The organism is Neorhizobium galegae (assembly GCF_017877055.1).
GTDB classification, from domain to species: Bacteria; Pseudomonadota; Alphaproteobacteria; order Rhizobiales; family Rhizobiaceae; genus Neorhizobium; species Neorhizobium galegae_D.
This window is the reverse complement of the sequence record NZ_JAGIPG010000001.1, coordinates 1,928,290-1,984,041: the sequence shown is the minus strand read 5'-3', so window position 1 is coordinate 1,984,041 and position 55,752 is coordinate 1,928,290. Positions and strand designations below refer to the sequence as shown.

Sequence of the window (55,752 nt, the reverse complement as noted above, 5' to 3'; positions counted from 1 at the left end):
GAAGGTGATCATCTGCGGCGCGGGACAGGTGGGCTACGGCATCGCTGAACGGCTCGCCCAGGAGGACAATGACGTCTCCGTCATCGATACCTCGGCGACGTTGATCGCTGCGATCACCGAGACCCTCGACGTCAAGGGTTACGTCGGCCACGGCGCCCATCCGGACGTGCTTGAAAAGGCGGGCGCCGAAGACGCGGACATGATCATCGCGGTGACGCTCTACGACGAGGTCAACATCGTCGCCTGCGAAGTCGCGCAGGCGCTTTTCTCGGTGCCCACCAAGATCGCCCGTATCCGCGCCCAGAACTATCTGAAGCCGGAATATGCCGATCTCTTCAGCCGCCAGAACATGTCGATCGACGTGACGATCTCGCCGGAGATAGAGGTCGGCAAGATGGTGCTGCGGCGCATCTCCTTCCCCGGCGCTACCGATGTCGTCAAGTTCGCCGACGATCACATCGCCATGGTGGCGATCGAGTGCATGGAGGACTGCCCGGTGGTCGCCACGCCCCTGCATCAGCTCTCTGAACTGTTTCCCGACCTGATGGCGACCGTGGTCGGCATCGTCCGCAATGGCGTCCTGAGCGTCGCCCGTTCCGCCAACGAACTCGTCGTGGGCGATCTCGCCTACGTCATCTGCCAGCGCGAACATATCCGCCGCACGCTCGGCCTGTTCGGCCACGAGGAGCAGGAGGCGCGCCGCATCATCATCGCCGGCGGCGGCAATATCGGATATTACGTCGCCCGAACCATCGAGGAACACCAGCCGAGGACGCGGCTGAAGATCATCGAGAGCGACCGCGAGCGGGCGCTGGTCGTTTCCGAGCAGCTGCGCAATACGATCGTGCTGCACGGTTCGGCGCTCGACCAGCATATCCTCACCCAGGCCGATATCCAGGATACCGACCTGATCATAACCCTCACCAACAGCGACCAGATCAACATCCTCGGCGCGGTCATGGCGAAATCGCTCGGCTGCAAGTCGAACCTCGTGCTGATCAACTCCACCTCGTTCCATCAGGTCACCGACGCGCTCGGTATCGATGCGCAGATCAACCCGCGTGCGGTGACGATCTCGCGCGTGCTGCAGCATGTCCGCAAGGGCCGCATCCGTTCCGTCTATGCGGTGCAGAACGGCGCTGCCGAGATTATCGAGGCGGAGGCGCTGGAAACCTCGCCGCTGGTCGGCCGGCCGTTCCGCGAACTTGGCCTTCCGGACGGCATCCGGGTTGGCGCGATCTACCGCGGCGAGGCCGTCATCCGCCCGAATGGCGATACCAGGATCAAGGCGCGCGACCGGGTGGTGCTCTTTGCCACCGCCGAAGCCGTGCGCCATGTGGAGCAGCTGTTCCGCGTTTCCATCCAGTATTTCTGACCAGCATTTCCGAAAAGAGCAGGGGATATCGATGTCGAGAATTGCCTATGTGAACGGACAATATGTTCGCCATTCCGAAGCCGCGGTGCATGTGGAGGATCGCGGTTTCCAGTTCGCGGACGGCGTCTACGAGGTCTGCGAAGTGCGCCACGGCATGATCGTCGATCTGACCCGCCACCTCAACCGCCTCGACCGGTCGCTGAGCGAACTGAGAATGGCCCCGCCGATGGGCCGCGCGGCGCTCACCTTCGTCATCCGCGAAGTTCTCCGCCGCAACCGGGTGAAGAATGGCATCTTCTATCTGCAGGTCACCCGCGGTGCCGCCCGCCGCGACCACTACTTCCCGACCGAGGGCACGCCGCCGACCATCACCATCACCGCAAAGAGCACCGATCCCTCGGTCGCCGCCAAGAAATATGCGAGCGGCATCAAGGTTATAACCCTGCCTGAAAACCGCTGGGACCGCGTCGACATCAAGACGGTCGGCCTGTTGCCGAACGTGCTCGCCAAGCAGCAGGCAAAGGAGGCCGGTGCCCAGGATGCGATCTTCATCGACCGCAACGGCATCGTGATGGAAGGCGCCTCTTCGAACGTCTGGATCGTCACCCGGGACGGCGAACTGGTCACCCGCCCGGCCGAGCACGGCATCCTCAAGGGAATCACCCGCACGACGCTCCTCGATGTCGCCAAAAAGCTCGGCCTCATGGTCGTCGAGCGCGAGTTCAGGACGGAAGAGATGCTGGCGGCCCGCGAAGTGTTTTTCACCTCCGCCACCGGAATCTGCGTGCCCATCGTCGAAATCGACAACAAGCCGGTCGCCAACGGCCATCCGGGCACCGTGTCGTCAAGTATTCGCGACGCCTTTTTCGACGTTGCGGAAAAGACGGCGATTTGATAGTCAAACATCGGGGAAGGGAAAGCACGGGGCGCTTTCCGGTCGTCTTTTATCAAGCTTGATCATGATCCCGGCATCGGCCGGCAAAAAAGAAAGAAGCGGCGCTATGGCGGAACGTTCTCAGAACCTGCAGGATTTATTTCTTAATACCGTTCGCAAGCAGAAGATTTCCCTGACGATTTTCTTGATCAACGGGGTCAAGCTGACGGGTGTCGTGACCTCTTTCGACAACTTCTGCGTCCTGCTTCGCCGTGACGGCCACTCTCAGCTCGTGTATAAGCACGCGATCTCGACCATCATGCCGGGCCAGCCCATGCAGATGTTCGAAACTGAAGAGAATGCGGCCTAACAGGACAGAACAGATTTCAAATCGCGATACTTCCAACGAATCCATGGTCCCGGAGTCTGAAAAGCACCGGGACGATATGCGCGCGCTCGTCATCGTGCCGGTCCTCAAGCAGTCGAGATCGAAGGCGGGGCAGGGCGACTCAAGTCAGGCACCCGCGCCGCAGCGCTCCAACGAAGCCCGACTCGAAGAGGCGATCGGCCTCGCCAAGGCAATTGACCTGGAGATCGTGCAGGGGCTGATCGTACCGATCAGCCAGCCGCGCCCGGGAACGCTGATGGGCAGCGGCAAGATAGAGGAAATCAAGGCGCTGCTCGACGAGCACGATGCCGGCCTCGTCATCGTCGACCATCCGCTGACGCCCGTGCAGCAGCGCAATCTCGAAAAGGAATGGCAGGCCAAGGTCATCGACCGGACCGGTCTCATTCTCGAAATCTTCGGCCGCCGCGCCTCCACCAAGGAGGGTACGCTGCAGGTCGACCTGGCGCATCTGAATTACCAGAAGGGCCGCCTGGTCCGCAGCTGGACCCACCTTGAACGCCAGCGCGGTGGCGCGGGCTTCATGGGCGGCCCCGGCGAAACCCAGATCGAAGCCGACCGGCGGCTGCTGCAGGAACGCATCGTCAAGCTCGAGCGCGAGCTCGAACAGGTGGTGCGCACCCGCCAGCTTCACCGCGCCAAGCGCCGCAAGGTGCCGCATCCGATCGTGGCGCTGGTCGGTTATACCAATGCCGGCAAGTCGACGCTGTTCAACCGCATCACCGGCGCCGGCGTGCTGGCCGAGGACATGCTGTTTGCGACGCTCGACCCGACGCTGCGCCGCATGAAGCTGCCGCATGGCCGCACGGTGATCCTCTCCGATACGGTCGGCTTCATCTCCGATCTGCCTACCCATCTGGTCGCCGCCTTCCGCGCCACGCTGGAAGAGGTGCTGGAAGCCGATCTCGTCCTGCATGTGCGCGACATGTCCGACCCGGACAATGCCGCCCAGGCTGGCGATGTGATGCGCATCCTCGCCGATCTCGGCATCGACGAGAAGGAAGCAGCCAGGCGCATCATCGAGGTCTGGAACAAGATCGACCGGCTTGACCCGGAAGCCCATGAGGCGATCGCCGAACGGGCCGTCGGCCGCGACAACGTCATGGCCGTCTCGGCGATGACGGGCGAGGGCGTCGAACCCCTGATGGACGAGATCTCCAGGCGCCTCTCCGGCGTGCTCACCGAAACCTCGATCGTCATCCCGGCGGATCAGCTCGCCATCGTCTCCTGGGTCTACAGCAACGCTGTTGTCGATGGCCGTGAGGACAATGAGGACGGTTCCGTCACTCTGGATGTCCGCATGTCCGAAGCCGAGGCAGCCGAATTCGAGCGCAAGCTCGGCAATGGCCCGAAAGCTTCCAAGGAAGACTGGGAACGGTAGCGAGCCCGGTTACGCGACCTGGCGCCGGATGCCGCGCCATGATGTTGCCTGTTTTTTGCGGTGCAACATGAGCCGACGAGGACGGCCACGATTCCCGCAATATCATTCACCGGCCGGCAACGAGGGTGGCGTATGATACAGAGTCGGCCGCACGAAGAGACCGGAAAACACCTGGACTATCTCGACGGATGGCGAGGCATTGCGGTCATCTTCGTGATCGTCGGCCATTTCTGGCTCGATGACTTCAAGCCGGGGTTCAGTACATTCGGCGTAGACCTGTTCTTTGTTCTGTCCGGCCGGCTGATGTCGGAAATTCTGTTCGTCAGGCGGGCGGAACTGCCGACCTTCTTTTTCCGGCGTTTCTCGCGAATCTATCCAGCCCTCTTCGCGTTCGTCGTCATCACGACCCTTGCCTTCCAGAGCACCCAGATTTCGCACGGGCCTGTCGCAGCATTGCTGGCCCTGACGTTCACACTCAACTACGCTATGATCTATACCCATCCGGTGGCGTTGCTTGATCACCTCTGGTCGCTATGCGTCGAGGAGCATGCCTATATCCTTCTGGCAGGCGTCGCATTCCTGTCCCGGCGCAGACTGTTTCCGGTCGGGGCTGTCATCATCGCGCTTGGTGCCGCGGCAATGCTGAACGGCATCGTTCGCACCGAACTCGGCGCGAGTGTTCTCTATACCCATTGGCGCAGCGACGTCTCTGTTGCGGGCATATTCATTGCCGGCGGCCTGTGGCTGTTGCTTCGCAAGCGCCAGGCCCCCTGGTGGGTATCTCCGCTGGCCCTGCTGATTGCCGTCGTAGCGAAGGGCGCCCCATCTCAGGTCCTCTCCTTCGGTCTGTCGACCACCATGCTCGCCGTCTCGATCACCACGATCGACAGCGCAGCACCGGTCTTCCGAAAGATCCTGTCCGCCAAGGTGCTCACCTATGCGGGCCTGTGGTCCTTCTCGCTCTATCTGTGGCAGCAACCCTTCTACAAGCTCTACCGCGAAGGTGTTGCGCCGACCCCTGTGTTGCTTCTGGCCGCCGTGGCGACCGCGCTGGCGAGCTTCTACCTCGTGGAGAAGCCCTCAAGAAGAGCCCTGAACAGTTTCCTCCAGAACCGCCTGGCGAAACCGAAATCCGTCACCGTCGGCCGAACGGTATAGAACTCCCATCGCCCTCGATCGTGGCCGCAGTCACTCCATGGCCGGATCAGGAGGCGGCCACGTCCTGACGGCTTGGCCGATCTGAACGGCCCTTCAGCCGATCTCCCGCTCTATCGCCTTTGCCGCCTGCCAGAGCTCTTCCATACGCTCCAGGGTTGCCTCTTCCAGCGTCTGACTCGACTTTTCAAGCGACGTCTCGATGTAATTGAATCGCCGCCTGAATTTCGTATTGGTGCCGCGCAGCGCCTCTTCCGGATCGGCCTTCACATGCCGGCCGATATTGACCAGCGCGAAGATCAGGTCGCCGAGTTCGTCCGAGATCTTGCCGTGGTTTCCGTCGCGCAGCGCCTCGCGCAGTTCGCCGACCTCTTCCTCGATCTTGTCGAGGATGGGCTCGGCCTCCGACCAGTCGAAGCCGACCTTGGCCGCCCGCTGCTGCAGCTTCAGTGCCTCGGTCAGGGCCGGCTGGCTGCGGTGGACGCTGCCCAGGTAGCCGGCCTTGGAATCTTCCGTAATGCTCCGCCGTGCCCGCCGTTCGGCCCGCTCGCGCTTTTCTTCCGTCTTGATGTCGTCCCACTGCACCTTGACCGCTTCCGGCGTCGCGGCATCTGAAACGGCAAACACATGCGGGTGCCGGCGGATCATCTTTTTGGTGATCGCCTGCACCACGTCGCCAAAGGTGAATTCCCCGGCTTCTTCCGCCATGCGAGCGTGAAAGACGACCTGCAGCAGCAGGTCGCCCAGTTCCTCGCAGAGATCGTCCATGTCGTTGCGCTCGATCGCATCGCCCACCTCATAGGCTTCCTCGATCGTATAGGGCTTGATGGTCGCGAAGTTCTGCTCGAGGTCCCAGGGGCAGCCGGTGACCGGCGTTCGCAGCGCCGCCATGATCTCGATCAGCCGCGAAATATCCTTCGATGCTTCCATCTTCTTGGTCCTCTAATGCTGGATGTCAGGCGAGCGGAATGCTGTTCTTGTCCTTGCCGGACTGGTAGACGCCGGAAAGCCCGTCATAACGCGCCTTGATACGGGTCGTCTGGGTCTTGAGACCGGTGCGGAACGGCTCGTCTTCGCTCTCGACCAGATCGCCGATCGCATAGGAATGCCAGAAGGCGTTGTTGCGCCGGTAGCCGCCGGGCTCCAGCCCGAACACTTCTTTGAGGATCTTCAGGTCATGCGGAATGGCGAAGGCGTCGCGCGAATCCTCGTGGCTGAAAAAATAATAGAAATTGTCGAACCCGGCCCAGGTGATCGCCGACATGCACATGGTGCACGGTTCATGAGTCGAGAGGAAAATCAGATCCTTGGTGGGAAGATCTCGCGTGGTTTCGTAAAAGCGCTTCAGCGTGTGCACCTCGCCGTGCCAGAGCGGATTTTCAAGCTCGTTATTGGTCTCGGCAATCACCAGCGACAGATCGGATTTTTTCAGGATCGCCGCGCCGAAAACCTTGTTGCCGGTGGCGACGCCCTGTTCCGTGAGGGGAAGGATGTCGTTTTCGATGACGTCGAGAAGGCGTGCGGCGATTGTCATGAGAGCTCTTTATTGCGAGGTGTCTAGGCAGTTTATGGCGTGGAACGAGAGGATCGGGGCAAAAAACACCTTAGTCTACAGAAATACTGGAGAAATATCGTTTGCGGTGGCTTTTGCTCAAGAACCGGTTGATCGTAAAACAGAAATACCGGCTCGCAATCCACTTCGCATATCCATTCCTTCAATTCCGCCGCCTTATTGTGGATATTGCAGATGTATGATTCAGGATAACCGCATGTCTCCAAGCCAACAACGCCTGTCGGTCTTTCCGGCCTTCTTCCGCGTCAGCGGACGGAGCGTTGTCGTATTTGGCAATGGTGACGAAGCCTATGCCAAGGCCCGGCTGTTGCGCAACACCGACGCGGACATCGTTGCCTATGCTTCGGCGCCGGATAAGGACTATGCCGACTGGCTGATCGCCCGGGGCATCAAGACCGTTCATTCGGAGTTCTCGCCGGATCAGGTCTCGGATCAGATCAGGGGTGCGGTGATGGTGTTCGCTGCAACCGGCGATGCCGCCATGGACCGTGCGATTGTCACTGCCGCCCGCGCCGAAAAAGTGCCCGCCAATGCCGTCGATCAGCCGGATTTCTGCGATTTTTACACGCCGGCCCTCGTCAACCGTGCGCCGGTGGCGATCGCTATCGGCACGGAAGGTGCCGGCCCGGTGCTCGCCCAGATGATCCGAGCCCGCATCGACCAGATGCTGTCGCCGTCGCTCGGGCTTCTGGCGCGCCTCGCCGCCGAATATCGCGATGCCGCCGAACGCCTGGTGCCACGCGGCGTGTCGCGCCGCATCTTCTGGCGCCGCTTCTTCTCCGCCGATGTCGCGAGCGCCGTCGATGCCAACGACATCCCCGCCGCCCGCCGCTCGGCCAATGCGCTCTTGTCGACCACTGGTCGCGCCGCGGGCCATGTCTGGCTGGTCGGCGCCGGCCCGGGTGCCGAGGACCTTTTGACGCTGCGGGCCCAGCGCGTGCTGATGGAGGCCGACGCGATCGTTTATGACGCGCTGGTGCCGCAGGCGATCGTCGACATGGGTCGCCGCGATGCCGAGCGCCTGTCGGTCGGCAAGCGCAAGAACTGCCATTCGAAGTCTCAAGGTGAGATCAACAGGCTGCTGGTCAGGCTCGGTCGCGAAGGCAAGCGCGTCGTGCGCCTGAAGTCCGGCGATCCGCTGGTCTATGGCCGCGCCGGCGAGGAAATGGCGGCACTGCGCGACGCCGGCGTCACTTACGAGATCGTACCGGGCATCAGCTCCGCCTTTGCCGCAGCCGCCGATTTCGAGCTGCCGCTGACGTTGCGCGGCGTTGCGTCATCACTGATCTTCACCACCGGCCATGACCTGACCGGCGACGTTCTGCCCGACTGGGCGAGCCTTGCCATCTCCGGCGCGACGATCGCCGTCTATATGGGCCGCACGGTCGCAGCCTCCGTCGCCGAACGCCTGATGGGCGCCGGCCTTGCCCCGGAAACCACGGTCGCCGTGATCGAGAATGCCAGCCGCGCCGACCGCCGGCTCTTCCACGGCGTTCTGCGCGAGCTGCCGGACCTGGAAGCGCGCGACGATCTTTCCGGCCCGGTCATGGTGATCATCGGCGAAGCCGTCGCCGGTGCGAATTTCGAAAAGTCCGAACCGCTTTCCCATGGTAAGATTCCGGTTCGCGAGGGAATGGAACAGACAAGATGACCGACAAGGTTCTGACCGCCAACCGCCTTTCCGACGGAATTGCCGTCTGGCTCGATGCGAACGGCCAGTGGGTGGAAAACCTGCAGGACGCCATCGTCGCGCGCCATGCCGAGGCCGTCGCCTCGCTGGAAGCGATCGGCAAGCGCGACTTCGCGGAAAACCTGGTCGTTGACGTCACCGTCGTCGAAGTGCAGGAACAAGGCGGAAAGCTCTGGCCGCTGCGTCTTCGCGAACGGATCCGTGCCCAGGGCCCGACCATGGAATATGCTGCCGGCTATCGCCCCGCCGATCCGGCCTTCATCGCAGTTTGAGGAAGTCATGTACCGTTACGACGAATTCGACCACGCTTTTGTTTCGAGCCGCGTGGAGCAGTTCCGCGATCAGGTCGGCCGCCGCCTCGCCGGTGAACTGGCCGAGGATGCCTTCAAGCCGCTGCGCCTGATGAACGGCGTCTACCTTCAGCTGCACGCCTACATGCTGCGCGTCGCGATCCCCTATGGGACGTTGAATTCCAAGCAGATGCGGATGCTCGCCCATATCGCCCGCAAATACGACCGCGGCTACGGCCATTTCACCACCCGCCAGAACATCCAGTACAACTGGCCGAAACTGTCCGACACGCCGGATATCCTGGCCGAGCTTGCGAGCGTCGAGATGCACGCGTTGCAGACCTCGGGCAACTGCATCCGCAACGTCACCGCCGACCATTTCGCCGGTGCTGCCGCCGACGAGGTCGCCGATCCGCGGCCTTACGCCGAAATCCTGCGCCAGTGGTCTTCGGTCCACCCGGAATTCTCCTTCCTGCCCAGAAAATTCAAGATCGCCGTTACCGGCGCCGAGCGCGACCGCGCCGCGATCCAGGTGCATGACATCGGCCTGCATCTGAAGAAGAACGAGGAAGGCCAGATCGGTTTCGCCGTCTATGTCGGCGGCGGGCAGGGGCGCACCCCGATGATCGCCAAGAAGATCAAGGATTTCCTGCCCGAGGAAGACCTGCTTTCCTACACGACCGCGATCATGCGCGTTTACAATCTGCATGGCCGCCGCGACAACAAGTACAAGGCGCGCATCAAGATCCTCGTTCATGAGACCGGCGCCGAGGAGCTGGCCCGCCAGGTGGAGGAGGAATTCTCCCACCTCCAGGGCACAGAACTGAAGCTGCCGGAGACCGACATCCAGGCGATCGCCAGCTATTTCGCGCCGCCGGCTTTGCCGGACCGTGCGGAAGGCTGGCCGCAGCTCGCCGGCTGGAAAAAGACCGACGAGAACTTTGCCCGCTGGGTCGATCAGAACGTCAAGCCGCACAAACACCCCGATTATGGCATGGTGACCATTTCGCTGAAGCCCATCGGCGGCATTCCGGGCGATGCGTCCGACGTGCAGATGGACCTGATCGCCGACCTGGCACAGGAATTTGCCTTCGATGAGATCCGCATCAGCCACGAGCAGAACGTCATCCTGCCGCATGTGGCGCTGGCCGACCTTGAGCCGCTTTATCGCGCGCTGGTGGCGCAGAACCTCGCGACCGCCAATGCCGGGCTGATCACCGATATCATTGCCTGTCCCGGGCTGGACTATTGCGCGCTGGCGAATGCCCGTTCCATCCCGCTGTCGCAGGAAATCTCCACCCGCTTCGGTTCGCCGGAACGCCAGGCCGAGATCGGCGAGCTCAAGATAAAAATCTCCGGCTGCATCAATGCCTGCGGCCATCACCATGTCGGCCATATCGGCCTCTTGGGCGTCGAGAAGAAGGGCGCCGAGCTCTACCAGATCACGCTCGGCGGTTCCGGCGACGAGAACACCTCGATCGGCGAGATCATCGGCCGCGGCTTCGAGCCGAACAAGGTGACCGACGCGGTGGAAACCATCGTCGATACCTATCTCGGCCTTCGCCTCGCAAAGGAAGAGACCTTCCTCGAAGCCTATCGCCGCGTCGGGCCGCAGCCTTTCAAGGACGCGCTCTATGGCGACGCCAAGGCGGAGGCGGCGTGATGACCCAGGAGCCAAGAATCTGGAGAGAAACCGGCTTCGTCGAGAACGACCCCTGGGTGATCGAGACCGAAGAGGTGAAGGCGACCGAAGACCAGAAGGCGCTGCTGCCGCTCGACGAGATGATCGCGCGCGCCGAGGAAAGCAACGATGTCGGCCTAGGCGTGCTGATCCGGCCAGGGGACGACGTGCGCAAGCTCGAACCCTATCTCTACCGCATCGAGATCGTCGCGGTGGATTTCCCGGCCTTCAACGACGGCCGCGCCTTTTCGCACGCCTCGCTGCTGCGCGACCGGCTCGGCTACAGGAACGAGCTGCGGGCGGTCGGCGACGTGCTGATCGACCAGGTGCCGCTGATGCTGCGCTGTGGCATAGACAGCTTTTCGGTGAAGAACGCCACGGCGCTGAAGCGGCTCGAGGAGGGCCGGCTGCCGGGCATCGCCGAGCACTACCAGCCGACGGCCCGCCACGCCGAAAAGGGCGAGGGCTATAGCTGGCGCCGCCGCACGGTGATCGCCTGAGGCCTTGGAAAGACCGGACAAAGGTGACTTTCCCGCACGTATTTTCCCGAAGGCGCCGCGACAAAGGCACGCAGATGCCTTCAAATGCGGGGCCATATGGTATATTTCGCTTCTGCGAAAAACGATGAGACGAAGAGACCGATAGGCATGAACGCTCCAGCAAAGACCGACGACTTCGTAGCGGCTGAGGCTCCGGCCCAGGGACTGGCAAAGATCCCGGACGGCGTCTACGCCGAGACGGTGCTTGCCGTCGAGCATTATACCGACCGCCTGTTCCGTTTCCGCATGACTCGGCCGGCCGGTTTCCGCTTCCGTTCGGGCGAGTTCGCGATGATCGGCCTGATGGTCGGCGACAAGCCGGTCTACCGCGCCTATTCGATCGCCAGCCCGTCCTGGGACGAGGAGCTGGAATTTTTCTCGATCAAGGTGCCGGACGGCCCGCTGACCTCGCATCTCCAGATGATCAAGCCGGGCGACACGGTGCTGATGCGCAAGAAGCCGACCGGCACGCTGGTGCTCGACGCGCTGACGCCCGGCAAGCGGCTCTACATGTTCTCGACCGGCACCGGCATCGCCCCCTTTGCCAGCCTGATCCGCGATCCCGAGACCTACGAAAAGTTCGAGGAGGTCATCCTCACCCATACCTGCCGCGACGTCGCCGAGCTGAAATACGGTTTCGACCTGGTGCACGAGATCAACAACCACGAATTCCTGGCGGAGATCGTCGGGACCAAGCTCAAGCACTACGCGACCGTGACCCGCGAGGATTTCAAATATCGCGGCCGCATCACCGACCTGATCGAGTCGGCCAAGCTGTTTGCCGACCTCGGCGTCCCGGCCCTCGACCCGGCGGTCGATCGCGGCATGATCTGCGGCTCGACCGCGATGCTGAAGGACACCAAGGACCTGCTCGAAAAGGCGGGCCTTGTCGAAGGCTCCAACAACAAGCCCGGCGAATTCGTCATCGAAAGGGCGTTTGTGGGGTGAGAGGCGACGGCCTGCGGCCGGCAAAACGCTCCAGTGGAGCGTTTTGAGCCTCGAACGCCCTGAACCCAAGCGAAGGGCCGGGGGCGGTGCGGCACACTCGACCCATGCACCCGCCTGCGGCCGGCAAAACGCTCCAGTGGAGCGTTTTGAGCCTCGAACGCCCTGAGCCAAAGCGAAGGGCCGGGGGACAGTGCGGCACACACAACCCCCTGCACCGTCTCCACGAGCGCAAATCCTGCGTACCGCCACGGGACCCACCCTCAATCAAGCTCCTCCGGCGTCAGCGCCGCGCGTTTCCTGCGAAACGCATTCCAGCGTTTGCGGTCGCCGTTGTGCACCATGGTGCCGGCGATCTCGAGGCCGGCATCTTCCAGGGCGCGGCGGACGGGATAGCGGGACGCGTACATCAGCCGCGCGTTCCAGCCGCCGTGATCGCGGATGCGGCGGGCCTGATCATAGAGCTCGTCGAAAACCCGGCGCTGACCGGCATCCAGGTTCTGCAGGCAGCAGGGTTCGCCGGTGGCGTTGAAACGCCAGTAGCAGGTCTGCAGGCGGCGACAATCGCGGCGCCGGCAGGCGAGGTAAGGCAGGGCGAGCATTTCGGCGGTGCGGGCGGCGAGATAGGTCTCGATCGGCGGCGGCTTTTTATCGGACATGATGATCCCTTGGTGATCCTCGGTTTCTTTTCGTCATCCTCGGGCGAGCAAAGCGAGACCCGAGGATCGGACGGGGCGCTGAAAGCTGCCTCGTAAGTTAGTTCATAGGTGACACCTCTCAGCGCCCCGTTCGGCGGTTGATATCCGCGACTCCGGTCCCTCTGCCGTGGCTTTCCCGGACGGTGTTCTCCTCGGGTTAAACCCGAGGATGACCCATGGCGCCCGTCCGAATCCTCGGGTTTAACCCGAGGACTTATCGGCAAGGCTTCCATGGGTCTCCGCCGGTTTCTCCGATCCCTTCGGGTTTAACCCGAGGGTCGGGCGGACCTTTGAAAATCCGGCGAAACCATCCGGTTTACCACCCTGTGTGCCGCACAGGCACGCCCGGCGCGCTCTTTCGGGCATCAGAAGCAAGAGGCTCGGTCCGGTTGCCCCTTGCTTCCCCCGTTGTCGCCGGAGGGAGACCATTTTCCGCGAACCCCGGATGGAAGGACTTACGTCGTTTCCTGCCCACCCGGCGCCGGTCCCGCCTCGCCGGCACGCCTGCCGGTGTATCCGTGACGGAACGAGGGGATTGTAGGCATGGGTCGGGAGGGCGGGGACGAGAGAGAGGCTAAGTGTTTGATGCGGCTGACGGGGAGGTGTCGAATATGCCCGGATAGGCCGGCGCTTGGGGCATGGATCCTCGGGTCAAGCCCGAGGATGACGACCTTGGATGTCAGATGACGACCTTGGATGCTGTGCCCACTCCTCCGCCATTCGCCGCCCTCTCCGTCATCCTCGGGTCACCCTCGGGTTTAACCCGAGGGCGAGGATGACGGAGGAGAGAGCGGGGCGCCCCCCGCGTAAAAAACCGCCCCTACTGCCCCAGCAAGTCCCGAAGGCTCCAGGGCTCGTCGCCGGACTGGTCGGCGATGTCGTCCACCTTCCAGCCGCCGCTTTCGCGCACCAGCGTGTAGAAGAGCGTCGCCGATCGCTTGCCGTTGCGGAAGGACACTTCCAGCTCGGCCGTATCGCCGAGGATGATCGGCGGGGTCAGCCGGACATTGCTGGCGACGCCGTCCTGCCCGGCGAGGATCGGATCGAAATCCACCGCATCGCCATTCGCCGCCAGGCTCTCGTTGAGCGCCTCGGAGAAATAGGCGGAATAGGGCGAGGGCGCATCGTCCTCGGCCGGGTCGATCGTGTCGGCATAGAGGGATTTGATCAGCGCCTGCGGCGACCCATAATTCCGCGCCTCGACGCCGGCCATGGCCAGCAGGGAAAACAGTAGTCCGAAGACGATGGCTGGCAGGCGCATGGATGAGTCGTCCCCGTTTGGATGTGAGGCGATGTTTAGGCGAGGGAGGGGTGGAAGGATAGGGGGATGGAGGAACCCGGAGAACGAGGGCGGGGAGATAGCCAGTGAGGGCCGTTTCGTGTCGTCTGGGGGACCATCCCCCGCTACCGCCCGGCGGCGGGAGGACTCACTTTTTTCCTCCCACCAGCGCCGGTCCGGCTACGCCAGCGTGCCGGCTGGTGTATTTGTAACGAACGTGACTGTCGGGCGAAGGCGGGAAAGACGCAGTTGAACGCAGACAACGATATGCGCGAAGCCGCTGGCGCGAATGACGTGTTAATCCAATATTGTGCCTGCCCACACGAAAAAACGCATCCCAAATTTACAGAGGGAACCTAGTTATCAAGATATTCCCAATTCTTTGATTAGCTCATTCCGATCTTGCATGGATAGCCAGATGAGAAAACTTTTATCTACAACATTGAGAACTCTCGTTGTTTGATCGTAGTCTATGATAATTGGGCGGACATTTTTTGTGACCTGAAGTGAAGCAGAACTTTGCAATGCCTGTGTAATATTTCCTTCGTTCAGTTTTTCTCCGGAAGAATGCCTTTCCTTTATCAATTTTGAAAAGACATTCCTACGAATTCCCACTTCCAATTCCTCAATCGTCACGCTCAAGACTACATAAATAATCCAGCGGTACATATCGTATTCAGTCTGTTGGAAGCCTTCCGCAAAATTGGTGATGAAGGCGGAGTACCTTCCAGACTGGTTGTTTACAATGTCACGCATAAGCTGAGGTACATCTACACCCTTTCCAACCGTCTTCTGATTTACTTGTGTCTCAAACACGTTTTCGTTTTCGCAAATGCGAAAACAGGCCTCTTGTAAGAGGGAAACACTCTCTGCACTATGGGAAATTATTCCAGCTACCGTGGCGGGATCAAACTGAATATTTAGTAGATACTCGCCGGCTTTAACGACTTCCGCTAAACTTTCCGGTCTCCATGTATCTGCATCTACTGACGCAACGCGGTTTGTTAAGTCGCCATTATAATATATCAAGCGATTTTTGTCGCGCCAAACGCCAACAACTATAAAACATAATTTTGAGTTTTCGTGATATGCCTTAAGTGCAAATGAGAAGTCTTGTTGTGTTTGTACTGGAAGGTAATGGAAATCTTCCAGCACAATAAATTTATTGAAATTTATCTCTTTAAGAGAAATAACGATGTCGTTGACGTCGTGAAGATCTATCTCAAGCCTTTTTATTTCAATTGAATTTTCTTCGGTTTTCTCGTTTTCTAGAGTGCCACTGGCGGATGCCGAGGCTAAAAGGGGAACTTTACCCTCTCCCTTGAATTCCACGCCATATTTAAGATGTCCCCCGACAGTTTTTGTTTGAGTTTGTTCGATTTGATAACCCGAGGCTTTAAGAATAGCGCCATTCAGATCGTCTATGCTCATTGTATTCAAGCACGAAACTACAATGTAGTCGCCTTCAGATAAACAATGCTTTCGAAGAGTTGTTTTTCCTTGTTTTGAAGATCCAAAAACAACGATGTGCTTATCTCTAGTGAGATTTGAGATGAAATCGTCGTCGACGTCTTTTCGGCTTACATAATTTAACGGCATATCTCTTCCGACACCGTATACATCACGTAGCTTGTTAACAACTTCGGCCATCGAAACCACCTCAAAGTTTGTATTCTCATATTTTGCATAAAAACATAGGCGGACCAAGGTGTAGAATCCTAACGTCCACAGGCGCAGGTTGCCTCTTTAGAGAATAACTATAACTCATTTCTGTTACTTAGACAAAATTCGGCTCTTCCGGCCCTCGAGTAAGGGCTGGCGAGTCGGTTTCCTAATTTTGCGATTTCCCCCCTCGTACAAGGATAACGAAGGGGATGGCTCACCGCCCCGGCCGCCCGGTCTTCCCCTTCGTCCGGCTCTTCCGCTTCTGCTCCCCCGCATCCTCATAACTTCCCGCGCCGATCTTGCCGCGCAGGAGAGGGCGGGGGTCGTCGGTGGATCCTCGGGTCGGACCCGAGGATGACGACGGAGAGGTTGAGGATGACGGCGCCGGTTTCGGCGGAATCTTGCCGATGACCGGCTTTTCGGTGCGGCCGACGGTCATTTCGTCGAGGTCGTTCTTGCGAAACAGCGATGGCTTGGTGGGTTCGGCTATGTCGCGGCCCATGTCGGAAAGGTCCGGCTTACGGAATAGCGGCGTCGCGGTATCGGTGCCCGGGCCCATGTCGTCGAGGCCGGGTTTGGCGAAGAGGGAGGTCGAGGGTGTGGCTTTCCCCTCATCCGCCCTGCGGGCACCTTCTCCCCGCTGGGTAGAAGGAGACTCGCGGCGGGCTTTGGAGCCGCCTTTGCCGTTTCCACCCTTGCCGCCACCGCCTTCGACGGCGAGGGCCTCGTCGCGGGCGATCGGGTCGTCCATGACGGCGAGTTCGGCGGCCTTGAGGCGCTTGATTTCGTCGCGCAGGCGGGCGGCCTTTTCGAAGTCGAGGTCGGCGGCGGCGTCGCGCATCGATTTTTCGAGCGCGTTGAGATGGGCCTGCAGATTGTTGCCGACCAGGTGGCCGCCATCCGCAAAACCCTTGCCGGAGACGCCGGAAATGTCGGCGCGGACGTGGTCGCGCTCGTAGACCGAGTCGAGGATGTCGGAAATCCTGGCCTTCACCGATTCCGGCGTGATGCCGTGGGCGGTGTTGTATTCCATCTGCTTTTCGCGGCGGCGGGCGGTCTCGTCCATGGCGCGCTGCATCGAGCCGGTGATCTTGTCGGCATAAAGGATGACTTTGCCGTCGACGTTACGCGCGGCACGCCCGATGGTCTGGATCAGCGACGTCTCCGAGCGCAAAAAGCCTTCCTTGTCGGCGTCGAGGATGGCGACGAAGGCGCATTCGGGAATGTCGAGGCCCTCGCGCAGAAGGTTGATGCCGACCAGCACGTCGAAGGCGCCGAGGCGGAGGTCGCGGATGATCTCGATGCGCTCCAGCGTGTCGATGTCCGAGTGCATGTAGCGGACGCGAACACCCTGTTCATGCAGGTATTCGGTGAGGTCTTCGGCCATGCGCTTGGTGAGCACGGTGCAGAGCGTGCGATACCCCTTGGCGGCGGTCTCGCGGATCTCGCCGAGCACGTCGTCGACCTGGGAGCGGGCGGAACGGACTTCCACCGGCGGGTCGATCAGGCCGGTCGGGCGGATCACCTGTTCGGCGAACACGCCGCCGGACTGTTCCATCTCCCAGTTGCCGGGGGTGGCCGAGACGGCGACGGTGAGCGGGCGCATCGCGTCCCATTCCTCGAAGCGCAGCGGCCGGTTGTCCATGCAGGACGGCAGGCGGAAACCGTATTCGGCGAGCGTCGCTTTTCGTCGGAAGTCGCCCCGGTACATGCCGCCGATCTGGCTGACCGAGACATGGCTTTCGTCGATGAAGAGGAGCGCGTTGTCGGGGATGTATTCGAACAGGGTCGGCGGCGGCTCGCCGGGATTGCGGCCGGTCAGGTAACGCGAATAGTTCTCGATGCCGGCGCAGGAGCCGGTCGCCTCCAGCATCTCGATATCGTAGCGGGTGCGCTGTTCCAGCCGCTGCGCTTCGAGCAGGCGGCCGCCCTTTTCGAGCTCGGCGAGCCGTTGCTTCAGCTCTTCCTTGATCGCCTTGATGGCGCCGTTCAGCGTCGGGCGCGGGGTGACGTAATGCGAGTTGGCGTAGATTTTTACCGATTTCAGGTCGCCGACCTTGTGGCCGGTCAGCGGATCGAACTCGGTGATCGCGTCGATCTCGTCGCCGAACATCGAGATGCGCCAGGCGGCATCCTCAAGGTGGGCGGGGAAGATCTCGATCGTGTCGCCGCGGACGCGAAACGAGCCGCGCACGAAATTCAGGTCCTGGCGCTTGTATTGCTGGGCCACCAAGTCTGCCAACAATTGACGTTGATCCAATCGGTCGCCGACCGACATCTGGAAGGTCATCGCCGTATAGGTCTCGACCGAGCCGATACCGTAGATGCAGGAGACCGAGGCGACGATGATGCAGTCGTCGCGCTCCAGGAGCGAACGGGTGGCGGAGTGGCGCATCCGGTCGATCTGTTCGTTGATCGAGGATTCCTTCTCGATGAACGTGTCGGAGCGCGGCACATAGGCTTCCGGCTGGTAATAGTCGTAATAGGAGACGAAATATTCGACCGCGTTGTCCGGGAAGAAGTTCTTGAACTCGGAATAGAGCTGCGCCGCCAGTGTCTTGTTGGGCGCCAGGATGACGGCCGGGCGCTGGGTCGCCTCGATCACCTTGGCCATGGTGAAGGTCTTGCCCGAGCCGGTGACGCCGAGCAGGACCTGGGAGCGCTCGCCGGAATTGATGCCCTCGACGAGGTCGCGGATGGCGGTCGGCTGGTCGCCGGCGGGCTCGTAGTCGGACGCCATGCGGATGGTGACGCCGCCCTCGGACTTCTCCGGCCGGGCGGGACGATGCGGCGTCCACAGCTTGCCGTCCTTGAACAGCGGATTGCCGCTCTCGATCAGCGCCGACAGCGCCTCGACTGTGGCGGTGACCGAACCAGCGGCCAGGGTCTCGGCGTCCTCGAGCGAGGTATCCATGCCGGCGACCGGATTGAGGCCGGCGCGGGCGCGCGTCTTCGGATCGGACGAGGCGCCGATCGACACGCCGCGGGACGTCTTCGAGGCGGTGGTGTTCTTGGCCGTGGTTGGGGCTGACTTGGCGGCCTTGATGGCTTCCTCGCGCGCCGCGATCTCTATTCTTTTGCGGTGTTTTCCCGCCTTGGAGGCGATCTCGCGCTGCGTCTCGACGCCGGAGGCTTCCGCCTCGGCTTCCAGCTGCTTCACCCAGTCGGAGACGCTGCCTTGCAGAGGCGCGCCCTCGAACGACGATTGCGGGGCTTCCTCGAAACCGTTGTGATTGTCCGGGTTCGAGGCGGGCGATTTTTTCGGTGATCTGGCCATGCCGCGAATATGGAGAGACTCTTCGCGAAAGTGAAGAGGGGCAGGTCACAAAACGAGTACAAAAGGGAAACGGATTTAGGGGCACGGAGGAAGGTTTACGCCACCTGGCGCTGGCTGGCGGCGCGGCGGCATTCGATCCAGCCGGGGATGCGTTCGGCCGGCATCGGGCGGCCGAAGAAATAGCCCTGGGCGAACTCGCAACCGAGCGCTTCGAGCGCCTTGGCCTCTTCCTCGCTCTCGACGCCTTCGACCACCACTTCCATCGACAGCGCCCGGCCGAGGCCGACGATGGCGCCGACGATTTCCTGGTTCTGGCGGCTGAGATGCACGCCCGTGATGAAGCGCCGGTCGAGCTTCAGCCGGTCGACCTTGAGCGCCACGAGATAGGCGAGCGATGAATGTCCGGCGCCGAAATCGTCGACGGCGAGCTTGTAGCCGGACCGTTCGATACGCTTCAGCTGCTCGCCGGCGACCAGCGTGTCGAGGATCGCCTCCTCGGTGATCTCGATCTCGAACAGGGCCGGGTCGATGCGGTGGGCATTGGTGATGCGGTCGAGCACGTCGGTGACCGAATAGAGGTCGAACTCGCGCGGCGAGACGTTGATCGCGACGGTCGCCCGCGGCAGGCCGAGCGAGGGCAGGCGGTTCAGGAGACCGCAGGCGGCCTCGGCGATGGTCGCGGTCAGCCGGTCGGCAAGATTGGCTGCCTGGGCGGCGGCGACGATTTCCGGCGGCGCGATCGGCCCGAGATAGGGATGGTGCCAGCGCACCAGCGCCTCGAAGCCGGTGATCTCCTGGGAGGCGAGGTCGACCTGCGGCTGGAACCAGGCTTCGATATCGCCGGCATCCAGCGCGTCGGCGAGTTCGTGCTCGATCTGGTTCTGGCGGTCGGCCTGGGAGCGGAAGGCGGGCTCGAATTCGCGCCACTGGCGCCGTCCGCCGTCCTTGGCCCGGTAGAGCGCCATGTCGGCGCTGATGAACAGGTCCTCGGCCGTATCCGCATGCAGCGGAAAGAACGCAAGTCCGATCGAGGTGCCGACCACTGTCGGCTGGCCCTCGAGCATGACCGGCTGCCGGCTGCGATCGAGGATGTGTGCCGCCAGGTCGCGAGCACGTTCCCCCGCATCGGAGCCGCCGAGAATGATCGCGAACTCGTCGCCGCCGAGCCGGGCGATGGTGCCCCTGCCGTCGATGGCCGAGCGCAACCGGTCGCTGATTTCGACGAGGAGGGCGTCGCCGGCGCTGTGGCCGAGCGTATCGTTGACCATCTTGAAGCGGTCGAGATCGAGGATGAGGAGGGCGAGTTGCTCCTCCGCGGTCCGGGCGGTGGAAATCCCGGTATCGAGGGCGGCATTGAAGGCGGCACGGTTGGCAAGCCCGGTCAGCGGATCGCGATTGGCAAGCACTTCCAGTCGGTAGTTGGCGCGCAGGATATCCGAGTTGGCGCAGGAGAGTGAATCGGCAAGCGCCGTCGCCTTCAGTTTGCCGAGCACGTTGCCGACGAAGGTCGCCTCGCTGGTGCGGCTGCTGCGGATCAGCACCATCGTCAGCGCCACGACGTCGATGGTGAGGAGCCAGCCGCCGGCGCCGCCGCTGACGGCAAGCGAGGCCATCACGGAGATGTTGGGCGGTATCGCGAATGCCAGGGAAACCGGGTTGTGCCCGACGCCCATCAGGACTGCGCCGGTCGCCATGCCGCACATGATCAGATAGAGGCCGCTATCTCCGCCAAGCGCATTGAAATCGGGCACGGTCAACGGAAGAGCCGCCCAGGCGAGGCCGCTGACCATCGCTCCGAAGGTCAGGACATGGAGTGCCTGTTGCGGAGCATGTTCTACGGTCTCCCAACGCGTCAGGATCGACGCCAGGACGACGCGCAGGACCAGGCTTGCGATCACCGCAGTGAACCAGAGGCCCGCCGAAAAGGTCAGGCCACGGTCGATCGTGGTGACGAACAGCGCCGAAGCGGATATCGCGGCATTGGTGGCGAGCGTCGAGGTGAGGCGTTCGAGCATGGTCGAAGCCTGTGCTCGCTTCACGTCCAGTGCGAGGGCCGGGTCGATTTGACCTGTTCTGAATTCGGCTTCCATCGATCTGCTCGGGCTGGAGTTCCTGATCAATCCCAGCACTATCGAGCGGCGACTATAAGAAAGTCTTGCTTTCGGAAGATCTTCCTCAAGCCGACCGATTCATCCTAAATGAACAGGAAACCGTCCGCCGTCTGCGCCTCAATATTGAGCGAATGCCTCCGAGTTGTCCCAAAGCCCGGGTTGATCCTGCAATAAATCCGATTTTTCGCGCAGCGCTGGAACTTCCCGGACCGTCATGAATTACAAATTGTCCATGTCACGAAATGGCCGCAATTCCTGTTGGTTTCCACCACATTTGTTCGGGACTCTGAGCGGGTCCAACGAGGAGTGATTCAATGGCTCTTCCCACCCCGACCCTGGCCGCCATCCGATACGGTTATGGTCTTCGTCCCGGCGAAGAGCCGCCCCGTGATGTAGAGGCGCTGCTGGGGCAGATCGAGGAAGGGGCTTCCGAAAAGCCCCGTTTTCCGCGCGAGGGTATAGCCGGCCGGCTAGACACGGCAACCCGCGTCGTTTCGCTTCTCGCCGCCGAGGCGAAAGCCCGCAAGGCCGGAAATCCGAATGAAGACGTCCGCAAGGCAACCCAGGGCGAGGCCCGACGCATCTATCGGCAGGATGCCATGGCGCGGCTTGCCCAGGCGATCCATTCGCCGCTCGGGTTTTATGAGCGCCTCGCGAGTTTCTGGGTCGACCATTTCTCGACCAGCGTGATGAAGTCGCTGCCGATGCGGATGATCGTGCCGCTCTACGAAGCGCAGGCGATCCGTCCCAATCTCGGCGGTTCTTTCACCGGGCTGCTGTCCGCCGCCATCCTCCATCCGGCGATGCTGATCTATCTCGACCAGGACCAGAGCGTCGGGCCTGATTCCGTTGCCGCCCGCAAGAGCGGCCGCGGGCTCAATGAAAACCTCGGCCGCGAGCTGCTCGAACTCCACACCCTGGGCGCCGGCAGCGGCTATACCCAGGAGGACGTGCGGGCCGCGGCGCTGATCCTGACGGGACTTTCCGTCGACAATCGCGCCATGCAGGTCGTCTATCAGCCGCGGTTCGCCGAGGCGGGACCTGTCAACCTGCTCGGCCGAATCTATCGGGACGACGAAGGTGACGGTCAGGACCACGTGCTGATGCTCGAAGACCTGGCCGCCAATCCGAAGACCGCGCAGCATATCTGCGGCAAGCTCGTCCGGCATTTCATCGCCGACGACGCGCCCGAGGAGGTGGTCGTGGCGATGGTCACGGCCTGGACGAAGAGCCGTGGCAATCTGACCGAAGTCTACCGCGCCATGCTCGAGCATCCGCGTGCCTGGTCGGAGCCCGGGCAGAAGATCAAGCAGCCGTTCGAATTCGTGGTGTCCGGTTTCCGCGCGCTCGATCTGCCGGAGAGGAATTTCGCCAACCTCTTGCGCGACATGGACGATGGTGACGATGACGAGAGCCCGGTCCAGAAGGCCATGGACCTGACCGGCATGGCGGCGAGGGAAGATAGCAAGAAGAAGGCGGGGCGTGCCAATGCCCTGACGCTCGGCGCCCTGCAGCGCATGGGACAGCCGATCTGGCAGCCGCCGAGCCCCGCAGGTTTCGCGGACGAAGCGAGCGTATGGCTGGCCCCGAGCCAGCTGAGCGAGCGAATTTCATGGTCGCGAATGGTCGCGCGAATCTTCGGGCAGAAGATGGAGCCATCCGTCTTCCTTCAGGCAGCACTTGCCGATGCCGCCCATCCGGAGACCAGCAGGATTATCGCGCAGGCGCCCAACAAGGTTCACGGCATCACGATGGTGCTGGCGTCCGCAGAGTTCAACAGGAGGTAGACGATGAGCTTTGACAATGGCTTACGATTGTCCCGCCGCGGCTTCCTGGCCGGCGCCTGCTGCGTGGCTGCCGCTCCCATCCTGACGCCGGTGAGTTTCGCCGCCATGCCCGGCGACAACCGCTTCGTGACGATCATCCTGCGCGGCGCGATGGACGGGCTCGATTTCGTCCAGCCCTACGGCGATCCGGCCTATGCGGCGCTGAGGCCGAAGCTCGGCTTGAGGCCGGATACCGGCCTCATCGATCTCGACGGCTTCTTCGGCCTCAATCCGGCGGCATCCGCGCTGATGCCGTTGTGGCAGGCGGGCGAGCTCTCCTTCGTGCATGCGGTCTCGACGCCCTATCGAGACCAGCGCAGCCATTTCGATGGCCAGGACATGCTGGAAACCGGCGGCAACGGCAAGGGCGAACGCACCGGCTGGCTGAACCGCACGCTCGCGGTGATCCCTCGCTCGAACGCCCGCAAGGCGATCGACATCAACACCTCGATGGAACTGATCCTCAGCGGTCCGAACGAGGCGGATTCCTGGTCCTCCCAGAGCAACTTCGCGCTGGCACAGGACGAGATCGCCTTCCTCGACCGGCTCTATGCCGGCGACCCGGCGTTTGCCAAGGCGATGGAGGAGGCGAAGAAGACCGACATGTCGGCGGACTCGCTTTATGGCGATGCCAAGCGGGGTGCCGGCATTGCCGACATGGCGAAACTCGCCGGCGGCATGCTGCGCGAGGACTACCGGATCGCCAGCTTTTCGATCAATGGTTGGGACACCCATGTGGGCCAGCAGGAGCAGTTCAAGAAGGCGGTCGGCGATCTTTCGACCGCGATCGTGGCGCTGAAAGATTCGCTCGGCGAGGACGCCTGGAGGAAGACCGCCGTGCTGACGATGACGGAATTCGGCCGCACGGCTCGCGAGAACGGCACCAATGGCACCGACCACGGAACCGGCGGACTTGCGGTGCTCGCCGGCGGAGCGATCCCCGGCGGCAAGGTTCTGGGCAAATGGCCGGGCCTTTCCGAAGACAAGCTGCTCGACCGCCGCGACCTGATGCCAACCGGCGACGTGCGCGAGGTCGCCGCCGCCATGCTCTACAGGCAGTTCGGCATCGAGCCCGACAATCTCACCGCCAAGGTGTTTCCGGGGCTGAGCTTCGATACGTCCTCGGTCTATTTGAAGGGGTAGCCGGCGGGCTGCGCCTAGGTCAGGAAGTCGTAGACGCGGAAAATCCAGTAGAGTTGATAGACCAGCGCGAAGATGACAAAGCCGGCGTGATAGCGACGGTTTGCAGTCGTCGCGGCGATGATCGCGAGCAGGAAATAGATTGCCGTGCGGACAGGATACTCCCAGCCCAGCGAGGCGAAATAATCCCAGCCCTTCAGCGCCGTATCGACGATGTCGGTGACGAGCATCCCCGCCAGGAAACCGAAGAACCAGGTCCGTCGCGACAGGAAATAATGTTCGTAACCGTCGTAGTCTTGCAACGAGGTTGGGAAGAGCAGGGCGCACAGGAAGAAGAACAGCGCGCAGAAGGCGATCAGGAACAGATAGGCCGCAAAACCGATCACCGGCAGGGTGTGCAACCGGTACTCCCACCACCAGAAATGCACCAGGAACAGGAACATGAACGCCACCCAGCCGAGATGGACGGGGTAGATGCGGGCGGCGCGCGGATGCTGGACGATGCCGGCGAGGCCGTTCAGCAGCCGTGCCAGGCTGAGGCTCACCACCATGCCCATGACCACGCGGATATGCGTGAAGGTTTCGGCGGCGGTTGCGGCGTCCATGGCGGTTCCCCGATTTATTCCTCGGCCGGCACCGGCACCGGGCGGCCGTCCTCGTCGAGAGCCACCATGATGAAGGTGCCTGCGGTGACTTTCTCGATCATCCGGTGGCGCGCCCGCTGCGCCCAGGCTTCCACCATCAGCGTGATCGACGAGCGTCCGACGCGGGTGATTTCCGTGTAGATGTTCAGCGTGTCGCCGATCTTGACCGGCAGTTCGAAGGCCATTTCCTTGACCGCTGCGGTGACCACGCGGCCGCGGGCGCGTTCGGCGGCGCGGATGCCGCTCGCCAGGTCCATCTGTGCCATCACCCAGCCGCCGAAGATATCGCCGGCCGCGTTGGCATCCGCCGGCATGGCGAGCGTCCGGAGCGTCAGTTCGCCGGTCGGCTTGGCTTTTTCGGTCATCGTCATCTCTCTTTCGAAGCGGTTTCCAGGGCGACTCCTCCCGCCGCGAGACTAACCGGACGCGAAGAGGAAGGAAACTCCAAGAAAAAGCGTTTCCATATCAATAATTTAGACTGCACTAATGCGCGTTCGCCGCGATTTGTGACGGCTTCACTACCTGGTAACCAACGCCCATTAGAATTTAAGGCGAATTGCACATAAGGGGGGTCCCATGCAACGTCTCGCCATTTCCTGGCGCCTTTATAGTCTCGTGCTGCTGTCGCTCATAATCCTCGGCGGCGCCATGACCTTCAGCCTGTTCCAGAGCTACGCCTCGTCGGAACGGGAACGGAAGGCGGGCCTTGCCCAGATGAACGATGTGGCGCTGACGGTGCTCAAGAAATACCAGGCCCTGGAAGCCTCCGGTGCCATGACCCGCGAGCAGGCCCAGAGCGAGGCCAAGGCCGTCATCTCGGTGATGCGTTACGGCGAAGGCAGCGGCTATTTCTGGATCAACGACATGCTGCCGCGGATGATCATGCATCCGATCAAGGCCGAGCTGAACGGCAAGGACCTGTCGAACGACAAGGATCCGAACGGCAAGTTCCTGTTCGTCGAGTTCGTCAACGCGGTCAAGGCAAGCCCGACCGGCAAGGGTTTCGTCGACTACTACTGGCCGAAGCCAGGCGCCGAGCAGCCGGTCGAGAAATATTCGCACGTCGCCGGTTTCGCCCCCTGGGGCTGGATCGTCGGCACCGGCGTTTATGTGGACGACCTGCACGCCATGTTCCGCCGCGATGCGATCAACTTCGCGTCGATGTTCGGCATCGGCGTGCTGGTGCTGATCGCCGGCGCCACCTTCGTGGTCAAGACGGTTACCGGCCCGATCGGCAAGATCAAGCAGGCGCTGCAGTCGATCGCATCGGGCGAGGCGCGTGTCACCGTGCCCTGCACCGAGCAGAAGAACGAGATCGGCGACATGGCCCGGGCGCTCTCCGTGCTGCGCGATTCGGTCGACGAACGTGCCCAGTTGCAGGCGCGCGAGGCCGAACAGGCCCGCATGATCGCCAGCGAACGTTCCGACAACGAGCGCACGATGACGGCTGCCGCCGAGCGGCAGGGGCGCGCGATCGGCGAGCTCGGCCGGGCGCTCGAGGCGCTGGCCGGGGGCGATCTTTCCGTGGCGCTCGCCGATATCGGCGAGGACTATGCGAAACTCCGCCACGACTTCAACGCGGCGGTCGGTTCGCTGCACCAGGCGATCGCGGCGATCTCCGAGACGAGCCTTGTCGTACGCGACAGCGCCTCGGACATTTCCGGAGCGACGGGCCATCTCTCCAAGCGCACCGAACAGCAGGCGGCGGCGCTCGAAGAGACCGCAGCCGCGCTCGACGAGATCACCGCAACCGTCCGCACCGCCTCGGAACGGGCGGTCGAGGCCCGCACCATGGTCAGCGAAACCAAGGACAGCGCCGGCCGCTCGGGCGAGATCGTCCGCAATGCGATCGACGCCATGGGCCGCATCGAGGAGAGCTCCAGCCGCATCAACCAGATCATCTCGGTGATCGACGAGATCGCCTTCCAGACCAACCTTCTGGCGCTCAATGCCGGCGTCGAGGCGGCGCGGGCCGGCGAAGCGGGCAGGGGCTTTGCGGTCGTGGCGCAGGAAGTGCGCGAACTGGCGCAGCGTTCCGCCAATGCCGCCAAGGAGATCAAGACGCTGATCAGCAATTCCGCCCGCGAGGTGGAAGGCGGCGTGGCGCTGGTGCGCTCCACCGGCGACGCGCTGGTCGAGATCGCCACGCTGGTCGAACGGGTCAACGCCCATGTCGACACGATTGCGACGGCCGCCCGCGAACAGGCGACGGGGCTTCAGGAGATCAATTCCTCCGTCAACCATATGGACCAGATGACCCAGCAGAACGCGGCGATGGTGGAGGAAACCACCGCGGCGAGCCAAACCCTTGCCGAACAGAGCCTGCACCTGCAGGGCCTTCTTTCGGCCTTCAGGCTCGCTGACGGCGGCCGCGGGGCGACCTCAGGTCATGCGTCGCGCGCCCGCGCCGCCTGATCCGCACTGATCACTGCCAAGAAACAAAGGCCGCCGGCGCGACAAGCCCGGCGGCCTTTTGATGCCGGCCGCATTGACCAGGGTCAAATACGCGGATCTCCGTTGCCCCTAACGCTGGGGCACCTTCAACGGAGAATATGATGACGAGGATCGTGATCATCCAGGGACATCCGGACGCCGCCGAGCCGCATCTCTGTCATGTGCTGGCCGACGCCTATGCCAGGGGAGCCGAGGCCGGCGGGCATTCGGTCGAGCGCATCGAACTCGCCCGCATCGGCGTGCCGTTCCTGACCTCTCAGAAGGAGCAGCAACACGGGACGCTCAGCCCGCCGATCCTCGACGCGCAGGTGAAGATAAGACGGGCGGATCACCTCGTCTTCGTCTATCCGCTCTGGCTCGGTTGCATGCCGGCACTGCTCAAGGCGTTCCTGGAACAGGTGGCGCGGCCGGGCTTTGCCTACGATACCTCGCGGGGACCGTTCGACAGCGGTCTTCTGAGCGGCAGGTCGGCGCGGGTGGTGGTCACCATGGGCATGCCCTCCTGGTATTACAGGGTCGCCTACGGCTGCCATAGCCTGAAGGCGCTGAAGGTAGGCATCCTGCATTTCGCCGGCATCCGCCCGGTACGCTCGACTTTGGTGGGCAAGGTCAATGCCGGGAATTTCGATGGCGCAAAATGGGTCGCCAGGATGGCGGCCACGGGAAGGCGAGCGTCCTGAAACGATCGCAAATTGCATCGAAAGGTCACGAAAGGGCCTTGATTTCTCAAAGGTTCATTTACCGACTTTGCCTAAACTCTCAGCGTGTGTCATTTCGGCACCGGAAGAGTGGCAACTGGTATGGCGTATGCTCCCCTTTCTCGGCGGGTGATCGGCTTGCTGATGATCCCGACAATGCTGGCTGCCTGTTCCGCCGGGGATCTCGTTCCGCCCGCGCCGATCGACAACGGCCGGGTCGGGGCGATCCAGCCGATGCGCGACATCCCCCGCGAACCCGTCTCGCAGCAGGCCTATCCGACGAGCGCCGCGCCGGTTTCGCAGGCAAGCGGCGTCGGTTACGCGAACACGCCGAACCTCGCCGGCACCGGTTACCCCAATTCGGCCTATCCAGGTTCCAACGCCAATGACGGCGGCCATTACCTGCGGGCGCCGGCCCAGGTGCAGTCCGCGCCCTTGAATGCACCCATGTCGCAGCAGCCATCCGGCGGCGCCCGCCAGGGCCGCCTGCCGATGATCGACAGCGACGAGGCGATGCAGCAGCAGGCATCCGTCGGAGGCCGCAATGCGACCCGTAATGCCGGACCGATGACCATTCCGGAAGAGGGCGTCAACATCGACGCCGAGCTCGGTTTCGGCCCCGACGAGAGCGACGTGACGGGGCTCGCCGAGGAGGAGGATTCCGATATCGCCGAAGGTGTCGGCGACCAGCCCGTCGTCGACGGCATCGGCACCGACAACCCGCGTGCGCTGCAGCCCCGCCGCCAGCCGATCTCGCAGCAGATGCCCCAGTCCATGAACGACGACCGCGTGCTGGTGCCGCCGAAGCGCCAGGGCGCCGGCCTGCAGGGCGACCTGGCGAACAACGATATGACGTGGAGCGACGGGTCGCGCGTCATCCCGCCAAGCCGGGCGCCTGCCGGCAGCCAGCAGGTGGCGATGCTGCGGCCCAACAATCCGATGAGCGACAACGGCCCGATGAGCCAGCGCGACATGCCCTGGCAGCGCGATGTGATGCCGCGGTCGGAAGTGAGCTGCCGCGCAGAGCTGAGGCGGCTCGGCGTCGAATTCGACGACCGGCCGCCCATCGACGCAGGCCCGAGCTGCAGGGTGCCCTATCCGGTGAAACTCTCCGGTCTCTCCGGCAATATCGACGTCAAGCCGGCCGTCACGCTGAACTGCCAGACGACGCTCGCCTTTGCCAAATGGGTGAAGAACGAACTCGCGCCCTCCGCGCGTTACCGCTATCTTACCGGCATCCAGAAGATCGTGCCGATGGGCGGTTATTCCTGCCGGCGGATGAACAACAGCAACCAGCGCTACAATCCGATGTCCGAGCATGCCAAGGGCAACGCCATCGACATCGGCCAGATCGTGCTGAAGGACGGACACGAGATCGACGTGCGCAAGAAGGGCCTGTTCTCGATGCGCGAGGGCGGTCTCCTGAAGGCGGTGCGCAACGACAGCTGCAAATATTTCAGCACCGTGCTCGGTCCCGGCAGCAATGCGGAACACTGGAACCATTTCCACTTCGACCTGCGCTCCCGCCGGGGCGGCAAGCGTTATTGCGACTGAGGTCCGGCGATGGCCGATGCCGACATGCTCCGCAGCCTGGCCCTCTCTCTGGAAGGAACGTCCGAAGCACCGCATTTCGACAGGGCGGCGTTCAAGGTCAGGCGCATCTACGTGACGCTGGCGGCCGACGGCCTGACCGCGAATTTCAAGTTCACTCCGGACGAGCAGCAGATCAAATGCGAAATGCTGCCGAACGCCTTTTCACCGGTCCAGAACGCCTGGGGCCGTCAGGGCTGGACTACGGCGGTTCTTTCGGAATTGGAAGAGACGGATCTCCGCGACGCGCTGGAGACGGCGTGGCGGCATGCGCTTGCCGGTAAACGTCGGACCTGAGCTCACCATGCCCGATACGCCCGAGACATGGCGCTGCCGTCAGCCTGTGGACATTAATCGCCCATAAACCATATCCGGCAACCAAACTGGAACCATAAGCGGCGGCGACGCAAGAGTGGTGACGCCGCAGCCCGCCCCCCGGCTTACCCCTGCTGCGGCACGAGACCCGGCGTGCGGACCCATGCCCATGGCAGACGCCGGGTCTCACTCGAGCATCTGAGCCGGATCGGCTTGAAGCACCTTCAAAAAAGAAAGCCGGCTCAGGGAGCCGGCGAGGGTGGAGGTGAGGCTCGCGGGGAGGAGCCGTGCTTCCGGTTACGCAAGAACTTGTATTTGAAAACATTACACAGGCGGCAAGCGGAAACGAAAAGGACTGAAACACTCTGGTCATGACGGTCGCGCGAGAGGTTACGTGCGGCGTAAAAGGCGGAACCGTTGCTTGCCTGGTGGGGACAATGCTGTAAGAACGTCACGGAAAAATGACAACGGCAGTGGATGTATTCCTTCTTCGGACCCGATGTCGGACTGGAGACCGGAATTTGTCCATCGCAGCGCTTTTTCCCTTCATCCTGGCGCTTCTGGCCGGCGGCGCGGTCGCTGGAATTCTCGCCGGCATGTTCGGAATCGGCGGCGGTGCGATCCTGGTGCCGATCTTCTTTCATGTCTTCGGGCTGCTCGGTGTTCCCGAGGACGTGCGCATGCAGCTGGCGCTCGGCACGTCGCTGGCGATCATCGTGCCCACCTCGATCCGCTCCTTCATGGCGCATCGCCAGCGCGGCGCGGTCGATACCGATCTGCTGAAGGGCTGGATCGTCGCAGTGCCGCTCGGCACGCTGATCGCAACCGTTATCGCCGCCAAGGCGACCAGCGCGGAACTGCAGCTGATCTTCGCGGTCATCGCGCTGGTGCTCGCCTTCCGGATGATCTTCAACCGCGCGAGCTGGAAGCTTGGCGACGACCTGCCGGACAATCCCGTCAAGTTCCTGGTCGGGACCGGCATCGGCATCCTGTCCGGCCTGATGGGCATCGGCGGCGGCATCCTCAACAACACGTTCATGACCCTCTACGGCCGGTCGATCCACCAGGGAGTGGCGACCTCCTCGGGCGTCGGCGTGCTGATTTCGCTGCCGGGCCTCGCCGGTTATGTCTGGGGCGGCTGGGGGAAGCCCGGTCTGCCGCCATTCTCGACCGGCTATATCAACTGGCTGGCCGTGGCACTGCTCATCCCGGTCACGCTCTACCTTGCGCCGGTCGGTGTGCGGCTGGCGCATGTCATGTCGAAGCGGCAGCTCGAAATCGGCTTCGGCATCTTCCTGATCGTCATCTCCATCCAGTTTTTCCTGTCGATTATCCTCTGAAACCGTCAGCAATATTCTTCTACCAGGGATGGTTTCGGCGGTTTGCGTGCCTATATTCGCGGCGCATCCCGAAAATCGATTCCTTGAGAAGACCGTTCCCCATGGCCTCAGTCGTTTCCATAGATAAGCTCACCAAGACTTACGAGAACGGGTTCCAGGCGCTGAAAGGCATCGACCTGGAGATCGAGGAAGGCGAGATTCTCGCGCTGCTCGGCCCGAACGGCGCCGGCAAGACGACGCTGATCTCGATCATCTGCGGTCTCGTCAATCCTTCGACCGGCAAGGTGCTGGTCGGCGGCAAGGACGTTGTCCGGGATTTTCGCCAGACGCGGTCGCTGATCGGCCTGGTGCCGCAGGAACTGACGACCGACATGTTCGAGACGGTCTGGAATACCGTGAACTTTTCCCGCGGCGTCTATGGCAAGAAGCCCAATCCGGCGCTGGTCGAGAGTGTCCTGAAGGAACTGTCGCTCTGGAGCAAGAAGGACAACATGCTGCGCGAGCTTTCGGGCGGCATGAAGCGGCGGGTGATGATCGCCAAGGCGCTCGCCCACGAGCCGCAAATCCTCTTCCTCGACGAGCCGACCGCCGGCGTCGACGTCAACCTGCGGCGCGAGATGTGGCAGCTGGTCGAGAAGCTGCGCGCGAGCGGCGTCACCATCATCCTGACCACCCACTATATCGAGGAGGCGGAAGAGATCGCCGACCGGGTGGGCGTCATCAACGGTGGCAAGCTGCTGCTGATCGAGAAAAAGGCGGCGCTGATGAAGAAGCTCGGCCGCAAGCAGCTCCGGCTCGAACTGTCCGAGCCGCTGACGGCGCTGCCGGCGAGCCTTGCGGTCTACAACCTGACGCTTGCCGACGACGGGACGGCGTTGATCCACGAATACCAAGGCGAGGAAGGGCAGGGCGCGATCGCATCGCTGCTGTCGACGCTCGCCGCAGAGAACATTCATTTCCGCGATCTTTCCACGCGACAGAGTTCGCTCGAGGATATTTTCGTGGCACTGGTGGGAGAAGACGCATGAATTTCGAAGCGATCAAGTCGATCTATGTCTTCGAGATGGCCCGGCTGCGGCGCACCCTGCTGCAGAGCGTCATTTCGCCGGTCATCACCACCTCGCTTTATTTCATCGTCTTCGGCACCGCGATCGGTTCGCGCATCCAGACGGTCGAGGGGGTCTCCTACGGGTCGTTCATCACGCCCGGCCTGATCATGCTGACGCTATTGACGCAATGCATCAGCAACGGTTCGATCGGCATCTACTTCCCGAAATTCACCGGCACGATCTATGAGATCCTGTCGGCGCCGGTGGCAATGACCGAAATCATCATCGGTTATGTCGGTGCGGCGGCGACGAAGGGGCTGATCATCGGCGTGATCATCCTCGCCACCGCCTCCTTCTTCGTCGACATCCGGATCGCCCATCCGTTCATGATGGTGCTTTTCCTGGTGCTGACGGCGATCACCTTCAGCATGTTCGGCTTCATCATCGGCATCTGGGCGAAAAATTTCGAGCAGCTCAACATCATCCCGATGCTGGTCGTGCCGCCTTTGACCTTCCTTGGCGGCAGCTTCTATTCGATCAACATGCTGCCGCCCTTCTGGCAGACGGTCAGTCATTTCAACCCTGTCCTCTATCTCGTCTCCGGCTTCCGCTGGAGTTTCTACGAGATCGCCGACGTCAATCCGATGATCAGCCTCGGCATGGTCGGCCTGTTCCTGGTGATCTGCCTGTCGATCCTCGGCTGGATCTTCAAGACGGGTTATCGGCTGCGCAACTGACCGCAGCCGATAATGGTTTTAAGGGCAGGCTTCAGCCCTGGCTGAGCTGGACCTGGCGTCCGCCGCGCATGACCATCACCGACGCACCGAGAACGGATGCGATGCCGAGGAAGGTCATGACGCCGAGCGGTCCCTGGACGTCGATCAGGAGGCCGCCGAGGACCGCGCCACTGGATATGGCGATCTGGAAGGTCGTCAGCAGCAGGGCGCCGGCGCTTTCCGCCTCGTCGGGGGCGGCCCGGGTGATGTAGCTCTGGATGCTGACCGGCAGCGCGCCGAAGGCAAAACCCCAGAGCGTGATGGCGACCGCTGCGGCCGTCGTCGATGCCCCGAGGGAGACGAGGATCACGGCGGATACGGCGATCAGGCCGGAGGCGAAGACGACTCCGAGCGCCGAACTGCGTTCTGTGATGATGCCGCCGACGATATTGCCGAAGAAGCCGCCGACACCATAGGCGAGCAGGAGAAGCGAGACCATCTCGACGTTGAGGTGGGGAACATCTTCCAGGTAGGGGCGGATATAGGTGAAGCCCGCAAAGTGGCCGGCGACGATGAGCAGCGTCGCGATGAGGCCGATCCGGATCTTCGGCCGCTTGAGGACTTCGGCCAGCGTGCCGAGCCCGGCGTGGCCGGCAGGCGGCAGCGATGGTACAGTAACGGCCTGCGCCAGCAGCGCCAGCACGCCGACCGCGCCGGCGAGCACAAAGGCCGCCCGCCAGCCGAGGGTGGAACCGATATAGGCGCCGAGCGGTGCGGCCATGACGGTCGCCACGGACACGCCGGTGAAAATCATCGCCATGGCGCGCGGCAGGTGGTTCATCGGCACGAGCCGCATGGCAAGCGCTCCGGCCATGGCCCAGAAGCCGCCGAGCCCGACGCCGAGCAGGACGCGCGACACGAGCAGCACGGTCAGTCCGTTGGCAAGGGCGGCGAGGGCGCAGGAGAGGATGAGAAGGGCGGTCAGCCCGAACAGCGTCCAGCGCCGGTTGAAGCTGCGGGTGCCGATCACGACGCCGGGGCCGGCGAACGCTGCGACGACGGCGGTCACCGTCACCGTCTGGCCGGCGACGCCGGGACTGATGCCGAGATCGGCGGAGATGGGCGTGAGCAGGCTCGCCGGCAGGAACTCCGCCGTCACGAGGCCAAAGACGCCGAGGGTGAGCGCGATGACCGCGTCCCACCGGGCCTTGGCCGATGTGTTCGGGGACGGTGTGTCGCGCACGGCATCGTCCTCTTCGAAAGTGCTGTCAGTCATGGTCATGTCCTGTCTTGGGAGGTGGCACGGAGGACCGTACCGGGAGGATGGACCAGACTTAGGCGTGACAGCCTGTACTTTCCATGCTAGAAAATCCGATATGCTTGACCGTTCGTCCAAAGAAGCACCGTTAGACGTCTCCGATCCGCTCACTGAGATGCTGCGGGGGTTAAGGCTCGACGGCGTCGAATACGGACGCTGCCGGCTCGCCGAGCCCTGGGCGACCTCCTTCCCGGCGCAGGAGGCGGCGCGGTTCCATTTCATTTCCTCGGGCAACGCATGGCTGCAGACGCCGTCTGGCGAATGGCTGCAACTGCGGCCGGGCGATGCGGCCCTCCTGCCGCGCGGCGATGCGCATGTGATTGCGAGCCTTCCCGGCCTGGCGCCGCTCCCCTTCGACCGGTTCGGGCGCAAGGAGGTCTGCCAGGGCGTATTCGACGTGCAATGCGCCGATGCCTGTGGCGGCACCGTGGCGCTGACGGCCTCGATGCGTTTCAACATCGACAAGTTGCACCCATTGCTGCAACTGATGCCCGAGGCGATGCTGACCAGCGATCTCGCCAGGAACGAACCGTCGATCCCGCATCTGCTCGACGCCATGGCGCGCGAGGTGGAGATGGACCGGGTGGGAGCCGGTGGCATTCTCGCCCGGCTCGCCGATGTCCTGACCGCGACGCTGATCCGCACCTGGGTCGAACACGGCTGCGGCGACACGACCGGCTGGATTGCCGCAGTGCGCAATCCCGAAGTCGGCCGGGTGCTGGCCGCCATCCATCTTCAGCCCGACCGCGACTGGAACATCGCCGCGCTTGCCCGGCTGATGGGCGCTTCCCGATCGGGTTTCGCCGAACGGTTTCTGCGCGTGGTCGGCGAAACGCCGGCGCGTTACGTGGCGCGGGTGCGCATGCACCAGGCACGGCAATGGCTGGGCGAAGGCGAGCGCGTCGCGGTGGTTGCCGAACGGCTCGGCTACGATGCCGAAGCCTCCTTCAGCCGCGCCTTCAAGCGCATCATCGGCACGCCGCCGAGCCATTTCCGGAAGAACGGCGGGGGAGAGGGCATCCGGGATTTTGGCTGACGTCAGTCCCTGAGCCTGAGCTCATCCGTCTGCATCTGCAGGGAACCGAGGGTGGATAGGAAGCTCATGCCGAGCAGGCTCTCGCTAAGCCTTCCGTCTTCCGCGACCATCGCCCGGACGTTTTTCCGCACGATCGGGCCGATGGCGATTTCGTCGAGGCGGACGGGCGCCGCCATTGCCCGGCCGTTGGCGGTCGTGACCGTGACCGAAAAATCGAGGTTCTGCGGATTGAGGCCGATGGCGCGGGCATCATCGTAGGAAAGCACGACGGTGCTGGCGCCGGTATCGACCAGCATCGGCAGGATCTTCCCCTCAACGCTGACATTGGTCTGGAAATGGCTGCCCCGGGTCTTATGAATGATGACTTCGTTGAGACCTTCGCTCGTCGTCGTGATCACGGCCGTTCCGGGCAGCAGGCCTGCGGTCACCCTTGCTGCGACATTGCGGGCATCGTCGCGGTAGAGATAGACGGTGACCAGCCCGAGGATGATCAGCAGCCAGATGGCGATATTGCGCAACACCTCACCGGCATGGCCGCGCCGGCCGGCGAGAATGCCTGCGGCGAGCAGGCCGGCGATCGGCAGGAGGTAGATGATCTGGCCGAAATCGTCGTTGTCGATGCCGAAGGTCTGCCCGGCATCGTGATTGAAGATCAACAACGCCAGGCCGATGCCAAGCACGACGAGGATGCCGGTGAGCGCGTTCATGCCGTATCGCGTTCCCTGGTCTGCCGCAGGGCCAAACGCTGCCGGCGCGTCTCCCGCCGTGGCTTTCGCTCGACGGTTTCAAGCCGTGCGGACAGGGCTTCCATCAGCGCGCGGCGCTCGCTGTCCGTGTAGTCCATCCAGGCGGCGATCTCGTCGCGCGTCCGTCCGCATCCGAAGCAATAGCCGGTCTTCAGGTCGATCGAACAGACGAGGGTGCAAGGTGAAATCATGCGTCAATATATCGGGGTTTCAGGCGGCAAGAGCAAGGGTGGCGAGCATGGCGATCTCGCTCAATTGTTGAGTAGCGCCGATGGTATCGCCCGTATGGCCGCCGAGTTTCTGACGCACGAAACGGGTAAAACCGACACCGGCGAGTGCCGTTATTATCAGCGATAACAGCGCTTTCGGCAGGCCGACAACCGGAACGAGCAGGATGAGCGCGACGGCGGCGCCGGTGAAAAGCGCGACATTGCGGGCGCCATCCTCCGGAAAACCGGCACCGGCAGCGACGCCGCTTTCGCGGGCTGATGGCAACGAGCGCCAATGGGCGACCATCACCGCGCGGCTGACGGCAGCAACGGCGAGCATGGCGAGCGCCGCCGTGACAGCATCCTGGCGGAACAGCGCAGCAAGCGCCGAGGCGCGCAGGCCGAAGGAAAGCACCAGTGCCACAACGCCATAGGCGCCGATGCGGCTGTCCTTCATGATAAGAAGCGCGTGATCCTTGTCCCGCCCGCCGCCGAGACCATCCGCCGCATCCGCGAGGCCGTCCTCGTGGAGCGCACCGGTCAGAACCGTCAGCACGGCAAGGGAAAGCAGGCTGACAAGCAGCGGATCGCCGGACCGCAGCAGAAGGAGAGCGAGCGCAGGCAGTGCCGCGATGATCAGTCCCGCGACGGGAAAGGCCCGTACCGCGCGCGAGATCGTGCCGTCATGGCCGCGAAAGAATCGGTCCTGCACCGGCAGGCGGCTGAGAAACCCGACCGAGCGGGCAAGATCCGCGATGAATTCCGTTGCGTTTGGCAGTTGTTCCGCCCTCCCGACCCGACTATGAGTTTGCGCACACAAGCGCGATTTGCCGGGAAAGACAAGTTTTCCTGTCGCGATACGAGACCGAGTTACAAGAGAGATTTTCCATGAGCGTGAGCGGCCTGCCTTTCGACGATTTCCGTGTCCTGCTTCAGAACCTCCCCGGCCCGGATCCGCGGGCGCTGGTTGCGGCGCGCGAGCGCGATGCGCAGTTGACCAAACCCCCGGGCGCGCTTGGCCGGCTCGAGGAAATCGCCTTCTGGCTGGCCGCCTGGACGGGCCGCGCGCCGGCCGTCAACCGGCCACTTGTGGCGATCTTCGCCGGCAATCACGGCGTGACGAGGCATGGGGTGACCCCTTTCCCGTCATCCGTGACCCAGCAGATGGTCGAGAACTTTGCGGCCGGCGGGGCTGCCATCAACCAGATCTGTGTTACCCATGATCTCGGCCTGAAAATCTTCGACCTGGCGCTCGACTACCCGACCGGCGACATCACCAGCGAGGCTGCCCTCTCCGAGCGTGACTGCGCCGCGACCATGGCCTTCGGCATGGAGGCGATCGCCGGCGGCACCGACCTTCTCTGCATCGGCGAAATGGGCATCGGCAACACGACGATCGCCGCCGCCATCAACCTCGCCCTTTATGGCGGCGAGGCGGAGGACTGGGTTGGACCCGGCACCGGCTCGCATGGCGAATTCATGGAGCGCAAGATCGCCGCGGTGAAAGCGGCGGTCGAATTCCACAAGGACCACCTGAGCGATCCCTTGGAAATCCTGCGTCGCCTCGGCGGCCGCGAGATCGCCGCGATCGCCGGTGCGATCCTGGCCGCACGCGTCGAAAAAATCCCGGTCCTGCTCGACGGGTATGTGGTGACGGCCGCGGCCGCTATCCTCAAGGCCGCCAATCCGGCAGCGCTCGACCACTGCCTGATCGGCCATGTCTCCGGCGAACCGGGGCACCTGCGTGCGATCGAACAGCTTGGCAAGACGCCGCTTCTGGCACTCGGCATGCGGCTCGGCGAGGGGACCGGGGCGGCACTTGCGGCCGGCATCGTCAAGGCGGCCGCCGCCTGCCATTCCGGCATGGCGACCTTCGAACAGGCCGGCGTCAGCAACAAGAGCCACTGAGCCCTGAATGGAAAAGACGTCGCTCGACAGCAATATCGAAAGGGCGACCGGCATTCGCCGGGTGATCGCGGCATTCCGCTATTCCATGCAGGGGCTGATGCGCCTGTGGCAGGAGGAAGCCTTTCGCCACGAGGTGATCGCCTGCGCGGCAGCCATCGTGCTCTTCGCGATCGTCGGCGCCGGCGCGCTCGACTATTTCGTCTTCGCCATCCTGATGCTGGTGCTGTTTGCGGTGGAATCGCTGAATACCGCGATCGAGGAATTGGTCGACCGCATATCCCCGGAAATATCCACCGTCGGCCGCCACGCCAAGGATCTCGGCTCCTTCGCGGTGTTCTGCCTGCTGTGCGCCAACGGGTTTTTCGCGCTTTATGTGGTGGTGCGGAGCGTTTTGGGGTGAATGCCCGAGGATGCCCTCCAAGGCATTATGCACCGAAACAAACCGGTGCAAAAGGGGTCGATCGCCTCAGGCAAAGCTCTTGCGGCGGCGGGCGACTGTCTGGGCGTCGGCGACGGCCGGCACGCTCTGCAGCACGCGGGTCGCGGGCAGGATGGCGATCGCCTCGGTGCCTTCGCGCAGCTTGGAGCGCAGGATGAACTGGCCGTCGTGCTTGGCAAGGATCGCCTGGACGATCGGCAGGCCAAGCCCGGTGCCCTGTTCGGCGCTCTTGATGGCGATCGAGCCCTGGCCGAAGGCCGAGAGCACGACCGGAATTTCCTCTTCCGGAATGCCGGGTCCGTTGTCCTTGATCGCCACATACTGGCCGCCACCGGCGGTCCAGCCGACCTTGACGGTGACTTCGCCGCCCTGGGGCGTGAACTTGACCGCGTTCGACAGCAGGTTCAGGAGAACCTGCCGCATCGACTTTTCGTCCACCCAGACCTGCGGCAGCTGCGGTTCGAACTGCTGGCTGATCGAGATGTTCTTGGCGCTGGCGCGCAGCTGCACCATGCCGATGCAATCCTCGGCGATCTCCAGCAGCGACAGCGATTCTTCGGCGAGGTCGTAACGGCCGGCCTCGATGCGCGACAGGTCGAGAATCTCGTTGATCAGGTTGAGGAGATGCTGGCCGGAACGGTGGATATCGCCGGCATATTCCTTGTAGGTCGGGTTGGCGAGCGGTCCCAGAACCTCCGAACTCATGACTTCGGAGAAGCCGAGGATGGCGTTGAGCGGCGTGCGCAACTCGTGCGACATGGAGGCGAGGAACCGCGATTTGGCAAGGTTCGCTTCCTCGGCCCGGCGGCGGGCCTCGTCCGACATGGATTTAGCCACTTCCAGCTCTGCGATCAGGTCGTCCTTCTCCGACTGATAGGACATCAGCGTCAGGTTCGAGCGGTAGAGCCGGTCGGCGATATAATGAAAGAAGACGACCGCAGTGGCGCAGATCGCCGTCATGCCGATATCGAGCACGTTGCGCGACAGGACGGCGGTGGCAAGCAATGCCAGGATCATCGGCAGGAAACCGAACAGCACGCTGAGGCGCAGCATGAAACTGCTCATGGCGGTGATCGAGATCGCAAAGAGGAGCACGGCTCCCTTGTAGAAATAATAGCTGTCGCCGGAGCAGGCGTTGCAGTTCTGCAGCGCAAAGAGCGCCCAGCCGCTGCCGACGATCACCTGCGCGGCGAGCAGCCTGCGGCGCCATTTCTGGACATCGGCCGAGCCGATGTCCTTGCGGCTCGCGCGCCGGGCGAGCAGCACGTTGATGGCATGGACGCTGAACATCAGCAGCGCCCAGGCAAAGAGATTGGCATTCGGGTTGAGATAGACGCCGATCGCCGTCACCACGACGATGAAGAGAGGCATCACGGATGCGCCCTGCAGCACGGTGTTGACGTGCATGGCGATCATGTCGCGGTCGAAGATCTGGTTGCCCTGGGAACTGGACTGCAGGCGCTCGCGGGTGGCGCGAACAGCTTTGGAGACGGCCTTGTTGCGGTGGCCGCGCGAGCGATCAACGATGTTCTTGTCGGTCGATGTGCTGACGCCGCTACTCATGGCCACTAAACTGATACCCCGGGTGTTGAGAGAGTATGTCCAAAACCTTAAGAGAGTACTGCCGGGAAAGGTTTTGTTTGCCATTTTCCTGAAGCTTCCGTTTTCCAATAAGGCTGGATTGTGGCCAGAACGTTCAGGGTTTTTCGCGATGGCGCGTTTCTCGCGGCCTTCTTCATCCTTCTGGTACTGATCGCCGCGAGGCTGGACGAGGCGGCAGACAGCGTCGTGCGCGGTCCATTCCATGTGATCGACGGCGATACCCTCACGGCGGGCGTTGAGCGGCTGCGGCTGCAGGGTATGGATGCGCCGGAGCTCGACCAGACCTGCAACGACGATCGCGGCAGGCCATGGGCCTGCGGAGTAGAAGCGAGAAGGCTGCTGATCCGCCTTGTCGCAGGCGGCGAGGTCGAGTGCCTCGGCCGCGAGCGCGACAAATACCATCGGCTCCTGGTGCGCTGCCAGGCGGGCACGACGAGCATCAACGGGGCGATGGTGCGGCGGGGCCTTGCGGTCGCCTCGGGCCGGTACGCGCAGGAACAGGTGGCCGCCAGGCGTGAGCGACAGGGGCTGTGGGGCGGCCAGTTCGAAAGCCCGCGCGAGTGGCGCGCCAGCCGCGGCATGATGGATGATGTAAGTTTCGAGGAGGCGTTCATGGATTGGGTGAAGCGGATGACGGCCTGGCAATGAGCATGGACGGCATGATGAACGGCGAGGAGGATATCGGCGCGCTCGCCCGCGCGCTCGCGGCCTGCCGCATCTGTCGCGATGCGCCGGCGAAAGGCGAGGGCGACCGTCTGCCGCATGAGCCGCGGCCGGTCGCCGTGTTATCGAAGACGGCGAGGGTGCTGATCGCCGGGCAGGCGCCGGGGCTTCGGGTGCACGAGAGCGGGCTGCCGTTCAACGACGCTTCCGGCAACCGGCTGCGCGACTGGATGGCGGTGACCCGCGAAGAGTTCTATGATCCGGAAAAGTTTGCGATCGTGCCGATGGGATTCTGTTTTCCGGGCTATGATGCCAAGGGCAGCGACCTGCCGCCGCGGCTCGAATGCGCCCCGCTGTGGCGCGCCCGGGTGATCGCCGCGATGCCGCAGATCGAGCTGGTTCTCGCGGTCGGCGGGTATGCACAGGCCTGGCATCTGGGCGACCGCCGCAGGAAAGGCATGACGGAAACGGTTCAGAACTGGCGCGACTATCTTTTCGCCAATCAGGGACCGCGGATCCTGCCGCTGCCGCATCCGAGCTGGCGCAATACCGGCTGGCTGAAAAAGAATCCGTGGTTCCAGGCGGATCTGCTGCCGGTGCTGCGACAGCATGTGGATAGCTTGATACGGGAAACAAATTTCGGTTAACTGCCACGAATTCGGTGTATAACGAAAAATCATTTCGAAAGGACTCTGATGGACCGCCTCGACCGTAAGATACTGCGCATTCTGCAGGAAGATTCCACTCTCGCCGTCGCGGACCTAGCGAAGAAGGTCGGGCTCTCGACCACGCCTTGCTGGCGCCGCATCCAGAAGATGGAAGAAGATGGTGTCATCCGCCGCCGCGTGGCGCTGCTCGATCCGGTCAAGGTCAATACCAAGGTCACGGTTTTCGTGTCGATCCGCACCGCCAGCCACTCGATCGAATGGCTGAAGCGGTTTTCGGAAGTCGTCGTGGACTTCCCGGAAGTCGTCGAGTTCTACCGCATGAGCGGCGACGTGGACTACCTGCTGCGCGTCGTCGTGCCGGACATCGGCGCCTATGACGCCTTCTACAAGCGCCTGATCGCCAAGATCGAGATCCGCGACGTCTCCTCGGTCTTCGCGATGGAGCAGATCAAGTACACGACCGAGCTGCCGCTCGACTACATGATGCTGGACAACCAGAAGTCGGGCGAGGAATAGTTCGCCGATTGGCGGATCGGGATCATTTTCTGGCAGGACGGGCCGAGTTGAAACGGCCCGTTTGGTTTTATCTGGGTTTCATCGAAACAGATGGAGCTCGACATGCAGGACCAGGCCAGGGCCAATAAAGCGATCGTCCGCGGATATATCGAAGAGATCTGGAATCGCGGTCTGATCGACCGCTTCGGGGATTTTTTCGCAGCCGACTATCAGGAGGCCGCCTATTCTCCGGCCAGTTCGGAAGGGCACTGCGCCATGGTGGCGGTGCAGAAGCGGATCATGCCGGATGCGGTCTGGTCGATCGAGCGGTTGGCCGCCGAGGACGATGGCGTCATGTGCGAGCTGACATTGCGTGGCACGCATCAGGCGGCTTTCAAAGGTGTCGAACCCTCCGGCAACCCCATCCGCGTGCGGGCCTACCGGTCCTTCCTCTTGAAGGACGGCAAGATCGTCCATCATTCCGCATTGCTCGACACCGCTGAACTGCTAAAGCAGATGCAGGGACAGCAGGCGGCATAGGGCAAAGTCCGGCAGCGATGGCGACGATTTCTCATGCCTATCATCGGGTGTTCGACGACCCTTTCGAAATCGAACGGGCTTTTGACGCCGACTACCTCCTCTACGCCTCGACCGGCACTTTCGTTCTCGATATCGGTCACCGCCGCTGGATGCTGCCGCCGCAAAGGGCCGCGTTGATCGCAAGGGGAACGGTAATTGCGGTGCGCAGCAAGGGGCTGGCCACGGCATCCTCCGTCCTGTTCGGCGACAGCGAATTCGAAGCGCCGCTGCCGATCTGCCGGGTCTTCGGTCTTTCCGGTCTGGCCCGGCAGATGATCCTGCATGTGATGCGCTGGGATGCTGGGCGTGACCCAGGCGACAAAACCGCGAATGCCTTCTTCAAGGCGCTCGCGTCCGTCGCGGGGGATCTGGCTGCGGAGGAGGACGAGACGTGGTTGCCGAAACCGCAGTCACCTGGCATGGCCGTCGCCATCGACCGGATGCTGGAACGGCTCGACCGGGATCTCGATTTCGGCTCCCTCGCGGTAGCGTCGCATCTTTCTGAGCGGACATTGGCGCGGAAATTCGATGCGGAACTCGGCATGAGCTTTCGCGATTTCCGGCATCGGGCGCGGATGGTGAGGGCCAAGGAAATGCTGCTTGCCGGGCGGGAACCGATAACGGAAATCGGCCTCGCCTGCGGGTTCGAAAGCACGAGTTCCTTCATCAAGGCGTTTCGGACGTTTGCGGGCGCAACGCCGCGGCAATACCGGATTGGAAAAGCCGGCTAAACTTTCAGCCGCACCAAAATCTTCTCGCCTGACAATTCCTTCACCGCATCCTTGCCGATCCAGCGGGCGGTCTTGTCGCTCGAGGCGGCGAGTTTTTCGGAAAGCTCAAGGGCAGGGGCGTGGCAGGTGCGGTTGCGCTTGCCGATATTGCGAAGCGCCCAGTTGACCGCCTTTTTTACGAAATTACGCGGGTCGACGGAATGCGCCTCGATCAGAGGTAGATAGGCGATGAAAGTGCCGTCCGGCTCGTCCTTGCGATGCACGGCGGCACCGGCGATCATCGCAAACGCGGTGCGGCGGACGAATTCGCGGTCATCTTCGGCGAAATCTGCGACAAGTTGCTGCCAGAACGGCGTTTCGGTGAAAAGGTCGGCGGCAGTATCGACGATTTCCCAGGAGGCAAAGTCCTCGGCCCATCCACGCGCCTCGGCCGGCGTCAGCGACGCGGGATCGGCGGTATAGATCGCCAGCATGCGCGCTTCGCGAATGCCGGTGCGCCAGAGGTCCAGCGCCCGGCCATGATCGCGTTTGATCGCCCGCGCGATCTTCTGCAGGTCGGGGTTGGACATTCCGATGGCCCGGTCGGTGACGATGCCGAACCGGGCCATGCCGGAAATGTTCTCCTCCGAGCGGAGCGTTTCGAGATGCGCGATGATCCCGGCGACGTCGGAGGAGGGGCCGATCATCGGCAGGTCATTTCTTTTCGAGCCGGGCGAGCAGCGAGGACGTATCCCAGCGCTTGCCGCCCATCGCCTGGACGTCGCCGTAGAACTGGTCGACCAGGGCCGTGACCGGCAGCTTGGCGCCGTTGCGGCGGGCTTCGGTCAGGACGATGTCGAGATCCTTGCGCATCCAGTCGACCGCAAAGCCGAAATCGTACTTGCCGGCATTCATCGTCTTGTAGCGGTTCTCCATCTGCCAGGAGCCGGCCGCCCCCTTGGAAATCACCTCGATGACCTTCTCGATATCCAGGCCCGCCTGCTTGCCGAAATGGATCGATTCGGCGAGGCCCTGAACGAGCCCGGCGATGCAGATCTGGTTCATCATCTTGGTAAGCTGGCCGCTGCCTGCCGGACCCATGAGGCCGACCATGCGGGCATAGGCGTCGATCACCGGCTTTGCCTTCTCGAACGTCGCTTCGTCACCGCCACACATGACGGTGAGTACGCCGTTTTCGGCACCCGCCTGGCCGCCCGAAACCGGCGCGTCGATGAAGCCGACGCCCTTTTCCCGGGCCGCGGCATCGAGCTCGCGGGCGACTTCGGCGCTGGCGGTGGTGTTGTCGATCAGGACGGCGCCCGGTTTCATGCCGGCGAGAACGCCCGTTTCGGTGATTGTCACCGAGCGGAGATCGTCGTCGTTGCCGACGCAGACGAACACGAAATCGGCATCCCTGGCCGCCTCGGCCGGCGTGGCGGCGGCCCTGCCGCCAAATTTCGCCGCCCAGTCCTCGGCCTTGGCAGCCGTACGGTTATAGACGGTGACGTCATGGCCGCCCTTGACCTTGAGATGCCCGGCCATGGGATAACCCATCACCCCGAGACCGATGAATGCCACTTTCGCCATGCTGAACCTCCACAATTTTGTTGGGCAGAGGATTAGAGCAAAGCGGACCTTCGGAAAAGCGCAGTTCGGCGAAAAGCGCAGATTTCGGTTTCCGGCGCCGGTCGCTTATTCGTTTGCGGCGGCCAATGCGTAGCGGGGAAACTGGCATCGGCTTGCTGCCGCAGCTCAGAATGGCTTGATGACCGCGAGCGCGACGATGACAACGATCGAGCCGAGCACGATCTGCAGGCCGGCGCGCACGAAGGCCGGCGGGTCGAGATGCGGATCGGCTTCCATGCGGCGCATCCAGGCGCCCTGCATCCCGTGCAGCGCCGAGAGCATCAGCACGATCAGGAACTTGAAGCCGAACCAGCCGGACGTATAGAAGCCGTAGCCGAAGGCGAGCCAAAGGCCGAAAAGCCACGCGCCGCCGAGCGCTGCGGTGGTGACGGTGCGGTCGTATTTCCTGAGCGCCGAGATCACGCCGGTGCGGATGGTCGGCGGCACCATGCCGATGACGAAGGCGTTGATCAGCATGCCGCCGATCAGCAGGAAGTCCGAAAGAATGTGCAGGGCCTTGATGATGAAATACAGCATGGTCAACTCCAGATCATGGCTTCGGTGAAGCCCAGTTCGGCAAAATCTTGTTTTCTCAATTGGTCTTCGCCCGTGCAGAAGAACTCGTCGAGCTGCGGCGGCGCAACGGTGGTTCCCGAAAGCATGGCGTGAACCTGGCCGCGATGATGGATCTGGTGCTGGAAGAGGTGCATCAGCAGTCGATCGGCAGGTTCTACCTGCACGAAGGTGGCCCTGGGAATGCGGATGTCCTCGGCGATCGTTTTCTCATCCAGGCTTCGACAGTGATCGATGAGGCGGCGATCGGCAGCACGCTGTTCGCGATCGAGATCGGCGAAGAGCGGACAGGGAATCTCCGGATCGAAGGCGGCGGGGCCGAGGCAATCGCCTTCGAGCGCGCTGATATAGAGCCAATCGACGGTGAGGATATGGTTGAGGGTATGGATGATCGATGGGAAGAAGCTGATCCGCGGCGCATCCAGCTCTTCGCGCGAGAGCTTCCCGCAGGCGTTCAGCAGCCGATGGTTGGCCCAGGCGTTGTTATAGGCCTGGGCAAGAAGATAGCGCTGCGGCGTCATCAGAATCCCTCCGTTCAGGAGGGCAAACTATCGATGAAGAGGGACGATGAGAAGATGGGTTGCTGAGCTTATGATGTCGCGGGCAGAGGGTTTGCCGGGCCGACGGTGTCGACCCGGACATAGGGTAGGTCAGGACCGGCGCGGATATCCGCACGCCGGAAGCCGTCAGTTGCTCCCTTTGCGTCGACGCCCACCAATCGAGAGCATCATGGGCCGCGGTTCAGCCCGTGATTATCAGGATTTTACGATCAACCGCGCAATCACCAGGTGGCCCGGGGTCGGATTGCCGTCCTGCATCCGCACGTTGATATCGGAGATTTCGAGGAGCTCGAAGCCGGTGGCGGCGAGGCGTTCGCGGACATAGGTCTCCGAGTGGGCGAAACGCTGGTGCGGGCCGACGATGTAGGGCCGGCCGGCAAAGCTCTCGTCGGGCAGGGTCTCCGAGGAGAAGACGAACAGGCCGCCGGGAGCCATGTTTTCCGCCGCGCCAAAGAACAGCGGTTCCAGCGCGCCGAGATAGGGCAGCACGTCGGTGGCGGTCACCAGGTCAAAGGGCTCGTCGTCATTGTCTTCGAGGAAATCCTCGACTTCCGCGACGTAAAGCGTCTCGTAGAGATCCTTTTCGTGCGCGATTTCAACCATGTTTTCGGAAATGTCGATGCCGGTAATGTCATCGACCATGTCGCGCAGCGTGCCGCCGGTGAGCCCCGTGCCGCAGCCGAGATCGAGCATGCGCTTGAACGGTCCGAGCTTCAGCTCCTGCAGGCGCTGGCGCACGATCACCGGCACGGCGTAACCCAACTGCTCGACGAGAATGTCCTCGAAGCTTTCGGCGTGCTGGTCGAACAGGGTTTCCACATAGGCGTCCGGCGCCTTGGGGGGCGTCTCGCCGCGGCCCATGGCCGCGATGCGCACGGCAGCACCGCCGTGGTCCTCGGGATCGAGTTCGAGCACCTGCTCGTAGGCCTTGACGGCGGCGTCGATATCGCCCGCCTTTTCCAGCGCCAGCGCGCGGTTATAGGCCTCTGCCAGGGCTTCCTCGTCGATCTTCTTCATGGCCAGCGTCCTTCTTTTCGCAAGCGGCTTTAAGCCTGCGGCCGGCATTTGTCCATCCGGGGGAACGGGGCGGGTGCTCATTCGTTGAAAGGTCAAAGCAGAACGGCTTTTTGAGAACCACCTCCGGGAGAAGGTCATGCCTGCCGATGAGGGCAAGAGCGTGCTGGAGCAGAATGTCGAGCGGCGGGCGCCGTCGCTGCCGATGACCTCCGCCGAAAAGGCCAATGTTATCATCCACTATTACCGCGGCGAACTCGGGCGGATGACCAGCTGGCGCGACCGCATCGACCGCACCACGAACTGGGCGATCACGGTGGTGGCTGCGCTGCTCTCGGTCTCGCTGTCGACTCCGACGTCGCATCACGGCGTGGTTCTGTTTGCGATGCTGCTGATCTCGCTGCTTCTCCTGATCGAAGCACGGCGCTACCGCTTCTTCGACGTCTATCGTGCAAGGGTTCGCAAGCTGGAACGCCATTATTTCGCGCAGGCGCTTTATCCGCAGGCGGACCTCAAGCCCGACTGGGCGCAGGCGATCGCCACGAGCCTGCGCAACCCCTGTTTCCTGATCAGCTACCGCGAAGCGTTGTTTCGCCGGGTGAGGCGCAATTACGTCTGGATGTATGCCATCCTGCTGATGGCGTGGCTTCTGAAGATCTCGACACCCAAACTCCTGCCCAACGATAGCCAGGCGGATGTCGTCTTTTCATGGCCGGAGGCGGTCAACAACGCCGCGCTCGGTCCGCTGCCGGGATGGAGCGTGATTGCGCTCGTCGCGGTCCTTTATGCCGCCGTGATTTTCTCAGCCCTGCATCGCGAGCCGGACGACGGCGAATTCGCCCATGGCGAAGTGCACGTCTGAAACGCGAGGCCGCTGTTCTCTAGTGCAGGATGATCTCGCCCTTTACCGCCCGCCATTCGCTGGCCGAAATCAGCTTGCGGTGGACATAGCGGACCGAATGCAGCGGACCGTCGAGCTTCTCCTGCCAGAATTTCAGAAAACCGTTCATCTCCGGGAAATCCGGGGCGAGGTCGTAGTTCTGCCAGACGTAGCTTTGCAGCAGCGCGGGATGGTCCGGCAGGCGATAGAAGATCTGGGCGGTCGTGAGACCATAGCCTTTCAGCATCATTTCCATTTCAGACATGCAGCAGTTCCCGTTTGTTGTTTCGAGTTGACGTCGTTGCGTCACCCGATAGGGGAGCATGCCACGGTTAACCGAAGCTTTACAATTGCACCTTAAGGGCATATTCATGATAATTTACAGTACGTTAGCAGCGCTTCACCGTGAGTGCTGCTAACGCTTCAGATGGCGTGTCAGACGGGCCTCGATGAAGGCCCAGAGGTGCCGCAGCGCTTCGACGATGGCGAGGTAGAAAATCGCCGCCCAGAGATAGGTCTGGTAATCGAACGTACGCGAGAAGGCATAGCGTGTTTCGCCCATCAGGTCGTAGACGGTGACGATCGCAACGACCGCCGATCCCTTGATCATCAGCACGATTTCGTTGCCATAGGGGCGCAGCGCGACGATCAGCGCCTGGGGCAGGACGACCTTGCGGAAGGCGATGCGTTTCGACAGACCAAGGGCGGCCGCACCTTCGTGCTGGCCGCGCGGCACGCTTTCGATCGCGCCGCGCAGGATTTCCGCCTGATAGGCGGCTGTGTTGAGCGTCAGCGAGAAAAGCCCGCAATACCAGGCCTCGCGGAAAAACCACCAGAGGCCGACCGCTTCGAGCTCCGGCCGGAAACTGCCGAGCCCGTAATAGATGAGGAAGAGCTGGGCGAGCAGCGGCGTGCTGCGAAACACGTAGACATAGGCATAGGCGATGCCGTTCAGCACCCTGTTCCTCGCCATGCGGGCATAGGCGACCGGTGCCGACAGAATGGCGCCGAGGATGACGGCAAGGCCGACCAGCGAGATGGTGGTCCACAGGCCGTGGAGATAGCGCGGGCCATAACGCTGGAATTTGTCCTGATCCCAGCCGTTGATCACCATGAAAACGAGCGAGATCGCAAGGGCTGCCCAAAGCAGGAGGACACCGATGCCGGCAATACGCGCCGGCGCCAGTGATTTGACGGCCAGGGCCGGGGGCGCGCGCGGCGGGATCAGTTCCCTGACGTAACTCATCGGTGGCCCTCCGAGCGTTTCGCCCAACGCTCGATAAAGCCGAAGCCAAAGGACGAGATCATCGCAAGGATCAGATAGAGCATGCAGGCGATGCCGTAGAAGAAGAAGGCTTCCTTGCTGACGCGCGCGGCAATGCCGGTCTGGCGCAGGATGTCGGCAAGGCCGATGACCGAGACATAGGCCGTGTCCTTGAGCAGGTTCAGCCAGAGATTGGTAAGGCCGGGCAGCGCGATGCGGATGAGCTGCGGCAGGATGACGAGAAGCATGGTGCGCGAGCGATGGAGACCGAGCGCATCGCCTGCCTCGTACTGCCCACGCGGGATCGCCCTGAAGGCGGACAGCAGGACCTCGGATGAGTAGGACGAGAAGACGACGGCGAGCGCCGCCATGCCGGCGAAAAAGGCGTTGATCTCGACACGCCCTTCGTACCCGAGGGAGGCGAGCACAGCCTGGATGAGGATCTGCAGGCCGTAATAGACGATGAACAGGGTCAGCAGTTCCGGCAGGCCGCGGAAGATCGTCGTGTAGATGCCGGCCGCGAGCCGGAGCAGCTTTTCTTCCGACTGAGCGGCCAGCGCGATCAGGAAGCCGATGATCAGGCCGACGGGAAGGGTGGCAAGCGCAAGCGTGATTGTCACCTTGACGCCGAAGGCGATCTCGTCGCCCCAGCCGGCTTCGCCGCAGGCGACCAGGCTATTGGAGCCCAGGAGTGAAAAAAGCCCGACAGGCCCGCAAAGCGGATCCAGTGCCGAAAAGAGGGCGGAAAAGAATCCGCTCATAAGGTCGTTTTCCCCTGCGGCCTTTTTGTGTGCCGCTTTTGTCTTGTATTGACGCCATTAAAAAGAAAAACGGCGGAAGGGCAAGCCTCCCGCCGGGCGTTGACCGTGTTCTCCGGTCGATTACTGGCCGTAGGCGTCGAAATCGAAATACTTGTCGTTGATGGCCTTGTATTTGCCGTTGGCGCGGATCGCGAGGATCGCGGCCGAGAACTTGTCGGCGAGCGCGGTTTCGCCCTTGCGGACCGCAATGCCCGCACCTTCGCCGTTGATCTCGATGTCGATCGGCAGCGGCGCCAGGATCTTGCAGCACTTGCCGGCATCCGACTTGATCCACTGCGACAGCACGACGATATCGTCGATGACGGCGTCGATACGGCCATTGGTGATGTCGAGCTTGTATTCGTCAGCCGTGGGATACAGCTTCAGTTCCGAGTTGGGCATGTGCTTTTCGGCATAGTTCGAATGGGTGGTGGAGCCCTGCGCGCCGATCGTCTTGCCCTTGAGGCCGGCGGCGGTCGCTTCCTTGATCGGCGAGTCCTTCGGGACGGCGATGGCCGGCGGAGTGTTGTAGTATTTCTTGGAGAAGGTGACCTGCTCCTTCCGCTCGGGGGTGATCGACATGGAAGCGACGATCGCATCGAATTTCTTCGACTGCAGCGCCGGGATGATACCGTCCCAGTCATTGGTGACGAAGGTGCAGGTGACCTTCATCTCGTCGCATAGCGCCTTGGCGATCTCGATGTCGAAACCGGTGAGCTGACCGTTGGCCTCCAGGTTGTTGAAGGGCGGGTAGGCGCCTTCGGTGCCGATCACGAGTTTCTCCTGGGCCATCGCCGAACCGGCGAAAAGCGACAGGGCGGCGATCGAGGCGGCAGCAAGGAATCGGGTGGAAATGTTCATGTTGATCCTCTCTGTTGGCAACCTGCGGTGTTGGTCTTTTTCGGCCGCAGGGAGACGGGCACGCGTAGAGGCGCGCTCCGAGTGGATTTTTAGATACCTGCTCGGGAAAAATTGCAACGGCATTTTACGTGCACGTCTGGTTGCCCTCGGTCGATGAACAACACATTCATGCGAGGTTCAGGCCGTCCGCAACAGGCTGCAACGGAACCATTTTGGTGCAATTCAGTTGAGCCGCCGCGCAAGCCCGCCGAAAAACGGCAATAAAGGACGCGCATGAAAGGGATGACACCCTAGAAGAGGAAATGTCCATGTCGAAAAAATTCAGACTGTTCGCCAGTGTCGCAGCACCTTTCGTGTCGCTGCCGCTGATGCTTCAGCCGGCCGCTGCTGCCCCCTTGAAACCCGCTATGGAGATGGGACCCGCCGTTGAGGCCGCCGGGATGCCGGGCGTCGTCGAAGTCCAGCAGCAGATCATTGTCCCTCCGGAAGCGCAGGAAGGCGAGGGGCGTCCGCGTCGCAAGCCGCCGCAGGAGGAGCAAAAGCAGGCTCCGCAGGCCGAACGGCCGCAGGCGCCGCCCCAGGCCCAACAGCAGGAACAGCCGCAGCGCCAGCGCAAGGCCGAGCCGGAAGCCGCCCCACGCGAGGCTGCTCCGCGCGAAGCCGCACCTCGCCAGGCTCCCCAGGCCGAGCGTCCGGCAGCCGAGGCGCCCGCTCAGGAACGTCCGCGCCGCCAGCAGCAGGAGACGGGCCAGGGCCAGGGTCAAGGTCAGGGCGGAAACGACGCTCAGCCGCGCCGCCAGCGCGAGCAGGCGACACCCCAGACCGAGCAGCCGGCCGCAAGGGAAGCCCAGCAGCCGAAGGCAGCTCCGACTGAAAAGCAGGCCGAAACCCCCAAGCCGGAACGGCCGGCAACCAATCGCGCCGCAACCCCGGAAGCAGCACCTGAGGCGCCCGTGCGCCGCGACGCCCAGCAGCCGAAAGCCGCGCCGGCCGAGAAGCAGGCCGAACCCCTCAAGCCCCAGCCGCCTGCCACCAATCGTGCCGCGACGCCGGAAGCGACACCTGAAAAGCCGGCCAGCGGCAATGCCCAGGATCGCAACGCCGCTCCGAGCCGCAACCAGGCCGAAACCCCGAAGCCGCCGCAGGCCCCCGCCACCGATCGTGCTGCGACACCGGGAACAGCACCTGAAAATCCGGCTCGCGGCAACGCGACGGGTCAGGCTCCCGCCCAGGTTCCGGCACAGGCGCCCGGCACCGGAACTGCGCAGGACAGGCGCAACCAGCCGCCGGCTGACGGCCAAGCCGCTCCGGGGCAGCAGCCCGCCGGTGAAGCGCCTCGCCGGCAGACCACGGAAGGTCAGCCGCCAGTGGCGCCTTCGGGCCAGCCGTTGCCGGGCCAGCCGCAAGGCCAGCAGGCGACTGGAGCCCAGCCGGGCGCCCAGCCGACCGCGCCCCAGACGGCGACTACGCCCCAACAGGTCGAACGCGCCAAGGAGCTCGCGAAGGATCCCGCTGCGGCCAAGAGCGGTGAACAGGTCGTGTTGCCCGTTCAGAACGGCGCCGCCGTGCTCGACAGCGCCAAGGAGGCGCCTTCCGCACGCCCGCCGCGGGATGGAGAGCGTCCGCGCCGTCCAGCTCCGCTGCAGGCCGACCAGCAGCAGCTTGCACCGCCGAAATCCGATGCAGAGGCTCAGGGCAGCACGCGTGCCACCCGTGAGCAGCTGCAGGAGTTTCGTCAGCTGTCCGAAGAGCGCGGCCAGCGTCTCGACCAGCGTCCGCAGTTCGAACGGCCCCGTGGCTGGGATTTCCGCGATGCAGCCGGCCTGGGCGGCAGCCGTGACCGTAACGGCGGCCGCGACCGCGATGGCGGCCGCGTGATCATCTCGATCGACAACCAATCCGTCGTTCGTCATGACGACAGCCGTCGTTTCTACAACGATCGCGATCGGGCGCCGCAATATGAACAGCTCCGCGACGGCCGGGTGCGCGAAGTCATCGTGCGCGACGACGGTACGCGGATCGTCACCGTCCGCAACAGCTATGGCGAGATCATCCAGCGTTCGCGAATCGTCAGGGGCGGCGAGGAATACGTTCTCTATTATTCTCCGGATCTGATGGATAACCGCCGTGGCCGCGACTACGTCTGGCGCGATCCGGGCGACGACCTGCCGCCGATGCGCCTCAGCGTGCCGCTCGACGACTATATCATCGACACCTCGACCGAGCCGGACCGGGATTATTACGAGTTCCTGGAACAGCCGCCGGTCGAGCGGGTCGAGCGGGTCTATTCGCTGGATGAAGTGCGCTACTCCGCTCGTATCCGGGACAAGGTGCCGCGTATCGACCTGGATACGATCACGTTTGCCACCGGCAGCGCCGAAATCCCGATGAACCAGGCGAGCTCGTTGCGGAAGGTCGCCGACGCGATCAGCAAGGTTCTGAAGCGGGATCCTTCCGAAACCTTCCTGATCGAGGGTCATACGGATGCCGTCGGCTCCGACGACAGCAACCTCGTCCTCTCCGACGAGCGCGCCGAAAGCGTTGCCCGGGTGCTGACGGACGCATTCGGCATCCCACCGGAAAACCTGGCGACCCAAGGTTACGGCGAACGTTACCTCAAGGTCCGCACCGACGGTCCGGAACAGGAAAACCGCCGCGTGACCGTGCGCCGCATCACCCCGCTGGTCAAACCGGTCGCTTCGAACCGGTAAAAGGTTTCGGGTACCTCAAACCAAGCCGCCGGAGCGATCCGGCGGCTTTTTATTTGTCGGGAAGCCCCGTCAGCTCGGCGATGAAATCGGCAATCGCGTTCGTATCGTCGAGGTCGAAGACCGGGATGGTGGTATCCGGGACCGGGTGGTCTGCGGCGATGGCGACGATGTGGGGATCGCTGGGCGCCAGCGGTTCGCGGTTGCTCGCCTCGAGGCGGCGGGCCTCGATCTTCGGGACAGGTTCGCGTTTGTAGCCCTCGATCAGCACCAGATCGCAGGGGGCGAGGCGGGAGAGGATTTCCTCGAAGCTCGGTTCCGGCGCGCCGCGCAACTCGTGCATGATCGCAAAGCGGGTGCCGGAAACGATCGCCACTTCGTGGGCGCCGGCCTGGCGGTGGCGGAAGGAATCCGCCCCCACCTTGTCGATGTCGAAATCGTGGTGAGCGTGCTTGATGGTCGAGATCGCGTAGCCGCGGCGGGTGAATTCCGCCACCAGCCGCACCGCCAGACCCGTCTTGCCAGAATTTTTCCAGCCGGAAATGCCGAAGACACGGGGAGAGGTCATGAAAGCACCTCAGCGAAACGACGCGCCTCTTGAAGATCCCCGGGCGTGTTGATGTTGAAGAAGAGATCGAGCAGCCCTTGCGGCGTCTCGACCAGCGGGAATTCGACAGTCACCGTATGGTGACGCTCCAGGAACGCCGTGATCCGCCGGTTGTCGGGGTGGGAGAGCCAGGTTTCCAGATCGTCGACGATGGAAACCGGCCAGAGCCCGAAGACCGGATGATCGCGGCCGTCCGAGGCGGCGATGACGATCGCGTTCGGATCGCCCGCCTCGGCATCGAGCCGGCGCACCAGATCGGCGGGTACAAAGGGACTGTCGGAGGGGACGGTGAGAAGATGGGTTGCCTGAAGGCCGCGGGCCTGGATGTCGCGCAGGCCGGCGAGCACGCCGGCAAGCGGGCCGATCTGGCCCGGAACAAGGTCCGGCAGCAGGCGCAAGCCGAGTGGATTGGGGAAGCCCATCGGCGCGTTGAGGGTGATTTCCGAGATCTGAGGCAGGAGCCGCCGCACCACATGGCCGAGTATCGTGTCGCCGCCGATGGTGAGAAAAGCCTTGTCGGTGCCCATGCGGCTCGATTTGCCGCCGGCAAGGACGAGGCCCGGAGGCCGGATGGGAGGAGCGGCGGCTGTGGGCATCAGTCGTTGTCCCTGGTCGGGATCGCGCCTTCGCGGCGGTCGATCTGCCGGACATAGGCGGTGGCGACGAGCGCCAGGATGGTCGTGACGCCCATGACCACGAGAAGCGGCATGGCGCCGCTCTCTTCCTTGAGCAACGCCGCGGCAAGTGTCGACAGCGCGGCGCCGCCACCGACGGTGATCGCGCCGCCGAGGCCGGAAGCGGAGCCCGCGAGGTGCGGCCGCACGCTGACGATGCCGGCATTGGAGCTTGGAAGGGTGAGGCCGTTGCCGACGCCGGTCAATGCCAGAGGCGCGAAGAAGGCGAGCGGCCAAGGCGCTTCCGCGGCGAGGAACCCGGCGGTGATGAGAACGCCGACAAGGCTCACCAAGCTGCCGGAGATCATCATGGTCATCGTGCCGAACTGGCGGGTATAGCGGCCCGAAATGAAGTTGCCGATCATGTAGCCGGCCGCGATCAGGAAGAACTGCACCCCGAGCATGGTCGGCGACAGATGATAGATCGCCGTGCCGACGAAGGGCGCGCCGCCCAGGAACGAGAAGAACACCCCCGACGAGAAGGTCGAAGTAAACGTATAGCCCCAGAAGCGCCGCGAGCGAAAAAGGTCCGGCCAGCTGCGGAATTGGGCGGTGAAGCTGGCGGCCGGTGCGCGGTTCGTTTCGCCCAGATCGGTGAAGACGAGCGTCAGGGTCAACAGGCCGAGGCCGAGCATCAAGGCGAAATTCGCCTCCCAGCCGAACATGTCGTTGAGCGCGCCGCCGATCGTCGGGCTGATCATCGGCACCAGCGACATGCCCATGGTCACATAGGCGATCATCGAGGCGGCGCTCTCCATCGGCACCGTATCGCGGATGATCGCGCGCGGCAGGACGAAGCCTGCGACGACGGCCGTCTGCAGCAGCCTTCCGATCATGAAGACGGTGACGTTTGCGGCCATCAGGCAGATCACGGTGCCGACCAGCATGATCAGGATGCTGCCGATCATCACCCGGCGGCGGCCGAAGAGGTCGGAAAGCGGACCGAGCACCAGCTGCAGCAAGGCAGTGCCGGCGATATAACCGGAGACGGCGAGCTGCATGACGGCATAGTCGGTGCCGAAATGGATCGCCATGGCGGAAAGCGACGGCAGGAAGACATTGAGCGAGAGGGCGGCAAGTCCGGCGCAGACGACGAGCGTC

General features: G+C 62.9%; 55 protein-coding genes (2 of these 55 cut by a window edge). 29 read left to right on the top strand and 26 right to left on the bottom strand.

All coding sequences use genetic code 11. The features are described 5' to 3' along the window. The 5 genes from trkA to J2857_RS09285 form a co-directional block, all read left to right on the top strand. A protein-coding gene (gene trkA, locus J2857_RS09305; RefSeq protein WP_210009805.1) for a Trk system potassium transporter TrkA crosses the window boundary here: on the top strand, positions 1-1,375 show its 3' portion. Its footprint begins 2 nt before the window's first position; only the last 1,375 of its 1,377 coding nucleotides appear in the window; its start codon straddles the left edge of the window (only 1 of its three bases is visible, at position 1); its stop codon occupies positions 1,373-1,375. Between the two features lie 31 nt (positions 1,376-1,406). Next, complete coding sequence (locus tag J2857_RS09300) at positions 1,407-2,270, top strand: D-amino-acid transaminase (RefSeq protein ID WP_210009804.1); 864 nt, start codon at positions 1,407-1,409, stop codon at positions 2,268-2,270. Positions 2,271-2,376: 106 nt separating this feature from the next. Continuing rightward, a complete protein-coding gene (gene hfq, locus J2857_RS09295) occupies positions 2,377-2,619 on the top strand; it encodes an RNA chaperone Hfq (RefSeq protein ID WP_007757453.1) in 243 nt (80 codons plus the stop codon). A 43-nt stretch (positions 2,620-2,662) separates the two neighbouring features. Then, entirely contained in the window at positions 2,663-4,036 is a 1,374-nt protein-coding gene (gene hflX / locus J2857_RS09290) for a GTPase HflX (protein ID WP_210009803.1), read from the top strand. Between the two features lie 132 nt (positions 4,037-4,168). Then, the gene (locus tag J2857_RS09285; RefSeq protein WP_210009802.1) at positions 4,169-5,194 is read left to right on the top strand and encodes an acyltransferase family protein; all 1,026 of its coding nucleotides are present in this window, start codon (positions 4,169-4,171) and stop codon (positions 5,192-5,194) included. A gap of 93 nt (positions 5,195-5,287) precedes the next feature. Here J2857_RS09285 and mazG read toward each other — a convergent pair whose 3' ends face one another. After that, entirely contained in the window at positions 5,288-6,121 is an 834-nt protein-coding gene (gene mazG / locus J2857_RS09280) for a nucleoside triphosphate pyrophosphohydrolase (RefSeq protein WP_210009801.1), read from the bottom strand. 25 nt (positions 6,122-6,146) lie between these two features. Then, positions 6,147-6,725 (bottom strand): deaminase, encoded by a 579-nt coding sequence (locus J2857_RS09275; protein WP_210009800.1) that lies wholly within the window; start codon positions 6,723-6,725, stop codon positions 6,147-6,149. Positions 6,726-6,960: 235 nt separating this feature from the next. Between J2857_RS09275 and cysG the strand changes: the two genes are divergently transcribed. The 5 genes from cysG to J2857_RS09250 all read left to right on the top strand — a co-directional run bounded on the left by cysG (position 6,961) and on the right by J2857_RS09250 (position 11,912). Next, positions 6,961-8,415, top strand: a complete 1,455-nt coding sequence (cysG, locus tag J2857_RS09270) for a siroheme synthase CysG (protein ID WP_210009799.1) — start codon at positions 6,961-6,963, stop codon at positions 8,413-8,415. Continuing rightward, positions 8,412-8,726 (top strand): DUF2849 domain-containing protein, encoded by a 315-nt coding sequence (locus J2857_RS09265; protein ID WP_210009798.1) that lies wholly within the window; start codon positions 8,412-8,414, stop codon positions 8,724-8,726. The genes cysG and J2857_RS09265 overlap by 4 nt, the downstream gene beginning before the upstream one ends. 7 nt (positions 8,727-8,733) lie before the next feature. Further along, positions 8,734-10,407 (top strand): nitrite/sulfite reductase, encoded by a 1,674-nt coding sequence (locus J2857_RS09260; protein ID WP_210009797.1) that lies wholly within the window; start codon positions 8,734-8,736, stop codon positions 10,405-10,407. Beyond that, positions 10,407-10,925: a DUF934 domain-containing protein gene (locus J2857_RS09255; RefSeq protein ID WP_210009796.1), complete on the top strand. Its 519-nt coding sequence runs from the start codon at positions 10,407-10,409 to the stop codon at positions 10,923-10,925. The genes J2857_RS09260 and J2857_RS09255 overlap by 1 nt, the downstream gene beginning before the upstream one ends. A gap of 147 nt (positions 10,926-11,072) precedes the next feature. Next, positions 11,073-11,912 (top strand): ferredoxin--NADP reductase, encoded by an 840-nt coding sequence (locus J2857_RS09250; RefSeq protein ID WP_210009795.1) that lies wholly within the window; start codon positions 11,073-11,075, stop codon positions 11,910-11,912. Between the two features lie 260 nt (positions 11,913-12,172). Here the strand turns inward: J2857_RS09250 and J2857_RS09245 are convergent, their stop codons facing one another. From J2857_RS09245 to J2857_RS09225, 5 genes are all read right to left on the bottom strand, one after another. Beyond that, entirely contained in the window at positions 12,173-12,568 is a 396-nt protein-coding gene (locus J2857_RS09245) for a hypothetical protein (RefSeq protein ID WP_210009794.1), read from the bottom strand. An 859-nt stretch (positions 12,569-13,427) separates the two neighbouring features. Next, positions 13,428-13,868 carry a hypothetical protein gene (locus J2857_RS09240; protein ID WP_210009793.1) on the bottom strand — a complete coding sequence of 147 codons (441 nt, stop codon included), beginning with the start codon at positions 13,866-13,868 and terminating at the stop codon, positions 13,428-13,430. Positions 13,869-14,249: 381 nt separating this feature from the next. Continuing rightward, positions 14,250-15,536, bottom strand: coding sequence for a hypothetical protein (locus tag J2857_RS09235; RefSeq protein ID WP_210009792.1), 1,287 nt, complete (start codon positions 15,534-15,536; stop codon positions 14,250-14,252). Between the two features lie 229 nt (positions 15,537-15,765). Continuing rightward, positions 15,766-18,828: an excinuclease ABC subunit UvrB gene (uvrB, locus tag J2857_RS09230; protein WP_210009791.1), complete on the bottom strand. Its 3,063-nt coding sequence runs from the start codon at positions 18,826-18,828 to the stop codon at positions 15,766-15,768. A 95-nt stretch (positions 18,829-18,923) separates the two neighbouring features. Then, positions 18,924-20,918: a putative bifunctional diguanylate cyclase/phosphodiesterase gene (locus J2857_RS09225; RefSeq protein ID WP_210009790.1), complete on the bottom strand. Its 1,995-nt coding sequence runs from the start codon at positions 20,916-20,918 to the stop codon at positions 18,924-18,926. Between the two features lie 335 nt (positions 20,919-21,253). Between J2857_RS09225 and J2857_RS09220 the strand changes: the two genes are divergently transcribed. Next, complete coding sequence (locus tag J2857_RS09220) at positions 21,254-22,726, top strand: DUF1800 domain-containing protein (RefSeq protein WP_210009789.1); 1,473 nt, start codon at positions 21,254-21,256, stop codon at positions 22,724-22,726. Between the two features lie 3 nt (positions 22,727-22,729). Further along, entirely contained in the window at positions 22,730-23,908 is a 1,179-nt protein-coding gene (locus tag J2857_RS09215) for a DUF1501 domain-containing protein (protein ID WP_210009788.1), read from the top strand. A gap of 14 nt (positions 23,909-23,922) precedes the next feature. Here the strand turns inward: J2857_RS09215 and J2857_RS09210 are convergent, their stop codons facing one another. Both J2857_RS09210 and J2857_RS09205 read right to left on the bottom strand, forming a co-directional pair. Further along, complete coding sequence (locus tag J2857_RS09210) at positions 23,923-24,510, bottom strand: hypothetical protein (RefSeq protein ID WP_210009787.1); 588 nt, start codon at positions 24,508-24,510, stop codon at positions 23,923-23,925. A gap of 14 nt (positions 24,511-24,524) precedes the next feature. Next, positions 24,525-24,914 carry an acyl-CoA thioesterase gene (locus tag J2857_RS09205; RefSeq protein WP_210009786.1) on the bottom strand — a complete coding sequence of 130 codons (390 nt, stop codon included), beginning with the start codon at positions 24,912-24,914 and terminating at the stop codon, positions 24,525-24,527. Positions 24,915-25,125: 211 nt separating this feature from the next. On the opposite strand from J2857_RS09205, the gene J2857_RS09200 reads away from it, so the two are divergent. From J2857_RS09200 to J2857_RS09170, 7 genes are all read left to right on the top strand, one after another. Beyond that, on the top strand, positions 25,126-26,964 hold the full coding sequence (locus J2857_RS09200) for a methyl-accepting chemotaxis protein (RefSeq protein ID WP_210009785.1): 1,839 nt from the start codon (positions 25,126-25,128) through the stop codon (positions 26,962-26,964). Positions 26,965-27,101: 137 nt separating this feature from the next. Continuing rightward, a complete protein-coding gene (locus tag J2857_RS09195) occupies positions 27,102-27,683 on the top strand; it encodes an NAD(P)H-dependent oxidoreductase (protein WP_210009784.1) in 582 nt (193 codons plus the stop codon). Between the two features lie 120 nt (positions 27,684-27,803). After that, the gene (locus J2857_RS09190) at positions 27,804-29,255 is read left to right on the top strand and encodes an extensin-like domain-containing protein (RefSeq protein ID WP_210009783.1); all 1,452 of its coding nucleotides are present in this window, start codon (positions 27,804-27,806) and stop codon (positions 29,253-29,255) included. A gap of 9 nt (positions 29,256-29,264) precedes the next feature. Then, positions 29,265-29,588, top strand: coding sequence for an MmcQ/YjbR family DNA-binding protein (locus tag J2857_RS09185; protein WP_210009782.1), 324 nt, complete (start codon positions 29,265-29,267; stop codon positions 29,586-29,588). Between the two features lie 539 nt (positions 29,589-30,127). After that, positions 30,128-30,946 carry a sulfite exporter TauE/SafE family protein gene (locus J2857_RS09180; protein WP_210009781.1) on the top strand — a complete coding sequence of 273 codons (819 nt, stop codon included), beginning with the start codon at positions 30,128-30,130 and terminating at the stop codon, positions 30,944-30,946. A gap of 101 nt (positions 30,947-31,047) precedes the next feature. Beyond that, positions 31,048-31,974, top strand: coding sequence for an ABC transporter ATP-binding protein (locus tag J2857_RS09175; RefSeq protein WP_210009780.1), 927 nt, complete (start codon positions 31,048-31,050; stop codon positions 31,972-31,974). Further along, positions 31,971-32,732 (top strand): ABC transporter permease, encoded by a 762-nt coding sequence (locus tag J2857_RS09170; RefSeq protein ID WP_210009779.1) that lies wholly within the window; start codon positions 31,971-31,973, stop codon positions 32,730-32,732. The genes J2857_RS09175 and J2857_RS09170 overlap by 4 nt, the downstream gene beginning before the upstream one ends. A gap of 31 nt (positions 32,733-32,763) precedes the next feature. Here the strand turns inward: J2857_RS09170 and J2857_RS09165 are convergent, their stop codons facing one another. Next, entirely contained in the window at positions 32,764-33,987 is a 1,224-nt protein-coding gene (locus tag J2857_RS09165) for an MFS transporter (RefSeq protein WP_245363056.1), read from the bottom strand. Positions 33,988-34,087: 100 nt separating this feature from the next. Here J2857_RS09165 and J2857_RS09160 point away from each other — a divergent pair, with 100 nt between their 5' ends. After that, complete coding sequence (locus J2857_RS09160; protein ID WP_210009778.1) at positions 34,088-35,065, top strand: AraC family transcriptional regulator; 978 nt, start codon at positions 34,088-34,090, stop codon at positions 35,063-35,065. A gap of 2 nt (positions 35,066-35,067) precedes the next feature. Here the strand turns inward: J2857_RS09160 and J2857_RS09155 are convergent, their stop codons facing one another. From J2857_RS09155 to J2857_RS09145, 3 genes are read right to left on the bottom strand one after another with little or no spacing between them, the layout of a single operon-like run. After that, positions 35,068-35,772, bottom strand: a complete 705-nt coding sequence (locus J2857_RS09155) for a TIGR02281 family clan AA aspartic protease (protein WP_210009777.1) — start codon at positions 35,770-35,772, stop codon at positions 35,068-35,070. Continuing rightward, positions 35,769-36,002: a DUF1289 domain-containing protein gene (locus J2857_RS09150; protein ID WP_210009776.1), complete on the bottom strand. Its 234-nt coding sequence runs from the start codon at positions 36,000-36,002 to the stop codon at positions 35,769-35,771. Before J2857_RS09150 ends, J2857_RS09155 begins: the two co-directional genes overlap by 4 nt. A gap of 19 nt (positions 36,003-36,021) precedes the next feature. Next, the gene (locus tag J2857_RS09145) at positions 36,022-36,798 is read right to left on the bottom strand and encodes an adenosylcobinamide-GDP ribazoletransferase (protein WP_210010097.1); all 777 of its coding nucleotides are present in this window, start codon (positions 36,796-36,798) and stop codon (positions 36,022-36,024) included. A gap of 110 nt (positions 36,799-36,908) precedes the next feature. Here J2857_RS09145 and cobT point away from each other — a divergent pair, with 110 nt between their 5' ends. Both cobT and J2857_RS09135 read left to right on the top strand, forming a co-directional pair. Then, a complete protein-coding gene (cobT, locus tag J2857_RS09140) occupies positions 36,909-37,928 on the top strand; it encodes a nicotinate-nucleotide--dimethylbenzimidazole phosphoribosyltransferase (RefSeq protein ID WP_007761163.1) in 1,020 nt (339 codons plus the stop codon). Between the two features lie 7 nt (positions 37,929-37,935). Continuing rightward, entirely contained in the window at positions 37,936-38,328 is a 393-nt protein-coding gene (locus tag J2857_RS09135) for a diacylglycerol kinase (RefSeq protein WP_210009775.1), read from the top strand. A 66-nt stretch (positions 38,329-38,394) separates the two neighbouring features. Here the strand turns inward: J2857_RS09135 and J2857_RS09130 are convergent, their stop codons facing one another. After that, a complete protein-coding gene (locus tag J2857_RS09130) occupies positions 38,395-39,930 on the bottom strand; it encodes a sensor histidine kinase (RefSeq protein WP_210009774.1) in 1,536 nt (511 codons plus the stop codon). 120 nt (positions 39,931-40,050) lie between these two features. Between J2857_RS09130 and J2857_RS09125 the strand changes: the two genes are divergently transcribed. From J2857_RS09125 to J2857_RS09105, 5 genes are all read left to right on the top strand, one after another. Continuing rightward, complete coding sequence (locus J2857_RS09125) at positions 40,051-40,617, top strand: thermonuclease family protein (protein WP_210009773.1); 567 nt, start codon at positions 40,051-40,053, stop codon at positions 40,615-40,617. Positions 40,618-40,631: 14 nt separating this feature from the next. Next, positions 40,632-41,279 carry a uracil-DNA glycosylase family protein gene (locus tag J2857_RS09120; RefSeq protein ID WP_210010096.1) on the top strand — a complete coding sequence of 216 codons (648 nt, stop codon included), beginning with the start codon at positions 40,632-40,634 and terminating at the stop codon, positions 41,277-41,279. A gap of 48 nt (positions 41,280-41,327) precedes the next feature. Next, a complete protein-coding gene (locus J2857_RS09115) occupies positions 41,328-41,816 on the top strand; it encodes an Lrp/AsnC family transcriptional regulator (RefSeq protein WP_007771498.1) in 489 nt (162 codons plus the stop codon). 102 nt (positions 41,817-41,918) lie between these two features. Continuing rightward, a complete protein-coding gene (locus tag J2857_RS09110; RefSeq protein WP_210009772.1) occupies positions 41,919-42,335 on the top strand; it encodes an ester cyclase in 417 nt (138 codons plus the stop codon). A 17-nt stretch (positions 42,336-42,352) separates the two neighbouring features. Continuing rightward, positions 42,353-43,105 (top strand): AraC family transcriptional regulator, encoded by a 753-nt coding sequence (locus tag J2857_RS09105; RefSeq protein WP_210009771.1) that lies wholly within the window; start codon positions 42,353-42,355, stop codon positions 43,103-43,105. Here J2857_RS09105 and J2857_RS09100 read toward each other — a convergent pair. The 5 genes from J2857_RS09100 to J2857_RS09080 all read right to left on the bottom strand — a co-directional run bounded on the left by J2857_RS09100 (position 43,102) and on the right by J2857_RS09080 (position 46,860). Continuing rightward, positions 43,102-43,791, bottom strand: coding sequence for a DNA alkylation repair protein (locus J2857_RS09100; RefSeq protein WP_210009770.1), 690 nt, complete (start codon positions 43,789-43,791; stop codon positions 43,102-43,104). The two genes, J2857_RS09105 and J2857_RS09100, sit on opposite strands and share 4 nt — an antisense overlap. A gap of 7 nt (positions 43,792-43,798) precedes the next feature. After that, positions 43,799-44,671: an NAD(P)-dependent oxidoreductase gene (locus J2857_RS09095; RefSeq protein ID WP_210009769.1), complete on the bottom strand. Its 873-nt coding sequence runs from the start codon at positions 44,669-44,671 to the stop codon at positions 43,799-43,801. Positions 44,672-44,836: 165 nt separating this feature from the next. Then, positions 44,837-45,247: a CopD family protein gene (locus J2857_RS09090; protein ID WP_210009768.1), complete on the bottom strand. Its 411-nt coding sequence runs from the start codon at positions 45,245-45,247 to the stop codon at positions 44,837-44,839. A gap of 2 nt (positions 45,248-45,249) precedes the next feature. After that, positions 45,250-45,804 carry a DinB family protein gene (locus J2857_RS09085; protein ID WP_210009767.1) on the bottom strand — a complete coding sequence of 185 codons (555 nt, stop codon included), beginning with the start codon at positions 45,802-45,804 and terminating at the stop codon, positions 45,250-45,252. A gap of 234 nt (positions 45,805-46,038) precedes the next feature. Further along, positions 46,039-46,860, bottom strand: a complete 822-nt coding sequence (locus J2857_RS09080; protein WP_037082404.1) for a class I SAM-dependent DNA methyltransferase — start codon at positions 46,858-46,860, stop codon at positions 46,039-46,041. 136 nt (positions 46,861-46,996) lie between these two features. Here J2857_RS09080 and J2857_RS09075 point away from each other — a divergent pair, with 136 nt between their 5' ends. After that, the gene (locus J2857_RS09075; protein WP_210009766.1) at positions 46,997-47,719 is read left to right on the top strand and encodes a DUF2270 domain-containing protein; all 723 of its coding nucleotides are present in this window, start codon (positions 46,997-46,999) and stop codon (positions 47,717-47,719) included. A 19-nt stretch (positions 47,720-47,738) separates the two neighbouring features. On the opposite strand, the gene J2857_RS09070 is transcribed toward J2857_RS09075, so the two are convergent. From J2857_RS09070 to J2857_RS09055, 4 genes are all read right to left on the bottom strand, one after another. Next, positions 47,739-48,002: an usg protein gene (locus J2857_RS09070; RefSeq protein WP_007764766.1), complete on the bottom strand. Its 264-nt coding sequence runs from the start codon at positions 48,000-48,002 to the stop codon at positions 47,739-47,741. Between the two features lie 150 nt (positions 48,003-48,152). Continuing rightward, positions 48,153-48,983, bottom strand: coding sequence for an ABC transporter permease (locus J2857_RS09065; protein WP_210009765.1), 831 nt, complete (start codon positions 48,981-48,983; stop codon positions 48,153-48,155). Further along, a complete protein-coding gene (locus J2857_RS09060; RefSeq protein WP_210009764.1) occupies positions 48,980-49,762 on the bottom strand; it encodes an ABC transporter permease in 783 nt (260 codons plus the stop codon). The genes J2857_RS09065 and J2857_RS09060 overlap by 4 nt, the downstream gene beginning before the upstream one ends. Positions 49,763-49,882: 120 nt before the next feature. After that, entirely contained in the window at positions 49,883-50,662 is a 780-nt protein-coding gene (locus tag J2857_RS09055; protein WP_210009763.1) for an ABC transporter substrate-binding protein, read from the bottom strand. 308 nt (positions 50,663-50,970) lie between these two features. On the opposite strand from J2857_RS09055, the gene J2857_RS09050 reads away from it, so the two are divergent. After that, positions 50,971-53,373, top strand: a complete 2,403-nt coding sequence (locus J2857_RS09050; protein WP_210009762.1) for an OmpA family protein — start codon at positions 50,971-50,973, stop codon at positions 53,371-53,373. Between the two features lie 49 nt (positions 53,374-53,422). Here the strand turns inward: J2857_RS09050 and mobB are convergent, their stop codons facing one another. The 3 genes in view from mobB to J2857_RS09035 are tightly spaced (each overlapping or abutting the next) and all read right to left on the bottom strand, a layout consistent with a single transcriptional unit that may run on beyond the window. Further along, positions 53,423-53,938, bottom strand: a complete 516-nt coding sequence (gene mobB / locus J2857_RS09045) for a molybdopterin-guanine dinucleotide biosynthesis protein B (protein ID WP_210009761.1) — start codon at positions 53,936-53,938, stop codon at positions 53,423-53,425. After that, on the bottom strand, positions 53,935-54,573 hold the full coding sequence (gene mobA / locus J2857_RS09040; protein ID WP_210009760.1) for a molybdenum cofactor guanylyltransferase MobA: 639 nt from the start codon (positions 54,571-54,573) through the stop codon (positions 53,935-53,937). Before mobA ends, mobB begins: the two co-directional genes overlap by 4 nt. Beyond that, positions 54,573-55,752 carry the 3' portion of a multidrug effflux MFS transporter gene (locus J2857_RS09035; protein ID WP_210009759.1) on the bottom strand. Its footprint extends 47 nt past the window's final position, so the window shows 1,180 of its 1,227 coding nt (coding positions 48-1,227); the start codon falls outside the window, past its right edge; its stop codon occupies positions 54,573-54,575. The genes mobA and J2857_RS09035 overlap by 1 nt, the downstream gene beginning before the upstream one ends.

What these genes read in the sequence shown, in the direction of transcription:
- J2857_RS09300 (WP_210009804.1), top strand. Translation starts at nt 1,407, where the DNA reads ATGTCGAGAATTGCCTATGTGAACGGACAATATGTTCGCCATTCCGAA.
- hfq (WP_007757453.1), top strand. Translation starts at nt 2,377, where the DNA reads ATGGCGGAACGTTCTCAGAACCTGCAGGATTTATTTCTTAATACCGTT.
- hflX (WP_210009803.1), top strand. Translation starts at nt 2,663, where the DNA reads ATGGTCCCGGAGTCTGAAAAGCACCGGGACGATATGCGCGCGCTCGTC.
- J2857_RS09285 (WP_210009802.1), top strand. Translation starts at nt 4,169, where the DNA reads ATGATACAGAGTCGGCCGCACGAAGAGACCGGAAAACACCTGGACTAT.
- mazG (WP_210009801.1), bottom strand. Translation starts at nt 6,121, where the DNA reads ATGGAAGCATCGAAGGATATTTCGCGGCTGATCGAGATCATGGCGGCG.
- J2857_RS09275 (WP_210009800.1), bottom strand. Translation starts at nt 6,725, where the DNA reads ATGACAATCGCCGCACGCCTTCTCGACGTCATCGAAAACGACATCCTT.
- cysG (WP_210009799.1), top strand. Translation starts at nt 6,961, where the DNA reads ATGTCTCCAAGCCAACAACGCCTGTCGGTCTTTCCGGCCTTCTTCCGC.
- J2857_RS09265 (WP_210009798.1), top strand. Translation starts at nt 8,412, where the DNA reads ATGACCGACAAGGTTCTGACCGCCAACCGCCTTTCCGACGGAATTGCC.
- J2857_RS09260 (WP_210009797.1), top strand. Translation starts at nt 8,734, where the DNA reads ATGTACCGTTACGACGAATTCGACCACGCTTTTGTTTCGAGCCGCGTG.
- J2857_RS09255 (WP_210009796.1), top strand. Translation starts at nt 10,407, where the DNA reads ATGACCCAGGAGCCAAGAATCTGGAGAGAAACCGGCTTCGTCGAGAAC.
- J2857_RS09250 (WP_210009795.1), top strand. Translation starts at nt 11,073, where the DNA reads ATGAACGCTCCAGCAAAGACCGACGACTTCGTAGCGGCTGAGGCTCCG.
- J2857_RS09245 (WP_210009794.1), bottom strand. Translation starts at nt 12,568, where the DNA reads ATGTCCGATAAAAAGCCGCCGCCGATCGAGACCTATCTCGCCGCCCGC.
- J2857_RS09240 (WP_210009793.1), bottom strand. Translation starts at nt 13,868, where the DNA reads ATGCGCCTGCCAGCCATCGTCTTCGGACTACTGTTTTCCCTGCTGGCC.
- J2857_RS09235 (WP_210009792.1), bottom strand. Translation starts at nt 15,536, where the DNA reads ATGGCCGAAGTTGTTAACAAGCTACGTGATGTATACGGTGTCGGAAGA.
- uvrB (WP_210009791.1), bottom strand. Translation starts at nt 18,828, where the DNA reads ATGGCCAGATCACCGAAAAAATCGCCCGCCTCGAACCCGGACAATCAC.
- J2857_RS09225 (WP_210009790.1), bottom strand. Translation starts at nt 20,918, where the DNA reads ATGGAAGCCGAATTCAGAACAGGTCAAATCGACCCGGCCCTCGCACTG.
- J2857_RS09220 (WP_210009789.1), top strand. Translation starts at nt 21,254, where the DNA reads ATGGCTCTTCCCACCCCGACCCTGGCCGCCATCCGATACGGTTATGGT.
- J2857_RS09215 (WP_210009788.1), top strand. Translation starts at nt 22,730, where the DNA reads ATGAGCTTTGACAATGGCTTACGATTGTCCCGCCGCGGCTTCCTGGCC.
- J2857_RS09210 (WP_210009787.1), bottom strand. Translation starts at nt 24,510, where the DNA reads ATGGACGCCGCAACCGCCGCCGAAACCTTCACGCATATCCGCGTGGTC.
- J2857_RS09205 (WP_210009786.1), bottom strand. Translation starts at nt 24,914, where the DNA reads ATGACCGAAAAAGCCAAGCCGACCGGCGAACTGACGCTCCGGACGCTC.
- J2857_RS09200 (WP_210009785.1), top strand. Translation starts at nt 25,126, where the DNA reads ATGCAACGTCTCGCCATTTCCTGGCGCCTTTATAGTCTCGTGCTGCTG.
- J2857_RS09195 (WP_210009784.1), top strand. Translation starts at nt 27,102, where the DNA reads ATGATGACGAGGATCGTGATCATCCAGGGACATCCGGACGCCGCCGAG.
- J2857_RS09190 (WP_210009783.1), top strand. Translation starts at nt 27,804, where the DNA reads ATGGCGTATGCTCCCCTTTCTCGGCGGGTGATCGGCTTGCTGATGATC.
- J2857_RS09185 (WP_210009782.1), top strand. Translation starts at nt 29,265, where the DNA reads ATGGCCGATGCCGACATGCTCCGCAGCCTGGCCCTCTCTCTGGAAGGA.
- J2857_RS09175 (WP_210009780.1), top strand. Translation starts at nt 31,048, where the DNA reads ATGGCCTCAGTCGTTTCCATAGATAAGCTCACCAAGACTTACGAGAAC.
- J2857_RS09170 (WP_210009779.1), top strand. Translation starts at nt 31,971, where the DNA reads ATGAATTTCGAAGCGATCAAGTCGATCTATGTCTTCGAGATGGCCCGG.
- J2857_RS09165 (WP_245363056.1), bottom strand. Translation starts at nt 33,987, where the DNA reads ATGACTGACAGCACTTTCGAAGAGGACGATGCCGTGCGCGACACACCG.
- J2857_RS09160 (WP_210009778.1), top strand. Translation starts at nt 34,088, where the DNA reads ATGCTTGACCGTTCGTCCAAAGAAGCACCGTTAGACGTCTCCGATCCG.
- J2857_RS09155 (WP_210009777.1), bottom strand. Translation starts at nt 35,772, where the DNA reads ATGAACGCGCTCACCGGCATCCTCGTCGTGCTTGGCATCGGCCTGGCG.
- J2857_RS09150 (WP_210009776.1), bottom strand. Translation starts at nt 36,002, where the DNA reads ATGATTTCACCTTGCACCCTCGTCTGTTCGATCGACCTGAAGACCGGC.
- cobT (WP_007761163.1), top strand. Translation starts at nt 36,909, where the DNA reads ATGAGCGTGAGCGGCCTGCCTTTCGACGATTTCCGTGTCCTGCTTCAG.
- J2857_RS09135 (WP_210009775.1), top strand. Translation starts at nt 37,936, where the DNA reads ATGGAAAAGACGTCGCTCGACAGCAATATCGAAAGGGCGACCGGCATT.
- J2857_RS09130 (WP_210009774.1), bottom strand. Translation starts at nt 39,930, where the DNA reads ATGAGTAGCGGCGTCAGCACATCGACCGACAAGAACATCGTTGATCGC.
- J2857_RS09120 (WP_210010096.1), top strand. Translation starts at nt 40,632, where the DNA reads ATGAACGGCGAGGAGGATATCGGCGCGCTCGCCCGCGCGCTCGCGGCC.
- J2857_RS09115 (WP_007771498.1), top strand. Translation starts at nt 41,328, where the DNA reads ATGGACCGCCTCGACCGTAAGATACTGCGCATTCTGCAGGAAGATTCC.
- J2857_RS09110 (WP_210009772.1), top strand. Translation starts at nt 41,919, where the DNA reads ATGCAGGACCAGGCCAGGGCCAATAAAGCGATCGTCCGCGGATATATC.
- J2857_RS09105 (WP_210009771.1), top strand. Translation starts at nt 42,353, where the DNA reads ATGGCGACGATTTCTCATGCCTATCATCGGGTGTTCGACGACCCTTTC.
- J2857_RS09100 (WP_210009770.1), bottom strand. Translation starts at nt 43,791, where the DNA reads ATGATCGGCCCCTCCTCCGACGTCGCCGGGATCATCGCGCATCTCGAA.
- J2857_RS09095 (WP_210009769.1), bottom strand. Translation starts at nt 44,671, where the DNA reads ATGGCGAAAGTGGCATTCATCGGTCTCGGGGTGATGGGTTATCCCATG.
- J2857_RS09090 (WP_210009768.1), bottom strand. Translation starts at nt 45,247, where the DNA reads ATGCTGTATTTCATCATCAAGGCCCTGCACATTCTTTCGGACTTCCTG.
- J2857_RS09085 (WP_210009767.1), bottom strand. Translation starts at nt 45,804, where the DNA reads ATGACGCCGCAGCGCTATCTTCTTGCCCAGGCCTATAACAACGCCTGG.
- J2857_RS09080 (WP_037082404.1), bottom strand. Translation starts at nt 46,860, where the DNA reads ATGAAGAAGATCGACGAGGAAGCCCTGGCAGAGGCCTATAACCGCGCG.
- J2857_RS09075 (WP_210009766.1), top strand. Translation starts at nt 46,997, where the DNA reads ATGCCTGCCGATGAGGGCAAGAGCGTGCTGGAGCAGAATGTCGAGCGG.
- J2857_RS09070 (WP_007764766.1), bottom strand. Translation starts at nt 48,002, where the DNA reads ATGTCTGAAATGGAAATGATGCTGAAAGGCTATGGTCTCACGACCGCC.
- J2857_RS09065 (WP_210009765.1), bottom strand. Translation starts at nt 48,983, where the DNA reads ATGAGTTACGTCAGGGAACTGATCCCGCCGCGCGCGCCCCCGGCCCTG.
- J2857_RS09060 (WP_210009764.1), bottom strand. Translation starts at nt 49,762, where the DNA reads ATGAGCGGATTCTTTTCCGCCCTCTTTTCGGCACTGGATCCGCTTTGC.
- J2857_RS09055 (WP_210009763.1), bottom strand. Translation starts at nt 50,662, where the DNA reads ATGAACATTTCCACCCGATTCCTTGCTGCCGCCTCGATCGCCGCCCTG.
- J2857_RS09050 (WP_210009762.1), top strand. Translation starts at nt 50,971, where the DNA reads ATGTCGAAAAAATTCAGACTGTTCGCCAGTGTCGCAGCACCTTTCGTG.
- mobB (WP_210009761.1), bottom strand. Translation starts at nt 53,938, where the DNA reads ATGACCTCTCCCCGTGTCTTCGGCATTTCCGGCTGGAAAAATTCTGGC.
- mobA (WP_210009760.1), bottom strand. Translation starts at nt 54,573, where the DNA reads ATGCCCACAGCCGCCGCTCCTCCCATCCGGCCTCCGGGCCTCGTCCTT.